The sequence below is a fragment of the Chitinophaga sp. G7 BAM 1005 genome, assembly GCF_057126945.1.
On sequence record NZ_CP181478.1, the window covers coordinates 576,715 to 634,385 of the forward strand.

Consider the following 57,671-nt stretch of genomic DNA (forward strand, 5'->3'; position numbering starts at 1 on the left):
ATATTGTCCATAGTCGCATTTTTGAATCCATCAAAGAAGCCGGGAGGCGTGCCATCGCGCCTGTAAAGCGTAGAGGCCAGTACCAGTTTATTTACCAGCTCCGGATGCCGTATGGCGATTTGCAGAGCAGTAGTGCCTCCATTGCTGAAGCCCATAAAGTTGGCTTTGGCAATATGCAGCTGCCCGAGAAGCGCAGCCACATCATCCGCATCCTGCTCAAAGCTCAATGGGCGGTCGATATCAGGAGTATGACCATGCGCCTGCAGTTCTACAGCAATCACCTGCTGTGTTTTCGCCAGCTCCGGAAGGATAGCGCCATAGTTGGACTTAATAGTGGAACCTCCGCCGTGGAGCAGTACCAGCGGGGCGCCGCTGCCGTGGATCTCATAATACATCTTTAAGCCATTCACTATTGCATAATGGCCTGTTTGTTTTTGTTGTGCATTCATCTGCAAATGTGTTACAAATAATAAAAGTATAATAATGGAGGCGCGTTGCATACGATGTTTATATTTTGATATTGTAAACCTACATCAAAACGGGGGATACGGATGGGTGCAAAAACGCCAATTTGCAGGGCAATTCCGACAATAAAACCAGCATGTCCGGAGGTTCCCTGGTTGAGTAGCCTGCTTTGCCGCACATGCGCCTGGTGATGGATATGGCTTTTTTCACAACTTGGCTTATATTAGGGTCGTTTATTTTTATTAACCTACTATTCTTATGACACCAGAAGAGTATAAACAAAGATTCCGGGAAGATGATGCCGTTGGATGGCTTTCAATAGATAGCGCCCTGGAAACGGTTTATGGTAAAACTGAACCACGCCATTATGGCCCGCTCTGCGGCATCCATTTTATGGCCGGAGGTACTGATCCGATAGACGGCGCCAGCATTTATGATTCCAGCAAACATGAGTACCACAGGCATATTATCAGTTATGGCATGTCGGAGCTTTACTACGATCAGGAAAAGGCCGGTGGAGAGTTCAGCAAATGGGGTTTTGAATTTACCTTCAGATTGAAACCATTTGCGGAAGATAAAGATGATCCGCTGTGGACAGTTCATGTAATGAACAATCTTGCACGATATGTATTTAACAGCGGGAAATGGTTTGAGGAAAATCATTTTATACCTGCCAAAGGTCCCATACGGCTCGATACCCAGACGGAAATAACCGCTTTTGTACTGGCGCTTGACCCCGAACTGGGCAGAATAGAAACACCACATGGCGAAGTGTCTTTCCTGCAATTGGTAGGAATAACAAATGCTGAACTGGAAAGGTTAATGCGGAATCCTACTACTACTGAAGTGGCTACACTGATTAATGAATTACGAAAAGATAATCCCCTGTTGATAACAGATCTGAACAGGAAATCTTGATAAGATGTGGGAGTTATTGTCTCATCAAAAACAAAAATACAATGCTGAAAAATTTCAATAATGGTCGATAATGAGACAACGCGACTTTCGCGACTGGCTGCAATTTTAATCCAACTGCAAACGAAACGGCTGTTGACAGCACCGGAAATGGCAGGCAGATTTTCGGTCAGCATCAGAACTATTTACCGGGATATTAAAGCACTGGAACAGGCAGGCGTTCCAATTCTGACGGAAGAAGGAAGAGGTTATACCTTAATGGAAGGGTATAGAATTCCACCTGTAATGTTTACGGAGAACCAGGCCAACGCCTTAATTCTTGCAGAACAATTGGTGCTGAAAAACAAAGACGCTTCTTTTATTAAAGATTATTCGGAAGCTATCGAGAAAATTAAAGCTGTATTAAGGCATAATGTAAAAGATAAAGCCAACCTCCTGACCGAACGAACACAATTTGACCAGAATATTAACAGGGAAAGAAGCAGCAACAATTTATCTGATTTACAGTTTGCCCTTACCAATTTTCATGTGACAAAAATTGAATATGCCAATGAAGCAAACAAAGTTACAAGCAGATTGGTTGAACCTTTTGCCTTACTAAGCACACAGGAAAATTGGCTATTAGTGGCATGGTGTCGCTTACGCAGTGAATTCCGGTATTTCCGGCTGGACAGGATTAAAAGGCTGGAAACCCTTGCCGAAAAGTTTGCTCCTCATAAAATGACCTTGCAGGAATACTTCGACAAATATTATTAACTCCTTCCTACCCTTGACATAGGGCTGTCATTACCCCCCTATAATTTTGCTGAAACATTAAATTAGTAATAATGAATCTGCAAAATTTAGTTACAAATTATGCCGGCTATAATTTGTCGGTAAACCAACAATTCGTGAATTGGCTGTCCCAAAAATCAGATAAACAATTACATCAGGAGACGCCGTCCAGTTTTTCCAGCATTCTCAAAACCTTAAATCACATTTGGGGAATGGAGGAATACTGGTATAGTATTATCTGCCGGAAACCAGATTTTATAAATCGTTATGGTGTAGAGGATCTCAAAAAGGAGGAAGTTTTTCAGGGGCTGATGAACAGGTCGCAAATACTGGCAGATGAGATAAAATCATTTTCAGAGCGTGATTTAGTAGAAAAAATAAAAGTGGTAAGTCCGTGGTTTGAAGCCAATCAATCCCGCTATGAATACATACAACATTTTGTGAATCATGGCACTTATCATAGGGGGCAAATAGTAACTATCGGTAGAAATATCGGAATAACTGATGCTCCCGGAACAGATTATCTCTTTTTTAATTTAATGAAAGAGCAAAAGTAAAATAGCCCTGCATTTTGCTGAATGGCCCTGCTTCCAAAGAAACGGATACCTTTTTTCTGAGTAAAACTTTTCTTAATAAGTTGCGGCGCTGGTTTATTGATAACCAGCGTAACCAACTGATTTTGGAGAAAATGATTTTCCTGTGTTAAAGCAAATAATTGATTTAATGGTTAAATTACAGGATAACCAATAAAACAGATTATGACGGTAGATGAAATTTATGCAAACATAGGACGAGGCATTTCTGGCGCCATCGAAGAAAGTAACTGGACAAATGCCAAACTGGATATAGAAGTTGTTGGAAATGGCGTTGTTGGCTACACCGGTGATTACCAGGTTGATAGTACAACCTTTAATCTGTCGGTTAAAAAAATCCCCAGGGATATTAGAAATTGGTTGAAGGAATTACACAGTATTACTACTGAGGGCGGAAAGAATAAATGGAACAGGGCCATTTTCAGATGTGAGCCCAATGGTAAATTCAGTATGGAATTTATCTGGGATCAGCAGTTACATGACCAGATCGAAGAATTAAACTAATAATAGAGCCAATATTTAAAAGCCAATCATATCCATTTGTTTTTTGTAATTCCCCGGAGACATCCCGGTGATTTTTTTAAAAATTTTAGAGAAGTAAAACACATTTTCAAAACCCGTTTGTGTGGCAATTTCGGAAAAGGTCATCTGTGTTGTTACAATCAGGTATTGGGCCCTTTCAATTTTTTTTTCGTGTATGTACTTTACCGGCCTTTCCCCGGTGTGCTGGTGAAAAAGACGCGAAAAATAATCTGTATGCAGGTTTGCTCTTTTCGCCAGGGAGGTTACTGATAAATCGCGGCTCAGGTTTAATTGAATATAGCTAATCGCATTTAGAATTTTCACCGGCACATGACCTCCGTCTTTATATTTAAATATCTCCTGTGTCAAAAAGCGGGAAACCAATTGTAAGAGAATGCCATGTGTTTCCGTAAATGTTGACATGCTTTGCAGGTTATTAAGGTCCTGATACTCTTTATAGAAGACGTTTTTCTCATATATTCTCGGATTGTCGGAACGATTGATGCCCCTGCCTGGGTTTATTTCCAGCAAACGTGCAAAATTCAATATATCAATATCAGTCGCTTTTACCTTAAGAATGGACCTGTTATTTTCGAACAGGGAAATACCATCCGATGATTCCTCAAAAAACTGGACGAAATACTGACTAAGATGGCTGGGGCATACCAGGTTACACAATGTAAAGCTTGGTATGATGTACAGAAAACCCGGCTCAAGTTTGATTTTAGCTGAAACGTCCCATATTTCTCCTTCTCCGCCGTCAATATAATATAGCCTGAAGTATGGGCTGATTACGTTTTTGTAATTCCACCGGGCGTCCAGCTTCACATGATCAACGTTCAATAACGTGAATGTATGTTTTAGCGCTCTTTTAATCATGCTGTATAATTAATTAACAATATCAGTTGAAACGTCCCGTTTGGAGGGCTGCTTCCACTTTTCAGATATTACTTTTTTTTAAGCATTACAATTTCGATACAGCAATAATACACAAATAGTCGGTTTTGTATAAAGAAAAGTCCTATTACGCCAAATGTTTGATGAGTATTTCGGAGTAAGTTTGATTTATCAATTATAAGCTGCAGATTATTCATCAAACAGCAGGTAATCCGGAGCTTATATTAGAGCTAATAAAATAAATTCCATGAAAAGAAGAACGCTGATAAAAGGCATCGCCACAGGCTTGTCATCTCTATATCTCTCCGATCTTTACGCACATAATTTGCTGGCATCTCAGCCAATTCCACGCATGGCACCAGGTCCATTTCAACCTACCTGGGATTCACTCAGGCAATACCAGGTACCAGACTGGTTTCGTGATGCAAAGTTTGGGATCTGGGCCCATTGGGGACCGCAGTGCCAGCCGGAACGCGGCGACTGGTACGCCCGCGGCATGTACCAGGAAGGCAGCGACCAGTATAAATATCACCTGGAAAAATATGGGCACCCTTCAAAATTTGGTTTTAAGGACGTAATAAACGAATGGAAGGCAGAGAACTGGAATCCGGAAGAACTGGTTGCTTTATACAAAAAAGCCGGCGCTAAATATTTTATGGCAATGGCGAATCACCACGATAATTTTGACTTGTACGACAGTAAATACCAACGCTGGAATGCTACTAAACTGGGACCCAGGAAAGATCTCATTGGTGGCTGGGCAAAAGCAGCCAAAGAACAAAACCTGCCCTTTGGTGTTTCCGTCCACGCCTCCCACGCATGGAGCTGGTATGAGGTTGCCCAGCGTTCAGATAAGAGCGGCCCCTATGCAGGGGTCCCTTATGATGGCAAACTGACTAAAGCCGATGGCAGCAATAAATGGTGGAATGGTTATGATCCGCAGCAGTTATATGCTCAAAATCATGCTTTGAGTAAGGACAGTCTTAATGATGGTAGTATGGGTGAACATTGGGACTGGGGCAACGGTGCAAGCGTACCTGACAAGGCCTATTGTGACAAATTTTTAAACCGGACCATTGAACTCATCGATAAATACGGCCCTGAACTCATTTATTTTGATGACAGTGCGCTGCCGCTTTGGCCGATAAGCGATGCAGGGTTAAAAATAGCTGCTCATTTCTATAATACCAGTATCAAAAAACACGGAAAATTGCAGGCAGCGCTGTTTGGTAAAGTATTGAATGAGCAGCAACGTAAATGCATGATCTGGGATATTGAGCGTGGACAAAGTAACCAGATAGAACCCCTGCCCTGGCAAACTGATACCTGTATCGGTGGCTGGCATTACGACCGCCGCCTGTTTGATAACAAAGGCTATAAGAGTGCCAAAACAGTGGTACATACCCTGGCCGATGTGGTAAGTAAAAATGGTAATCTCTTACTTAACGTTCCCGTTCGTGGTGATGGCACCATCGACAGTGAAGAACGTGCGGTAGTAGAACAGGTGGCGGATTGGATGAAGATCAACAGCGAAGCAATTTACAGTACACGTCCCTGGAAAACATTTGGAGAGGGGCCAGCTATACAGTCTGTAGTGGCTTTGAGCGCACAGGGTTTTAATGAGGGGAAAGGCAAACCATTTGAAGCAGGAGATATTCGTTTTACTACAAAAGGCAAAACACTTTACGCAATAGTGCTCGGATGGCCGTCAGATAAAGTTACTTTAATTAAGACGTTGGCCGCAAATAATCAGGCGGGAAACATAAGCCATGTAAGCATGCTGGGAAATGACCGGTTGAACTTTGAGCAAACATCCGAAGGGTTGAAGGTGCAGTTACCTGAACAACCACCACGGAAAGAAGCATTTGTGTTAAAAATTGAAGGAGCGATCGTATAAATGTTTTTTCGTTTGATCAGTCACCGCAAATTTTAGATTTTAATATGGCAAAGGCCCGTACACTTTTCCCGTTTATATTGATTACAAGCCTGTTCTTTTTGTGGGGTTTTGCACATAATCTTGATCCTATACTTATACCGCACTTACAGAAATCATTTACACTTACCACCGTGCAGGCTACGCTGGTTGATTCTGCAGTGTTTATCGCGTATTTTCTCATGGCTTTGCCCGCTGGGTTTATTATGAAAAAATACGGTTATAAAGCAGGGATTATAACGGGTTTGCTGGTTTTTGCGTTGGGCTCGTATTTATTTATCCCGGCTGCCAATACGCAGCAGTATGTATTTTTTCTGATAGCTTTGTTTATTATTGCCTGCGGACTCACGATCCTGGAAACAGCAGCTAATCCTTATGCCTCCTCACTTGGCGATCCTGAATCCTCTACCCAGCGGCTTAACCTTGCGCAATCATTTAATGGCCTGGCTGCCACACTTGCACCCGTGATCGGCGCACGTGTCATACTCACAAAAGGCTATACTGTAGCGCAGTTAAGTACAATGACGGAAGAAGGCCGGAAGCTGGCCCTTGCTGCTGAAGCTGCCACCGTGAAGCTGCCTTATTTTATTCTCGGAAGCGTGCTGGTATTAATAGCCATCGTTTTTGCGTTTACCCGTTTGCCGGCCATTCAAACAAATGAAGATCATGTAGCCAGTAAAAATATTTTTCACGCTTTTAAACATCGTCATTTAACCTGGAGTGTTATTGCACAATTCTTTTATGTAGGCGCCCAGGTGTGCGTGTTTAGTTTGTTTATCCTATACGCACCAAAAGCTGCGGGTATATCGGAGGTAAAGGCCGCTGATTATTTAGGGTTATGCGGACTGGCATTTTTAATTGGAAGATTTATTGGCACCTATCTGATGCAATACTACAGTTCGGCCAGGTTGCTGGCTGTATATGCAGTCATCAGCATTTTGCTTTGTGTCATCGCAATCTGGGGATATGGTATGATCACTATCTATACGGTCATCGGCATTTGCTTTTTTATGTCCATTATGTTTCCCACTATTTTTGCGCTAGGCATAAAAGATTTACGTGGCGATACCGAATTTGGAAGTAGCTTAATCATTATGTCCATTGTTGGGGGCGCCGTTTTGCCAAGAGTATTCGGTTACATAAGTGATGTAACAGGTAATATTCAATATGGTTACGCAGTACCATTGATCTGTTTTGCAGTAGTGGCCTTTTTTGGAATAAAAGGTCACCGTGTAATAGTGAAGCCTGAAAATTTACCTGTTTCAGCTATTCTTTGAAAATAAGAGACTTTTATATGGAGGAACTCACATTGCCCAAAGTAATTTTTGGCACCAGCGGGTTGGGAAATTTATATGTTGCGCAGCCGGATGAAGTGAAGAGATCTATCGTTAATGAAAGCATGAAATATTCCCCCAGGCCAGCTGTATTTGATTCCGCCGGTAAATATGGTGCCGGGCTGGCGCTGGAGTCCCTGGGGCGTTCCCTGAAGGAATTGGATATCAATCCCAGGGATGTACTGATTAGCAATAAGCTGGGTTGGTTGCGTACCGAATTAAAAACAGCCGAACCCACTTTTGAACCCGGGATATGGAAAAACCTGGAATATGATGCCATTCAAAAAATAAGCTATGATGGTATCCTGGAATGCTACGAACAGGGGAATAAACTGCTCGGTAACTATCATGCGCAGTTGGTATCTGTACATGATCCCGACGAATACCTCGCAGGATCAGATGATGAGGAGGAGAAAAAAAGGCGCTACCAGGATATCCTGGATGCTTACCGGGCATTAAATGAATTAAAACAGGCAGGCAAAGTTAAAGCTATCGGCGTTGGCGCAAAGGATTGGCGCATCATAAGGAAAATAACAGGAGACGTAAAGCTGGATTGGGTAATGATTGCCAATAGCATGACTATTCACAGCCATCCCGCGCCGTTGGTGGATTTTATGCAACAACTTTCGCATCAGGGTGTTGCAATTATAAATTCTTCCGTTTTTAATGGAGGCTTTTTAACAGGATCGGCTTATTATAATTATCAATTGACCGATCCGGAAAAGCACAAAAATTTATATCACTGGCGGCAACAGTTTTACCAGTTGTGCGAGGATTATAAAATAAGACCGGTAGAGGCATGCGTAATTTTTGGCCTGAATGCACCCGGAGTCAGCAGCATCGCTTTGAATACCACCCAGGCAGAAAGGGTTGTTCAAAATGTTGCATTGCCCAACTCAATAATCCCCGAAGGATTTTGGAAGAAAATGAAGGAACGTGGACTGATTGACCAGTTCTATGCTTCCAGCTATTTGTAAAAGTTAATTGAATCTATGAAAAGATACTGTTTAGCCCTCGATTTAAAGGATAATCCGGAGCTGATAGCAGAATATGAGTATTGGCACAAAGCAGAAAATGGTTGGCCGGAAGTACGAAAAAGCATTCTTGATGCTGGGATTGTGGAAATGCAGATCTATAGAACAGGCAATCGCTTAATGATGATCATGGAAACCAATGACCAGTATGATGAGACAGCAAAAAACGCTTCGGATGCAGCCAATCCCAAAGTACAGGAATGGGAACAGCTAATGTGGAAGTTTCAGCAACCTTTGCCCTGGGCAAAAGAGGGCGAGAAATGGCTGTTGATGGAACAGATATTTCAACTTTAAAAAATAATATATAAAGCACCTGGCGTATTAATGCTTCAACAAAAGAAAAATCGTTACAGCACATTTGTCATTTGATTGGACACGTTATCCCAATCATTTTATTATCTTAGTTCCTGATTTTACGGGATTGTAGACCGGACAACGCAAATTTTTATATGTCAAATCTGATGCAATGCGTTACCTTTTTTGGATTATTTTGTTGATACAATCTCTTTCTGTTTTAGCACAAAGCGAACATTACAATTTTTCCAAGCTCAATACGTATACCGGTTTGTCACATAACCAGGTAAATACTGTGCTAAAGGACCCTGATGGTTTTTTATGGTTTGGTACTACATATGGACTTAATCGTTATGATGGATATTCCTGTAAAGTATTCCGTAAAGATCACAATGACAGCACTTCAGTAAAGGACAACAATATCTTGTCGCTTTATGAACTTCCTGATAGAAAAATGTGGGTGTCGACAATGGGCGGTCCCTGTATTTATAATCCGGATACGGAGAAATTCAATGGCAACGCTGATGACTATTTACATGCTATTGGTTTGCCGCCCGGTGCTATTGCCAATATAGTAAAAGGAAATAATAGCAGGTACTGGTTTCTGTATGAGGATAAGGGTTTGTTCCTGTATTCCGCCGCCGACAAAATAGTAAAGCCATTCAAGCCGAAAGCAACACAGACCGCTGAAAAAATTACTTCCATAAATGAAACAACCGATGGAAAGTTATGGCTGGTATATCAATCCGGTTTTTTGCAGGAGTATGATATAAAACTGGACAAAATCATTTCTTCCACCACTGCTTTACAGAAACGTAATAAAGGTGATAATCCGTATAAGTTCTTTATAGATAACGATAATGATCTCTGGCTTTGGAGTTACAACTTCGGAGTTTTTCTTTTTCACCCGGAAGATAATACAATCACACAGTTTGATAAGAATTCATATCCGGCGAGATTGAGTTCAGAACTGGTAAGCCAGGTTGTTCAGGATAGCAATGGTTTGATCTGGATAGGAACCGATCATGGAGGAGTAACCTTGATCGATAAAAAGAACCGGCTCAATACCAGTTATCTGCTGAACAACCCCAATGATCCCAAGAGTATCAGCCAGAATACCATTACCACGATGTACAGAGATGATCAGGGGATTATATGGCTGGGAACCTACAAGCAGGGCGTGAATTATTACAATGGCAACATCGTTCAGTTTTCGTATTACCATCACCAGGAATTAAATGCAAAAAGCCTGCAGTTCGACGATGTAAACCGTTTTGTTGAAGATAAGATGGGTAATATCTGGATTGGTACCAATGGTGGGGGATTGATCTATTTTGACAGGAAAAATAATACTTTCAAACAATACCTGTACGATCCCAAAAATGAAAACAGCCTGAGCAACAACGTAATTGTGAGCTTGTGCGTGGATCATGAAGATATTCTCTGGATTGGAACTTATCTTGGTGGCCTCAATCGTTTTGATGGTAAGAAGTTTACCCGGTACAGGCATAATGATAACGATTCCTCCAGTTTGACAGACGACAAAGTCTGGGAAATTTTTGAGGACAAGGATCGGAATTTATGGATCGGCACTTTAGGTGGTGGTTTGGATCGCTTCGACAGAAAGACCAACCAGTTTAACCATTATAAAACCACGCAGGGAGTGTTACTTTCCAATTATGTTTCTGCTATTACGGAGAACAGAAATGGAGATTTATGGGTCGGTACAGGTTACGGCATTGCTGTTATTGAAAAGAATAAAACCGCTGCTGTTTTCTATCTGGATACAAATAAAGCAAATAGTTTAAGCGATAATGGTGTTATCTGTCTTTTGGAAGACAGCAAGGGACGGATTTGGGTAGGAACCAGGGAGGGTTTGAATTTGTTTGATGAACAGAAAAAGGAGTTTCAGACATTCACCACATCAAACGGCCTTCCCGATAATATGATCCTGAATATTCTTGAAGATGATCATCAGACACTGTGGATTTCCACGCCCAGTGGGTTATGTAACGTTATTCCCCGGCAGGAAAATAAGCATCTTGATTTTTCTGTTATCAGTTATGATGCAACAAACAACCTGCAGAACCGCGAGTTCAATGATAACGCGGCACTAAAGCTGAGGAGCGGTGAATTAATTTTTGGCGGACCATCGGGTTTTAATATTATCAATCCGGCTGCTATCGGTAAACCTGTTTATCATCCTAAGATTGTTTTCACTGGTTTCCAGATATTAAATAAAAATGTTGAACCCGGCGAACTGGTCAATAACCGGGTGCTGCTCAAACGTTCGTTATCTCAGCTGCAAAGTATTGACCTGAAGTACAAAGAAAATGTTTTTTCCATTGACTTTGCAGCGCTCGATTTTTCTCATAACGCATATGATAAGTATGCATATATGCTGGAAGGGTTTAATGAAGATTGGTTATATGCAGATGGCCACCAGCGGAGAGCCACTTATACAAATCTTAATCCCGGCCACTATGTTTTCAAGGTAAAAGTTTTGAACAGGACCGGTTTGTGGAGTGACCTAAAAACGCTGCAGATCAATATTGAACCCCCATTCTGGAGAACGCCTGTTGCATATATGATATACCTGTTGATCGCTACAGGATTGTTCCTGCTTATCCGGCGCATTACATTAGACAGGATACATATGCGTTTTGAAGTTCGCCAACAGCGCAGGGAAGCAGAAAGGGCGCATGCGCTGGAGCAGTTGAAAACAAAATTCTTTACCAATGTAAGCCACGAATTCCGGACGCCGCTGAGTCTTATCATTGCGCCATTGGATAAGATCATAAAAAATACCGTAGATGAAGAGCAGGTAAAACAATTGAACCTGGTACAGCGTAACGCAAAACGCCTGTTAAACCTCGTCAACCAGCTGCTCGATTTCAGGAAGATGGAGGTACAGGAAGTAAAATTGCATCCTTCCATAGGCGATATTGTCCGATTTTGCAGAGAAACCAGTTACTCTTTTACTGATATTGCAGAAAAAAAGAAGATAGGATTTTCATTCTCATCTGATATTGATAGCCTGGAAATTTATTTTGACAAGGACAAAATTGAGAAGATTTTATTCAACCTGTTGTCCAACGCTTTTAAATATACGCATGATGGTGGAATGGTGAGCGTTGGCTTAGTGTATAAGCAGCCGGCAGACAATGATTCTGATGGCACGCTTGCCATCGAAGTAAAAGATTCAGGTATTGGCATCCCGGCCGATCAGCATGAAAAGATATTTGAACGGTTTTTTCAGACAGATGTTCCGGAGAGCATGGTAAACCAGGGAACCGGTATAGGGTTGGCCATCACAAAAGAGTTTGTAAGATTACACAACGGGATCATCACCGTAAAAAGTGAACCGGATCAGGGCGCCTGTTTTACAGTATTGCTTCCTGCAAAAAAAGTGTATATTTCTTCAGGCCGTACCTCAACTATTCCCACATTCCCGGAGGAAACGGAGCAAATAATAGTTGAAGAAAGAAAGAAGGGAGATAAGAAGAAGACAATAATCGTAGTGGAAGACAATGAAGACCTGCGCTTTTATTTAAAAGATAACCTGAAAGGGCAATACCATGTTGAAGAAGCCGCAAACGGGAAGGAAGGCTGGGAGAAAATAAAGCTGTTAAACCCTGATCTTGTGGTAAGCGACATCATGATGCCTTTAATGGACGGCGTTGAACTTGCCAGGAAAATTAAAACCGAAACACTCACCGCTCATATTCCCGTCATTTTGCTTACCGCTATGGGAAGTGAAGAAAAACAACTGGAGGGACTGAAAGCAGGCGTGAACGATTACATTACCAAACCCTTCACCTTTGAGATCCTGGCTTCGCGTATCAATAATTTGCTGGCACAGCAGAAGTTATTGCAAAAGAGGTTCCAAAAGCAGATTGAAGTTAATCCCGGGGAGGTGACCATAACTCCCGTAGACGAAAAATTCCTGAAACAGGCATTGGATATTATCGAAAGAAAGATAGATAATCCGGAATTTTCCGTGGATGAGTTCAGTAAAGAGATGTACATGAGCAGGGTTACCCTGTACAGAAAAATACAATCACTAACCGGTAAATCGCCGTTAGATTTTATCCGTTCAATCCGTTTGAAAAGGGCTATCCAGTTATTAGACAGAAGCGGGATGTCTATTTCAGAAGTTGCATACCAGGTGGGATTCAATGACCCCAAAATATTCCGTAAACTTTTCAAGGAAGAATTCAAAACCACGCCTTCAGAGTACCTGGCAAATCTTAAAAATAAAAGCCTTTAATAACCTGCCTCTGGAAATTCTACCAGTGATATTCAGGCATTTGTAACATTTGAACCCCCTGGTTGAATCATTTGACGCCCCGGTTTCTGGCGCTATAGCAATAGTTTTACGGCATCTAATCCACGTATATGAAATTACGATTGCTGCTGCTTAGCCTGCTGACTTTTACATTATTTGATAACTTATTGGCGGCGCCGCCTGCTTACATTAAACTTCCGGATGGGGTTATAGTTTTTACGGATTCCCTGCTTACAGGCTCAACAAATGCTGTTAAACTTGAAGTGGTGTCGGATGATATTATAAGAGTGATCGCTGCTCCCGGAAAGGAGATAGTAGCCGGTAACAGCCTGGTAACCATTTATCGTAAACAACCAGGGCTTACCTGGGATATCAGTACTTCTAAAGGAACACTGACGCTCAAAACAAAAAAGCTGATTGTCACCGTCGATCGTGGCACAGGCGCCGTTACTTTCACGGATCTGGCAGGCAAAAAGATTCTGGCTGAGAAACAACCGTTTGGGCGGGATTTTCAATCCGCTATATTCGACGGCAAACGATATTACACGATTACGCAAACATTTCAGACGGCCGCCGGAGACGCATGGTATGGACTCGGACAACACCAGGACGGGATTATGAACTACCGTGGCCAGCAGGTTACCTTCTTCCAGAACAATACTGAAGTGGCCATTCCCTTTATGATCTCCAATAAAAACTATGGCATTCTGTGGGACAACTATTCCCTCACCAGGGCCGGCGATATCAGGCCGCTTCACCCGCTTTCTTCCATGCAGCTTTTTTCAAAGAAAGGCGAAGCCGGTTGGCTTACAGCTTCCTATTCCAATGATACACATAAACCGCAGGAAATAAGTACCAAAAGAGCTGAGACAAACATTAATATGGAGTTCCTGGGAGATTCAAAGATCCTGCTGCCCCGGGAATTTACGCCTGCCTCCGGCATGGTGACCTGGGAAGGAAGTCTTTCCAGCTACCTCTCCGGTCTTCATCAGTTCCGTTTCACTTATGGCGGCTCGGTGAAAGTATGGCTGGATGGAAAACTTGTTTTAGATCGTTGGAGAAAAGCATGGAACCCCGCGTCTGCATTGGTTTCCTGGAACTTCAAAAAAGCGGAGAAAGTACCAGTCAGAATTGAATGGATACCAGAAGGAGGCGAATCCTATCTTTCTTTGAAATGGCAGGAACCATTGAGCGAGGAGCAGCAAAACAGTTTTGGTTTCTGCTCCGAAGCCGGCAAACAGGTTGACTACTATTTCGTATATGGCAATAATATGGATGAAGTGATTTCGGGCTACCGGGCACTTACAGGTAAGGCGCCTATTGTTCCAAAATGGGCATTAGGCTTCTGGCAAAGCAGGGAGAGATACAAAACACAGGAGGAATTACTTAATGCTGTTGCTGAATTCCGCAAGAGAAAAATTCCTATTGACAATATTGTGCTGGACTGGAATTATTGGAGGGAAGCTGAATGGGGCAGTCAGGAATTTGACGAAAAACGCTTTCCTTCTCCCGATAGCATGATTGATTTGCTGCATAAAAAGTACAACACTCAAATCATGATATCAGTGTGGCCGAAATTTTATGATGGCATATCGGCTTACAATGAGTTTGATAAAAAGGGATGGCTTTATAAAAGAAACATAGCTGACCAGCAAAAGGATTGGATAGGTAAAGGATATGTTTCTACTTTTTATGACGCTTTCAACAATGCAGCCCGGAAAGGCTTCTGGCAGCTGATCAACGAAAAAATATATAGTAAAGGAATTGACGCATGGTGGATGGATGCCAGTGAACCCGATATTGTTTCCAATGTAAATCCGGAAAAAAGAAAGCTGCAAATGACACCTACTGCTTTGGGTAGTGCGGCAGAATTTCTGAATGCTTATCCCCTGCAAAATGCAAAAGGGATTTATGAAGGACAACGTTCAACGGATCCTGATAAAAGGGTTTTTTTGCTGACACGTTCCGGCTTTGCTGGTTCGCAGCGTTATGCTGCCGCGATATGGAGCGGTGATATTGGTTCTACATGGAATGATATGAAAGCACAAATAGCTGCAGGCGCTAATTTTTCTATGTCCGGGCTTCCTTACTGGACGATGGATATAGGCGGTTTTGTAGTGCCCCGGAAATTTGAAAATCCCGACGCGGCGGGCCTGGAGGAGTGGAGGGAACTGATGACCCGGTGGTCGCAGTTTGGGGCTTTTGTTCCTTTGTTCAGGTCTCACGGGCAATTCCCTTACCGGGAAGTATTCAATACTGCTCCTGAAGGCCATCCTGCTTATGAAAGTTTTCTTTATTACGATAAGCTGCGTTACCGTTTACTTCCATACATCTATTCGCTGGCCGGGTGGACTTACCACGATGACTATACCATTATGCGGGGGCTTGCGATGGACTTTGCAGCGGATCCTGCAGTAGTGAATATTACGGATCAGTATATGTTTGGTCCTTCATTGCTGGTAAATCCTGTATATGAATACCGGCAAACGAAACGTAACCTGTATTTGCCCAAAAGTGCAGGATGGTATGATCTCTATTCCGGGAAGTGGTATGCGGGCGGTCAGAAAATTACTGCCGAAGCGCCTTACGAGCGGATGCCTTTATTTGTAAAAGCCGGATCCATCCTTCCTTTCGGACCCGGTTTACAATACACAACAGAAAAACAGGCAGACACCCTGACATTGAACATCTACACCGGTGCAGACGCATCTTTCAACCTGTACGAAGATGAGGGGGCCAATTACAATTATGAAAAAGGCGCCTTTTCCATTATCCCGGTAAAATATACCCAGGCAACCGGAACTGTTACCGTCGGAGACCGGAAAGGATCATTCAATGGCATGTTGCAGAAAAGAATCATCCGTATCAATATTATTGCGCCCAATGAACCCAGGCGCCTGGATCTTGATGCAACATGTGATAAGGAAGTAGTTTATGATGGAAGAAAAATAGATATAAAAAAGTAGTCAGTTAAATCCACAATTATGAAATCAGCCAAACTTTTTTACTTGCGAATATTGCTGCTGTGGGGCGTGCTTTGGGCCTTTGCCCCGGGCAAAAGTGCCTGTGCCCAAACTTCAAAGGTAAGTGGAACGATCACCAGTCAAAGTACCTCCGTTCCGGTTCCTGCGGCATCGGTGACCGTAAAGAGCACTCGTGTCTCCACCATTGCGGATGATGCCGGAAAATTTACTATTGAGGCATCAACTGGTGATGTGATAGTAATTACATCCGTTGGTTTTGTTGAAAAAGAGGTGAAAGTTACTTCGCGCGAATTGAAAATTCAGTTGCAGGATGCCGAAAGCCAGTTGGAAAACGTAGTGGTAATTGGTTATGGCGTACAGAAGAAAAAACTGGTTACAGGGGCTAACATACAGGTAAAAGGCGCCGACATCCAGAAACAGAATACTACCAATGCAATGCAGGCTTTGCAGGGCCAGGCGCCCGGTGTGCAAATCACTTCCTATTCAGGGCAGCCAGGTTCAGGAATGAATGTTATTATTCGGGGTAAGGGTACTGTTGGTAACTTTGCCCCTTTATATATTGTGGATGGTGTTCAGACAAGTGACATCGCCTACCTGAATCCGGCAGATATAGAATCTATCGACATCCTGAAAGATGCTGCCTCTGCTGCTATTTATGGCTCCCAGGCGGCCAACGGTGTTATCCTGGTTACCACAAGAACAGGAAAAGCCAACCAAAAACCACAGGTTACCCTGGATGTTTTTTATGGCGCCCAGCAGCTTGCCCGCAAAGCAAAACTATTGAATGCAAAAGATTATGCTACCATTATAAATGAAGCCGCTGTCAACTCCGGTAAGGCGCCTTATTTCAGCAACGAGGTAGTAAACAATCTGCCGGTAAGCACAGACTGGCTTGACCAGATGTTTAAAAAGAATGTGCCGACTCAAAACTATGTATTGGGCGTACAGGGTGGCGGACCAGCTTCCACCTATTCCTTATCCCTGGGATATACCAGCCAGGGCGGCATAGTGGGCGGATCTGACATTTCTTACCTTGACCGCTACACGTTCAGAATAAACTCCGAACATAACTTATACCAGAATATCGTTAAGCTGGGAGAGCATCTTACGTTTAACTATCAAAACAGCCACGGAATTGCTGTAGACGGCCAGTATAATAATACATTGCGTTCTGCTTTTACTACCAGCCCGTTTCTGCCGATGTATGATACAGACGGCAGTTATTTCAGCAGTGACAAAAAAGGTTGGTATCCGGGAAAACCCAACCAGGCATGGAACAATACGGAGGCCAATCCGTATGCAGCGATGGACTATAACACGCGCAACCGGAACAGCAGCCAGGGTTTATTTGGCGATGTGTATTTACAGGTTGAACCTGTTAAAGGTTTAAAATTCCGTTCCAGCCTCGGTTTAAATTATTACGCTAACCAAAGTCATGGTTATACGCCGGTTTATCATCTTTCTATTTATTCCTTTAATGATACCGCTAAGGTGAGTCAATCAATGGGTAATGGACGGACTATCCAGTTCGACAATTTAATCAGCTATGATTTTGATGTTGCCGCTGATCACCATTTCGGCGTAATGGCAGGTAGCTCTTCGCTGAAAACACAAACTGTTGGTATGAATGGTTCCAATTGGGATCTGCGTGTTGCCGACCTGCAACATGCCTACCTTTCTGTTGCTCAAAATGTGACCAGGGGCGCTCCTTATATGAGTCTTGGCGGAGGCCCGTCCGAAAATGCTTTGATGTCTTACTTCGGACGGCTGCAATACAATTTCCGGGAAAAATATCTGGTCAATGTAACATTCAGGGGTGATGGATCTTCCAAATTCGCGCCGGATCATCGTTGGGGATATTTTCCGTCCGTGTCTGCAGGATGGGTAACTTCTATGGAAAACTTTATGCAGGGTGTGCAATGGCTGAATTTCCTTAAACTTCGCGGCAGCTGGGGCCAGGTTGGTAATCAGAACGTAGCGGCGTACCAGTTTGTATCTCCCATCAGCTTCAGTAATGCGGGTTATATATTCGGACCGGTAGAAGGAGCCAATACACAGGGCGCTTATCCGAGCCGTATTGCCAATCCAAATGTAAAATGGGAAACATCCGAGCAAACCAATATCGGATTTGATGCCACGGTGCTGCAACGGTTGAATGTGACATTTGACTATTATGTCAAAAAAACAAAGGATTGGTTAATTACAGTGCCTATTCTGGCTACTGCCGGAGCAGATGCACCGCTGATCAATGGTGGTGATGTGAAAAACACCGGCGTTGAACTGGCGCTTAATTATCGCAACAGCATCGGCAAAAACTTCCATTATTCAGTTGGTGTAAACGGCGCCTATAATAAAAACAGGATAGGAAATATTCCTACAAACGATCATGTGCTTCACGGTAATACCAATGTGCTGTATGCCAATGCGGGTGAGTTTTACCGGGCAGCAAACGGTGAACCGGTAGGTTATTTCTGGGGACTTAAAACTGCGGGCGTTTTCCAATCGGATGACGAGGTAGCGGCTTATAAGGGTAAAACAGGGAATCCGATTCAGCCCACCGCTAAGCCCGGAGATGTTCGTTATATTGATTTGAACAACGATGGTGTTATTGATGCCAACGATAAAACAAATATCGGTGATCCCAATCCTGATTTTACCTATGGGTTCAATATATCGCTTGATTACAAAGGGTTTGATCTCTTAGTTCAGGCCTCCGGTGTAACAGGTAATCAGATTGTTCAGTCATACAGAGGACCGGGCGGCTTTGGTAACTATACCTCAGAAATACTGGACCGCTGGCATGGTCCGGGAACTTCCAACAAAATCCCCAGGGTAACAGAAGATGGTGCCAACTGGGCGCAGTTCTCTGATCTGTACGTTCATAAAGGAAATTATCTGCGTATCAACACTATTACCCTCGGTTATGATTTTTCAAACCTGATCAGGAAAAATTACCTGGGCAAAGTAAGATTATATGCTTCCGTGCTAAATGCCTTCCTGTTTACCAAATACAATGGTATGGATCCTGAAGTTGGATATAACGAGGGCTTTTCATCGGGCGTGGACTTAGGATATTATCCCAGGCCCAGAACATTTATGGTTGGAGCAAACATCCGGTTTTAAATTAAAAACGAATTGGCGATGAAAAACTTGAAATTTTATATACTGGCTTCTGCACTGTTGACATTGATTGCCTGTAACAAGGACTTTCTGGACTCAGAAGATGTAACGGCTGCCACAGAGCAGAATTTTTACAAAACACCGAATGATGCCTGGAAGGCATTGGTAGGCGTATATGATGGATTACAGCGTGTTTGGTCAAGTGGCGTTGCTTTTCCTGTTGCGTCAGAAATTATGTCTGACGAAGCATTTGGAGGCACCGGTAATGCTGACGGCTTCGGCTATCAGATGATGGACGAGTTTGACAAACTCCGTTCACCTTCAGATCAAAATATGTTTGGAGACACCTGGAGCTTGTACTACAAGGCTATCTATCGCGCCAACATGCTTTTATCGCACCTCGACGGAGTGGATTGGAAAGGAGATAACAATTTGCGTAAGACATATGAAGCGGAAGCAAGGTTTATACGCGCCTATTGTTATTTTGATATGGTCCGGTTATGGGGCAATATCCCACTGATCACCGTACCTACTACCGATAATGTGCCTCAGGCCAGCGCAGACAGCGTTTATAAACTCATTACCGACGACCTGGTATTTGCAGCTTCCAATCTTCCTGCTACCGGTTATGGTGCCCAGGATCCCTCTACCCGGGGACGGATAACCAAATGGGCCGCTGAGTCACTGATCGGCCGTGTGTTCCTTTGTTATACCGGCTATTACAATAAGGCCGACCTGGTAGGGACTGTTTCAAAAGCCCAGGCGCTTGCTTACCTGGAAGACGTTATTAGTAATGGAGGATTTGGGCTGGTTGACAAATTTGCTAATTTATGGCCTGCTGCCTCTCTCAATAATTATATAGGAGAAGATAATAAGGAAACGGTGTTTGCCATCAAGTACACTTATACCAGCGATTGGAATGGAAATGTGGATGGTAACCAGTGGATGGTGCTGTACGGCATTCGTGTTCAAAGTATTTATCCGTATGGAATGGGCTGGGGAGGCGCCACCGTGAATCCAAAGCTTTGGAATGCTTACCCTGCCGGCGACAGCCGGAGAAATGCCTCTATTATTTCAATAGTGGACGAGGGACTCGATTTTCAGAACATAAAGGATCAACGGGAGTATACAGGCTACTGTATAAAAAAATATACTCCGATGGCTGATGAGGCAGGAAGAAGTCTTGCAGAAAAAATGGGAGGCGCGAGCTTCATGATCAGTCAGTACCAGGATTATGTGTCTATCCGCTACGCTGATGTTTTGTTAATGGCTGCTGAATTAGGCGCCGGCGGCGCGCAGAGTTACTTTGATGATGTGCGCAGAAGGGCACTTGGAACCAGCTTTGTCCAGGTTCCGGTGAGCCAGGCAAATATTATAAATGAAAGAAGGCTGGAATTTGCGGGAGAAGGGATCCGTTACTGGGATCTCCTTCGCCAGGGGCTGCATGTTGCGGCAGCAGCTATTGCCGAATCGGTGACACTTCAAAATGGTGGTGTGAATACAACCAAAACCATTTTGGCATCGAAGGTAATAGAAACAAAGGGCTTTGTACAGATACCTTATACACAAATCACTTTATCGAATAACGTATTAAAGCAAAATGCAGGATGGTAATAAGCTAAGCCATTCCATAATATTATCAGGAAGACCGGGTAGGGAGAAAAAGTGGTTGTTGGATGAATGCAAGATGGTGGACCGGTTTTCCTGGTTTTAAACTAACGCGCTGTCAAATCATTGGCAGTGATATTCAGCGAATTGTAACATTTGGGCCTCATGGTTGAATCAAATGGCCCCCTTGATTCAGACAACATAACAATAGCTTTACAATATTCAATCCACGTATATGAAACTACAATTGCTGCTACCTTGCTTGCCGGCCTATGTCTCGTTTGGTGACTTATTGGCAAGTCCTTCTGCTCATATTGCAGATCCTGACCACCTGTTTACTTTTTCAATCCCTCTACTTAGTCGTTCGCCTCAGGCAGTTAAACCTGAGGTCATCGCCAATTACATTAAAAAAGTGACTAATAGGAACTATGGAAGCTGCTGAAAAAGAATTGGCGCTTAACGATTGCCTGGTTCCTGTTACGAGTATTCTGGCCTTATGAAATATCATCCTCGCTGAAAAATGCCGCTGAGGATCATCATCCGCACACGTTAAAATGAAAAAAATGAAGTCAACCAAAATGATTCGCTTGCGAATACTACCGCTATTGGGTATCCTTTTGGGATTCCTTTCCAGCCCAAACCTCTCCGCACAAACAACCAAAATAAGTGGTAGAATCATCAATAAAAGTAATTCCTCCCCGGTTCCGGGCGCAACTGTTACCTTAAAAAATACCAGCCGCTTCACTATTACCAATGGAGAAGGAAGGTTTACGATCGACGCTCCCACCGGAAGCGTATTGGTAATTACAATGATAGGCTTCCAGAAAAAAGAAGTGGTTGCCAAAACTTCCTCCCTTGAAGTAGAAATGAGTGAGAATATTTCACAATTGGAAGATGTGGTGGTGATTGGTTACGGCAAAGCAAAACGGCGGGACGTTACCGGTGCAATATCTTCCGTTTCCGGTGATGAGATCCGTAAAACACAGCCCGTAACCTTTGACCAGGCATTGCAGGGAAGGGTTCCCGGGTTAGTGGTTCAACAAATATCAGGTCAACCAGGTGGAGCAGTATCGATACAGATCCGTGGCTTGTCTTCTTTTGGAGGAGGCTCGCCTATGTATGTAATAGATGGAATCATTATTGGTGGCACCGCCACATTGGGCTCAGGCGTGAATCCATTGGCAGGTATCAATCCTTCTGAAATTGAGACTATTGATGTATTGAAAGACGCATCAGCTACGGCAATTTATGGTTCACAGGCAACAAATGGCGTAATAGTAATCACCACCAAGAGGGGACAGATCGCTCCGCCAAGCATTTCCTATGATATGTATACCGGCTATCAGCAAATACCTAAAAGGTTGCCTGTGATGAATTTAAGGGAATATGCCACTTTTATAAATGAAAGAAATACAGGATTAGGATGGGGATTTGATACCCGCCCGGAATTTGTAAACCCAAAGTACCTGGGCGAGGGTACCAACTGGCAGAGGGAACTTTTTAGAAATGCCCCGATGTCCAACCATACATTATCCATTAATGGAGGGGATACAAGAACTCAATACCTCCTGTCCGGCTCCTATTTCAACCAGGAAGGTATTGCGCTCGGATCCAATTTCCGCAGGATTTCATTAAGACTCAATCTCGATAATAAAACAACCAACTGGTTAAAGATCGGTACCAGCCTGCAATTGGTTAATATCAAAGAGAATGTGAATTCGACAAGCTCGAATGTAATTAATACAGCTTTAAGTCAAACGCCGGATATAGCCGTGAAAAATGAGGATGGCAGCTGGGGAGGAGCCTATAATCCCAATGGATGGGTTAACAGCACCGTGAACCCATATGCGATAGCCCTTATTAATAAAGATGAGGCAAAAAGAAACCAGCTTTATGGTAATTTATATGCAGAAATTGCTTTTACCAAAGACCTGACCCTCCGGAATGAAGCAACAGGAAGTTTTTCAATGGCAACGGAAGACCGGTTTAATCCTTCCTATACATTTGGTCTTGTAAAAAACAATACGAACAGCGCCTCCTATAATTTTTCGCAAAGTGTATTTACAACTTTAAGAAACTTCCTTACCTATTCACATCTGTTTAAAAATAAATACAATGTAAATGTGTTACTGGGGCATGAAGCACAACTAAGCACCAATGAAAATTCCTCTGCCGGCAGAACAAATTTCCCTTCAAATAGCGTGCAGGTAATCAGCAGTGGCGATCCTACTACCGCCACTAACAGCGGTTCTAAAGGGCAAAGCGCCCAGGAATCGTACTTTGGCCGTATAAATCTGGGTATCAACGACAAGTACCTGTTTACTGCCAATCTCCGGGCAGACGGCTCTTCAAAGTTTGCCCCTGAAAACCGCTGGGTGAATACCTATTCAGGCGCATTTGCCTGGAAATTGAATAACGAAGAATTTCTGAAAACGGTAAAGGATGTTAATGAGTTAAAGCTGCGCCTGGGTTATGGATTAACAAATAACCAGAATATACGGGATTATGCCTATACCTCCACACTGGCTACTGTGGCTACCGGGCTAACAGGCATCGCACAGCTTACCCAAAATGTGGGAAACCCTTATGTACAATGGGAAAAAACAAAATACGCCAACATTGGACTGGAAGGAACGCTTTTTAACTGGAGATTGAATTTCTCCGTTGATTTTTATAATCGCAAAACCGATGGTCTTGTTTTGCAGATCCCTTTGCCGATGTATTCCGGAACGGCGATTGGTTATTCGCCAGGCGCAATGGAAGCCCCATACGTTAACGTGGGTACTGTTAATAATAAGGGCTTTGATTTTAGAATCAGCTCCACCAGTGTTAAAACCAAAAATTTCACCTGGAAAACTGATGTGACAGTTTCCCGTAATATTAATGAAGTGCTAAAGCTCAATACAGATGGCGCTTCACTGGACAGGCAGTATAGTAAAACTGTTGTAGGCAGGTCTATCGGCGAGTTTTACGGATATGTTATTGACGGAGGCGTGTTTGCAACGAAAAAGGATTTTGAAACCCACGCATTACCTACTAAAAACGGTGTGCCGTTACCGGTAGGAGCTGCCGGTGGAAGCATCTGGTATGGTGATCTGAAGTTCAAAGATTTTAATGGTGACGGCGTTATTAATGAGCACGATCAAACGTTTCTTGGTTCTCCCATACCTAAATACCAGATTGGTTTCAACAATACCTTCTCCTATAAGAATTTTGATTTGAATATATTTTTTGCCGCGAACGTCGGCAATAAAGTATTTAACCAGCTTCGTGTAAATGGAGAATATCCGGGTACCAGTTTTGGTTATTTCAAGTCGTTAAAAGACTATGCGAAACTAACCCTGATTGACCCTAAAGGCGATGCTACTGATATTAACAATATACAGGTAACTAACCCGGAAACAAGGATAGTCGGGATCAGAAATGATAATACCAATGATAATAACAGGAATTCTGACAAGTTCGTAGAAGATGGAAGTTTTGTGAGATGTAAGAATATTTCTTTGGGATATACCCTCCCCGAAAAGCTGATTGCTAAAGCCAGCATTAAATATCTGAGAGTTTATTTCAATGTTTCAAATGCATTCATCATTACAAACTATAAGGGAATGGACCCGGAGATTGGATCATGGGATCCGCTGAGCGCCGGTGTTGACGGCGGTTTTTATCCGCAGCCCCGGGTATTTACCATTGGTGCGAACATTAAACTGACTAAATAAAATATTCATCTGTTAATATAAATAGTTATGAGATCAATATTGGATAAAATAATTGTCTTCCTGCTAGTTACGATAGCTATAACAGGATGCTCCAAAAGCTTTTTGGATCGTCCGCCCCTGTCGCAGATAAGTGCGGATAATTTTTATCAAACTACGGGTGATCTCAGGTTGGCAACAGCTGCATTATATGCTGGTACACCCTGGGGCGACTGGAACTATAATTGTTATTTACCTGTTGGAGAAGTGCTGAGCGGAAACATGGCGGTTGGTTACTGGGGAGATGCTGTGCAGCTGAATACTTTTACTGTTACCGGTTTAAATGGCATCATGATTTCCAACTGGAAGGGGATGTATAATATCATAGCACACTGTAATGTTACCATCAATGCCATCACACAAAAGGCGCCGGCTTCCATTACCGATAAGGACAAAAATGCTGCTATCGCTGAAGCCCGCTTCATACGCGGATTTGCCTATTATAACCTGGCGGTGTTATGGGGGGCTGTACCCGTTATTGAAGATAACAGTCAACTGATTATATCTCCATTGATTAACCGTGTAAAAACGGAAGACGTTTATAAATTCGCGATTAACGATTTAACTTTTGCAGCCGGGAATCTCCCGCCTGCTGATGCTGCCGGAAGGGTAACCACCTGGTCGGCACAAGGTATGTTAAGTAAGGTTTATTTGACAGTAGCCGGATTAAATCAGCAGGGAGGCACCAGGAATCAGGCTTACCTGGATAGTGCACGAAAATACGCCGGGAATGTATGTAAGAACAGTGGCCTGGCGCTGGTAAATAATTATGCCGATATTTTTAAAACCCAGTTTAACGACAATCCGGAGTCATTGTTTGCATTGCAGTGGGCGCCTGGTGCAGGTTGGTTAGAAGGGAATATGCTGCAGATCTATTCTCCGGGAGGTGTCGAAATATCTGCCAATGGCTCGGCCGGTTGGTTTGCTATCAGCCCAACCATAGATATGTACCAACTTTACGCAGCAAGGGATTCCATAAGGCGTAAGGCTACTTTTATGATTAACGGGGATTATTACCCGGAGCTGAACGCAGCAGGCGGAGGATTTAAATATACAGGCAGTTCCGGATTGAAAAAGCATATTATCGGTACGAACAAGGATAATAGTGCGCCAACTATGACCCTGACGTCCTCTACAGAGCATAATGCATTATTAAGACTGGCGGATGTTTACCTCATTTACGCGGAATCCATACTAGGTAATAGTGGTTCAACTGCCGACGGCGAGGCGCTTCTCTACTTTAACCAGGTTCGTATAAGGGCCGGGATGGCTCCTGCTCCCAGAATAGATATTGATTCCGTAATTAATGAGAGAAGAATTGAACTGGCGGGAGAAGGACAATATTGGATAGACCTGGTTAGGCTATCTTATTATAATCCAGCGAAGGCAATCAGCAAATTAAATGGAGAAAGGCGTGCAACATTTACCATTTCAAATGGTGTTGTAACACCCGGTGATCCATATGGCATTGTTACGCCTGCAACCATTCAAAGTTTCACTTTCCCAATACCTTCTTCTGAGGTTACGGCCAATCCAAAATTGTTGGAACCTCCGGTGTCATATTATTAAGAACTACTAAAAACATTATACCGTGAATAAAGTACTATTCAACCAGCGCTATTGGAGGTTACCGTTTTGGGCTTTTACTGCTGTCTTTGCCCTGGTGCAATCTGCCTGTAAGAAAGATGTAACTGATGCAGCTCCTGTTATAACAAGCGTTAGAAATTATGCCGCCTCACCTGCAGATACGCTTGTTAATTCCATCACTACCGGTCAATGGGTGGTGCTTATCGGACATAACTTAAAGGATGCCGTACAGATCTCTTTCAACGGCGTACCCGCTACTATCAACAGCATCATGTTTTCAGATACCAGTGCTACCGTACTGGTGCCCGCTGTGATACCATTTCCATCGGTGCCGGCAGAAAGCCTGAATACCATCCGCTATGTTACCCGGCACGGAACTACCACATTTACATTTGGTATCGTGGCGCCACCGCCTACTATTACCAGCATCTCTAACGAAAATGCCAACGCAGGTGATTCCGTTTATATCTATGGGTTAAATTTATTTTTTATAAGCGAAATGACTTTCGCCGGCACGCCAATAACCGATTATGCTACTGCCGGCGATGGTACGGCCATCGGATTCATACTGCCGGCGCTTTCGCAAAGCGGCCCTGTAGTGATCAAAACAAAATCCGGTACAGTTTCCACCGCCTTTAATGTGAACGATGCCACGACTGGTGTTCTCTGTAATTTTGATAATATAAATACTTTCAGCTGGGGTACCGGCACCGATAACAGCAGCGTCAATTTTCCCGGTAACAGGGGTACTTATGCCGTGTTAAATAATGACATTCTGCCTGCCGGTGATGGCAACTGGTGGAATTGGCAACGGAGTATAAATACCAACGACGTACAGTGGATCCCTGTCGACAGTTTAAGTGTTCCTGTTGATCAATATGCCATTAAGTTTGAGATCAGTGTTCCCGCCGCATGGACCGGCACCTCTATTTATGTACTAAAAGGTAACTCATTTGATTATATGGCCCGCTATGAGCCGTGGGAAGGCGCTGCAGGTGTCGTTTCCCCATTTGTTACAAAGGGATGGCATACAGTAACCCTTCCGTTATCAACGTTCAGGACCAGTGATGGCAAAGGTGCAGCAGCTGCAAGCCTGACCACTTTGCTGGGCAGCTCCGCCAATGGATCTGTAAATATCCATACCAAAAACTTTTCTGCTTCCCCTTCGGCTTCCGGTTTAAAAGCCGCTGTAGATAATATCAGGGTGGTGAAGATTAAATAACAGGAAAAATTTTTAACCAAATATCACGATTATGAAAACCAGAAATTTGTGTGGACTTATCGGACTTATGGTTTCCGCTGTAATGTTTACACACTGTAGTAAAAAGAGCGTCGTTACGCCTGAATTGTCGGTTTCTTTATCTGAAATTGCTTTTCAGGCAGATGGCGGCGCTTCCGATGTAACCATCGCCAGTAATGTGGAATGGAATATTAATAACCCGGCTTCTTCCTGGTTGCAGGTAAGCCAGTCGACCGGTAGTAGCAGCACGGCTTCTATCCGGTTGACGACTGTCCCCAATACCACAGGCGCCGCCCGGTCCGTGGTGCTGGAGGTGAATGCCGGAAGTAGCCAGATGCGCAGGGTTAAAGTAACGCAAGCCAGCAGCATATACCCGGGCTATAATACATCGCCGGCCCCGGCCAATTCAACCGGTATGGGAAGTAATGCTGTGCAGTTGGCCGCTAAATTTAAACTGGGTTGGAACATTGGCAACACCCTGGAAGCAATTGGCGGAGAAACCGCCTGGGGAAATCCTTTGATCAGTGAAAGTTATATCCAGTTTGTAAAACAACAGGGATTTAATGCCATCCGCCTGCCGTGTTCATGGAACCAGTATTCAGATAAAACTACCGCTAAGATCCAGGATACCTGGCTCAACAGGGTAAAACAAGTGGTTCAGTATTGTGTCAATAACGATATGTATGTTTTACTCAATATCCACTGGGATGGTGGCTGGCTGGATGCCAATATCAACAGTGCAAAGAAGGATTCAGTTAATGCCAGACAAAAAGCATTCTGGGAACAAATTGCTACCACCATGCGTGATTTTGATGAGCACGTGATGTTCGCAAGTGCCAATGAACCTCCCGCCGAAAATGCTGAGCAGATGGACATCCTCAACAGCTATCATCAAACCTTTATCAATGCCGTCAGATCCACCGGTGGACGTAACAGCTACCGGGTACTGGTAGTGCAGGGGCCATCAACCGATATTGACAAAACCAATAACCTGATGAATACGCTCCCCACAGATGCGGTGAACAATCGCATGATGGTGGAAGTACACTATTACACGCCATTCCAGTTCTGCCTATTGGATGGGGATGCATCCTGGGGCAAAATGTTTTACTACTGGGGTGCAGGACATCATTCTACCATTGAACCTGACCGGAACACCACGTGGGGAGAAGAGGGTGATGTAAACACCGCCTTTGGCAAAATGAAAACCAAATTCACTGACAAACAAATCCCCGTTGTAATGGGTGAATACGGCGCCTACAGACGTGGCGGCAGCAATAATGTGCCTAAAGATCTGGCCACCCATAATGATGCAGTGGATTATTGGTTGACTTATGTAACCAAACAGGCAATTGCCAGTGGCATTAAACCCTTTTTCTGGGATACGGGTGGTGCTTTGGACAGACGAAATAATACCGTGCTTGATAAGCGCACCATTGATGCCATTGTTGCTGGTGGCAGATAAATTTACAGGAAGATAAATTGTTTTTGAAATGTATAAGGGATGAGGTTTTAACGAATCCCTTATACATTTCTTTCGTAAAAACAGGCAGAGTTGCTATTGAACGTATTGAAACAGGAAATTAACGTAAATGAAAAAAATAGTAAGGCAATTAGCACTCGGTTTCACCGGCATCATGATGGCAGGTATTGCCAATGCACAGCTTGCGGCAAACGATAAAACACAGGAGGAGAAGATCCACTCATTAAACATTATCCGTTCACCGTTTTGCGGAACAAATTTCGAGCACAGGGATTCTATCGATGTGTACATGAGCGAAAGAGCATTGCGTGAAATTTATTTACCAGGATTTAAGGCATCCGTAAGGGAAGGTGGCGCCTACACAGTAATGGCAGCATGCAATAAATTCAGAGGCGGCTGGTGTTCTGAAAATAAATACCTGGACAGGGAAATCCTTCGTAAAGAGTTTGATTTTAAAGGAGTGTTAATGACGGATTGGGCGGCTGCGCATTCCACCATAAAGGCTGCTTTAGCCGGGCTTGACCTGGAAAAGGGTACGGATAAAAAAGATTACAACGAATGGTATTTTGCCAATTCACTGATCAGGGCAGTAGAAGAGGGGAAAATTCCTGTTGCTGTTGTGGATGAAAAGGTTGCTAATGTGTTGCGGTTATTGGCGATAACGCTACGCGCAGACATTGTGATGGAGGACTCAGTTCTGAAATAAAATCATTATACGAAATTAAAAACGGTGGAGCTGATACTGAAAATTGCCGACCTGGCATTTTATGACGAAACAAAAAAAGCCTGGAATGTAGAAGCGGGTGATTTTGTATTGCACATCGGGAATTCATCACGTGATATTTCAAAATCGGTGAAAATTTCAGTTAAGTAGTTAAATATAATGGCCTTAAACCTTTTTTCCGGGATATCGCCAGTGCTAAATAAAAAACAATGAATCTTCAGATGAATAAACGTTCAATACTTGTTATTATAACCATTTTGATCTCAGAATTAAATGCAACCTCGCAGGTAGCCAATCGCTTTTTTCCTGAGAAGGAGCTCACTATAACCGGCATCTATTATTATCCTGAGCATTGGAGCGAAAACCAGTGGGAACGGGATATAAAAAGAATTGCAGATATGGGCTATGAGTTTGTACACCTGGCCGAATTTGCCTGGTTTAAAATGGAACCCGAAGAAGGGAAATTTGAGTTTTCCTGGCTAGACAAGGTGATAGACCTCTGCACTAAATACAATCTGAAAGTGCTGATGTGTACTCCGTCCGCAACTACGCCGGCCTGGATGAGGGCGAAGTATCCTGAAACTTTTGTGATGGATGGCCATTACATCCGTGGTGAGCACGGTACACGCGGATTAGGATCTATCGTTAATCCGGCCTATCGCAAATTTGTGGAAATAGTGGTGCCTGAAATGGCCCGGCGTTATGGTCAGAACAAAAATGTAATTGGCTGGCAACTCGATAATGAGCCTGATGCGAAACCCGATTACAGTCTGTCTTCGCAGGAGGCATTCAGGCAGTGGCTACAAAGCAAATATAAAACGGTAGATGCGTTAAATGCTGCCTGGGGAGCCGCTTTCTGGAGCCAGTGGTATAATAATTTTAGTGAGGTTATTATCCCCAATACCAACCTGGTAGGCTGGTGGGGCAATAACCCGCATGCCTTGCTTGATTTTAAAAGATACTCGGCGGATGCACAGGCGGAATTCCTCGATTTTCAGGCGGCAATATTACGACGCCAGATTTCGAAGGACCAGTTTGTAACGACCAATTATACAGCCGTTTCCACAGGTGCTGATCCGCGGCGGACAAAACAGCTTGACTTTGCAACTTATACAGCCTATCCCAATGGAGGTACCAACAATATTGGTGACCTCGGATTCAGGTTGGGAAACAGCAGGGTTATCCTGTTTGCTGCGGAATATTATAAAGCAGTTGGCGGGGTATCCGGCGTCATGGAAATTCAGCCGGGCCCGGTAAACTGGGGTAGTTACAACCCTTTGCTCTTACCTGGTACCGTACGTATGTGGTTGTACCACACTTTTGCAGCAGGCGGAAAGCTTGCCAGTTCCTACCGGTATCGTCAGATCAATTATAGTTCAGAGCAATATCATGCCGGCGTAATGCAAACAGATGGTGTAAGTCCTTCGCAGGGCGGTGTGGAGTATATGCAATACATGAAAGAAATAAAAGAGCTGCGGAAACAATATAAACCCGGCGCTTCAATGCCTGAAAAACTGGCTGCACGGTCAACGGCTATTCTCTGGAACCTGGAAAATTACTGGACCATCGACCGGCAAAAACAGACCTGGCAATGGGATACCTGGAATTACCCGATTAAATTCCTGGAGATAGCAAAATCATTTGGCGCACCCGTTGATCTGGTCGGGGAAACGGCTGATTTGTCGAAATACAAATTTGTGATTATCCCGGCATACGAAATGGTTGATAGTGCTTTGGTGAAGAAGTGGAAGGAATATGCCGCAAACGGAGGACACCTGATTATTACCTGCCGCACAGCCACCAAAAACCGTATGGGGCATTTTTGGGAGGCAGAATGCGCCGCTCCTATATCTGCATTGATAGGGGCGCAGGTGAAAGCAAGCGATATGCTTTCAGGTAGCGCCAGGGGAGATATCCTTATGGGATCTGCCCATTACGGCTGGAACAACTGGGCCGATTTACTGGCGCCGGATAAAAACACGGAAACCCTTGCTGTATTTGATAACCAGTTTTATAAAGGAAAAGCAGCGGTAGTAAAACATCAGGTTGGTAAAGGCGCTGTTACCTATATCGGTGTGGATACAGATGATGCCAAACTGGAAACGGATATACTGAAGCAGATTTATACCGGCGCTGGTATTGCCACTGAAAATTATCCTCCCGGCGTATTTGTTTATTGGCGGGATGGTTTTTATGTGGCCGTAAATTATTCCTCGGATAATTATGAAATGAAAATACCCGCCGGAGCCAAAATATTGATCGGGGGCAAAGTGCTGGAACCAGCAGGCGTATTGGTTTGGAGCGAATAAAAGTAATGTTATAAAACAGGCAGCAGCCAGCCGTTCCGGGAGGGCGGATGGCTATAGGAAACCGGCGAAAAGGCCCATCAATATCTTAACGAAATAGGTGTCACCCACGTTTGGAATGTAGATACTAACGGGCATGACAACACGGAGTGGGATCGTAACCTGTATCTATTTTCTCAGCATATTTTTTAAACGGCTGTAAGAAAGGTAAATATACTTAAAGATGAAAAGAATTTTATTACTATCAATGCCGCTGCTTTTATTCATTTCAGGAATACTGGTGGCTCAAACCACAAAACAAACGAAGCCGGCCACCCAGGAAAGGGTTATCAATATTGACTTCAACAAAACATCTGGAAAGCTGAACAGGATGTTTAATGATTGCGTTGGCGCAGGCCGCGCCAATGAAGGGCTCCGGGCAGATTGGCAACAGCAGCTTGCATATGTAAAGAAAGAATGCGGTTTCAGATACATCCGTATGCATGGTCTTTTAACAGACGATATGGCTGTATATACGGAAGACAGTAAAGGTAACCCGGTGTACAGCTACATGTACATTGATGCTTTATTCGACTATTTACAAAGTATAGGCATGAAACCCTTTGTTGAACTGGGCTTTATGCCCTCCGCACTGGCCAGCGGTTCCAAAACAATCTTCTGGTGGCGCGGCAATGTAACTCCACCAAAGGATTACGAAAAGTGGGCAGCATTGGTGCGGGATCTTACCAGGCATTTTACAGAACGTTACGGCGCAGAGGAAGTGAAAACCTGGTATTTCGAAGTTTGGAATGAGCCAAACCTGGGTGGTTTCTGGGCCGGTACGCAGGAAGACTATTTCAAGTTATACTCCTATAGTGCAAAGGCTATTAAAAGTGTTAACTCATCTTATCGCGTTGGAGGGCCAGGTACAGCCGGGGCCGCCTGGGAACCTGAAATGATTGCCTACTGCAATAAGAATAATGTGCCGATAGATTTTATAAGCACGCATGCCTATGGCGTAAAGCAGGGATATCTCGATGAATTTGGCAACTCGGGCACGGTACTAGATAAAAATCCCATGAGCGTTAGCGGTGATGTCCTTCAATCACGCAAGGAAATTGCCGGTTCTGCTATGCCAAACCTGGAGCTTCACTACACCGAATGGAGTGCCTCTTATACCCCGGCAGATCCTATCCACGACAGCTATCACGAAGCTGCGTATGTTTTGCAGAAATTAAAACAGGTGGGTAAGGCCGCTAACTCAATGTCGTATTGGGTTTTTACCGATATTTTTGAAGAACCCGGACCCCGTTTTACACCGTTTCACGGAGGCTTTGGCATGCTGAATACGCAGGGTATTAACAAGCCGGTATTCTACGCCTACCAGTTTTTGAACAGGTTGGGAAATATTGAATTGGTAAATAGCGATTCCACCTCATGGGTATGCAGGGATGCTACAGGAAATATCCAGGTACTGGCCTGGGATTTTACCCATACTCACCCGGGAGATTCCGTACACAATCAGCAATATTATATCCGTGATCTTCCTTCAAAATCAAAAGGAAAGTTGAAGGTCAATATTGCAGATATACCGGGCGGCGCCTATGCACTGGAAGTATATAAAGTCGGCTACCATAACAACGATGCTTATTCCACTTATCTCTCTATAGGAAAACCGGCACAGCTTAACCGGCAGGAAGTTGAACAAATAAAGAAGCTAAATGATGGTTCGCCCGTTACCAGGGAAGTTATTACTGTAAAAGCCGGGATACCTTTCACAAAGGAGCTGGAGATTCGGGAGAACGATGTTTTCTTCTTGAATATTATCAAACTGTAATGATTGCAAACAATTACTAAAAACAAAACCAATGATCAGGAAAACCCTTTTGTTTTTGTTGTGCCACATCATCCTTTATACAGCCGTTGCACAAAAAGTTATTATTTCAGTTAATCCTACTCAAAACAAACGCCTGATTTCCCCATACATATATGGCCGGAACGAAAGCTTTGACAAGCCCGCACAATTTTATAAGGATGCAGGTTTACGTTTCGCCCGTATGAATGGAGGTAATAATGCAACATGTTATAACTGGCGCAAAAAAATTACGGTCCATCCCGACTGGTACAATAATGTTTATGGTACCGATTGGGATGCGTACGCACAAAACATTGCGGCCAATTATCCTGGTATGCAGGGAATGTTTGCCTTTCAATTACTGGGCAGAGTAGCATCCAATACCAGTAATAACTTCGATGATTGGGCTTTCAACCAGGCCCAGTATTGGGCCGGAGTTGGTCAGAATTTAGCCGGTGGTGGTGTACCCAATACTGAAAACCCTTCCGGTAAGGCGTTGGTGGAGGGTAATATTAATTTGTTTACGCAGACATGGCTTGCCGATTCTGCCGTGGATATTCTTAATCATTGGTTTGGAGCCAATGGTTTGGGACTAAACAAAAATCAATTTTTGTACTGGAATATGGACAATGAAGTGGACATATGGAGTGGCACCCATGACTATGCTATGCCAACTCAAATATCGGCTTCTGTTTTTATGGATCACTACATAGAACTAGCAAAGAAAGCAAAAGCTCTATATCCAGGCATCAAGCTCTGTGGGCCGGTTACAACCTCGGAATGGCAATGGTACAAATGGTCAAATGAAAGTTTATACATAAATGGCAGGTATTATTCCTGGATTGAGTATTTTATAAAACGCCTCGGGGATGAATATAAGGCAACCGGTATCAAGCTGGTAGATGTAGTAGATATTCACAATTACCCCTGGTATAATAATGACGATGCTGCGGCATTACAGGGTCACCGGATTTATTATGATACGACGTATGATTACCCGGGTTCAAACGGTATTAGAACAAGTACCGGCGGATGGGATGTGTCACTTACCAAACAATATATTTTCAAGCGTATCGATGGCTGGTTAACTGAACATTTTGGCGCCAACCACGGCATAACATGTGGGATAAGCGAATGGGGTACCATGTCAGGCAGCAACCCAAGCCTTGAATCTGTTATATATGCTTCGCATCTGGGCACCTTTGCAAACAATAGCGTTGAATTCTTTTCTCCGTGGAACTGGTCTGTTGGCATGTGGGAAACATTGCATCTCTTTAGCAGGAATGCAAAAAAGTATAGTGTATCAAGTACTTCGTCTCTCGAAAACATGGTATCTGCTTACTCCTCAGTAAATGAAAATGCCGACTCCTTAACGGTGATGCTGGTAAGCCGGGATAGGACTGCTTCCCGCACTGTTACCATCAATCTAAGTAACTTCACGGTGGCTGATGGAAATTATCAAACATTGCAGTTGTCGTCTTTACCGGCACAGGAAACTTTTGTGTCGCACACGCAAAATGCGCTGAACCAAAATACAGTAGCGGTAAATTCAAATTCACTTACCATAACAGTACCGGCTCTTTCTACAACGGCAATTCTGCTGGTGAAAGCCGGAGGTGCTGCGACTTACATTACGCTGACCAACCGCGCTACAGGGTTATACCTTGATGGTTTGGGCCATATTACCAACGGTGCTGATGCCGGTCAATGGTCAGAAAGCAGTAGTTATAACCAGCAATGGACTATAGGGTCTATTGCGCTGGCAAGAAGATCGACGGTCATAGATACTTTATCATCATCACTGAAAATGTATGAGCCCACGAGTAACCAGGTATCAGTATATCCCAATCCTTTCTCATCAACATTCAATATAATGATTGATAAACCTGCTGAGGTGGAACGGATTGTTATATTCGACGTCATGGGTAAGCAGGTTGAAATGGCGAAACGTATCTCAGTTTCAAGCTTAATGTCAATGGGAGGAGCGCTGAAAGCCGGTACATATATAGTCCGGGTAGAAGCAGCAACATGGTTAAAGACATTTAAAGTTTTTAAGGTAAATTAGCAACAAATAGTTCTTCATTTTAATGCTGATTGAAGAATCTCTTAGAATATCAAAATAATATTAACAATATGGTTCTTAGTACGATGAGATATTTGCTTTGTGGAATCACTTTTTTCCTGTGTTCAATCAGTATTAACTATGCTCAGGTAAAGGCCCCCGGTCCATTTGGCCCGGTACCAACGGAAAACCAGATGAGATGGCAGGAAATGGAATACTATGCTTTTGTCCATTTTTCTTTAAATACTTATACAGATCAATCGTGGGGATTTGGCAATGAAGATGTCAAACTATTTAACCCGCAAAAGCTGGACTGCCGTCAGTGGGCCCGTATATGCAAAGAAGCGGGCATGAAAGGAATAATACTTACGGTCAAACACCACTGCGGTTTTTGCGTCTGGCCGTCTAAATACACGGAGTATTCTGTAAAAAATGCTCCCTGGAAAAATGGGCATGGAGATGTGGTCCGGGAAATGGCAGATGCCTGTAAAGAATACGGCTTAAAATTGGGGATATATTTGTCGCCCTGGGATAGAAATCACCCGGATTATGGAAAGCCTGAGTATATTACCTACTTCAGGAATCAACTTACAGAACTGCTCACCAACTACGGGCCGATTTTCGAAGTGTGGTTCGATGGGGCTAACGGCGGGTCCGGATATTATGGCGGCGCTAATGAAACCCGCACCATTGACCGTACTACTTACTACGACTGGCAGAATACATATAAGTTGATCCGCAGGCTGCAACCCGACTGCGTGATATGGAACGATGGTGGCGATAGGGCAGACCTGCGCTGGGTGGGTACCGAAGGTGGATTAGTGGGTGAAACGAACTGGAGTTTACTAAATGGCAAAGGCGAGGTGGAATGGAATATGTTGCATCATGGCCTGGAGAGCGGGGATTCCTGGGTGCCAGCCGAAGTAAATACTTCTATCAGACCAGAATGGTTCTATCATCCACATGAAGATAACCACGTAAAAACAGTGCCGCAATTAATGGAAACATACTATAATTCCATAGGTCGCAACGGCACATTACTGCTTAATTTTCCAATTATGCCTAATGGGCTGATTCATCCAAATGATGAAAAAGCTGCGCTTGGATTGGCCAAAGCCGTAAAGGAAGCATTTGCCGTGAATCTTGCTGCAAACATGAAGGCGGAAGCCTCCAATGTCCGGGGGAATGCCAAACAGTTTGGGCCAGGTATGGCCATTGATAATAATAGAGATACCTATTGGACAACTGATGAGGATGTGACTAACGCGTCGCTAACAATAGATTTCGGCAAACCAACTACCTTCAACCGTTTCCTGGTTCAGGAATACATCCGGTTAGGACAACGCGTGAAAACCTTCACGGTGGAGGCGCTTGTTGATGGAAACTGGAAACAGCTGGCAAAAGCAACCACAATCGGATATAAGCGAATTCTCCGTTTCCCGGCTGTAAAGGCAACTCAGGTTCGTCTTAATATTACCGGTTCAAAAAGCTGCCCGGTAATTTCCAATATCGGCATTTATAATGCACCACAGATCCTCGCTGCCCCTTCCATAACCAGGAATCAGTCCGGTGAAATAACCATAACTCCGGCAGATATGGAGTCGGTTGTTTACTACACGTTGGGCAGCGCGCAGCCTACCTCTAAATCAAAAAAGTACACCGGTCCCTTTCAATCAGAAGGGAAGCTCGAAATAAGCGCTATTGCTTACGAACCAGCTACTGGAAAGAGCAGTCCTGTGTCCCGGGAGAAATTTGATATTTCCCGGAAGGACTGGAAAGTTATTGAACCAAACGATGAAAAGGCAAACCTGATCCTGGATGGAAACCCATCTACTGCATGGCATCAAAACAAAGACAAAAAAATGCCTGTTGACTTGTTACTCGATCTGGGAAGGGAGCAAAAGCTATGCGGTTTTAAATATCTGCCGGACCAGGGAAATACCTCCGGTGCAATTGCAAAGTACCAGTTTTTTGTTTCGCAGGACAATCAGGAGTGGAGGCTTGCAGATGAAGGCGAATTTCCCAATATAAAAAACAATCCACTATGGCAAACGAAAAGCTTTACAGCGGTGAAGGCCCGTTATGTAAAATTTCGCGCTGTGCGTGAAGTGAATGGTAACAATGATGCAGGATATGCGGAGGTAGATGTGATCACCCGATAGTTTGTGTGTCTGCCCATATATCTTATATCCCGATTAAATAAAATTTACAAGGATCATAACGAAAGCAAACGATTTCAATGATAAAGATTGGCGAAACCTCGATTTACCACATGATTGGAGCATTGGAGGAACGATAAATTCCAAAAACCCAACCGGCGGTGCAGGTGGATACTTTCCTGCCGGGATAAGGTGGTACCGGAAAATAAGGCAACATTTGGCAAAGCATGGCATGGGCGCACCTCAGTCGTCATCAGAAGTACGCAGCTTACAGTTATTTCAGGCGGGTTATCTGATGGCACTTTAAATATCAAAGCGCGTTAATATTTTTCCTAAGAACCTGTTTATGTAAAGGGGATGTATCAAAAGTAGTTTAACAGGTTTGAAAAACCGGATAAATTACTTTTGATACATCCTTTTTTATGTATTCACTTATTTTACATGGATACTTTTGAAAAACGTATCCACTTCTTTTACCCACAATTCCGGGGCTTCCAATGCTGCAAAGTGACCGCCTTTTTCCATGATAGTAAACCGTTTTACGTTTGCTTTTCTTTCCGCCCATTCCCGTGGAGTTGGGGCATCACCGGGGAATATTGCAACGCCGGTGGGCGTATTAACCTTTTGACCCGAAGCTAGTTGCTGAAAAGAGCCTTCGGCATAAGTGCGCATGGAAGAGTTAATCGTTTGGCTTACCCAATAGATCATGATATTGGTGAGCAGTTCGTCCTTTGTGAAATGATCCTCAATAGCACCACCCGGAGTACGCCAGGTATTGAACTTTTCAATGATCCAGGATGCCAGTCCTGCAGGGGAATCATTCAGGCCATAGGCCTGCGTTTGTGGTTTGGTAGCGTGTAGCATGGCATACGCTCCTTCCCGGTACCACCATTGCTGTATAAACTGTCCGAATTCCTGCTCAGCTTTGGACATGGTACTCCAGTCTTCCGAACCGTTGGGATATCCCACGTCCGACAGGTGGATGGCTGTTACATTTTCAGGATAAAGATTGGCGATTGATTTGGTGATGCCGCTGCCTACATCTCCTCCGGCCACCAGGAAAGTCTGATAGTTAAGTACCTCTTTCATCAGCGTAGCGAAAATTTTTGCAGAACCATCGTCTGTCATGGCTACGTGCCCGGAGAAACCGAAGCCGGGAATGGAAGGCACTATCACGTTGTAGTCGTCTGTTAACAGGGGAATGGCTTTGTAATAGCGATAAAAACAATCAGGCCATCCGTGTAAAAGCAGCAGAGGTCTGGCATTTGGGTTTTTACTTTTGATGTGCAGGAAATGAATGGGGAGGCCATCTATTTCCACTGTGAACTGTGGAAATTGGTTAAGGGCGGCTTCCTGCCTGCGCCAGTCGTATCCGTTTTGCCAGTAGGCAACAAGGCTTTTGAGAAATTCAGGGTCAGTGCCGTATTTCCAGCCAATGTTTTCAGGCGCATCGGGCCAGCGGGTTTGGCGGAGGCGGTTTTGGAGATCGTCCAGTACAGTTTGTTGTACATCGATTTTGAAGGGCTTTACAATGAACATATTGTTGTTTTTTTTGGTTTGCGCGTGGGAGGTTACTGTTATCGTTGCAATGACCAGTAAAATAATGATTTGTTTCATATGTTGCGTGTTTGTTGAAACAAAATTATACACGGGTTGTGACAACAGTATGTCAGTTGCAAACCAGCAGTTTTATTAATATTTTTTGACTGCTTTTTAATGACTTGAAAGCCTTTGACCAGGCTTTCTCCCTTAGCCCTGATCACATTGGCATCGGGCTTAGGGGGCAGTGTTGCCGCATGAAAGTTTGCCACCAGGTTATAGCGGGCCGTATCCTGCAAAACGTTGTGGTAATTGATGATTAACTTTTGTTCATAAAATGCTCCAGCAATTCCCGCTTGTAGGTTTTACCAACCGGCAATATCAAACCCTTTTCCAAATGTACCTGTGTTCCTTCCAACTGTTGTATTCTTGACAGCGCAACTATATACGACCGGTGTATCCGTTTAAAGTACCGCTTGTCTAACTGTTGTTCTATTTCGATAGTAGTTGATGCGCTCAGGTACATTTTTTCATCCGTAAATACCTTGACATAGTTACCATAGCTTTGTATATGTGAAATAGAGCTGGTTATTATTCTGATTATCCCGGTATCAACTTTTAGCATTAAGGAATTGTTTGCAACCTGCTCCACTGTTGAAGCTGTATTGCTGGCAACAGGCGGCCTGTAACGGGTAAACACTTTATTTATTGCTGCCATAAATTTGGCAAATTCAAAAGGTTTAACAAGATAGTCTACCACCTGGTACTTGTACCCTTCCAATGCATACTGGGTGTAAGCTGTGGTTAACACAATTAATGGCGGATTGGACATTGCCTCCAGCATTTCCATCCCTGATAAACCTGGCATGTTTATATCCAGGAAGAGCACGTCGACGGGGTTTTTAAAGATGAAATCCATTGCGTCAACGGCGTTGTAAAAATTCCCTGTTAATACGAGACTGCTTGTTCCTTTTATATAATGACCCAGAACCAGGTGCGCTCCTTCTTCGTCATCGACGATAATACAACGTAATGATTCCATAAGCTACTGGTGATTTAATAGTATTTTTAAAACGACCCTGAATTTGCTTTCATCCTGAAAAATATCGAGTTGATAATCTCCTGCATATAGCAACTCCAATCGCTCGCGGATAGTTGCCAGTCCAATTCCTGTAGAATCTCTTTTGAGTGTTCCATCCCCTAAAGAATTTATAATATCAACGATCAATGTCTGTTGTTCCAGTTGTATGTTAATATGCACATACCATTTCCGGGTAATGGTAATACTATGTTTAAATGCGTTCTCAATTAACGTAATGAGGATCAATGGAGCAATAGAAAGCCTATCCGGTTTCAGATCTCCTTGTTGTACAGCATAAGCAATTTCGCAACGCTTTCCAATCCGTTCCTTTTCTATCGCTATATAATTTTCTATGAAAGCTATTTCTGCCTGCAGCGAAACGAGCGGCTTGCGCCCATCTTCAAGCTGATAACGTATGAGGTTGGATAATTTCAAAATTAAATCCGGCGCCCGCTCAGGTTCAGCTAAACTCACACCATAGAGATTATTGAACATGTTGAAAAGAAAATGCGGGTTCAACTGGGCATGCAGCAGCCTTATATTCATTTCAGCGAGCAGCAGCTTATCTTCGGTTCTCTTTCGGATTTGCGACGCGTGTTGCCTGATTAAGAACAGGAACATGATGGTGCTTATGCTGGCGATACTGATAACAAAATGATAAAGTAAAACAGACATAACACTCTCTTGTTGTAAAATATCCGGTTCAATCCAAAAACAATCTATCGGAAAAAGCACCAGTGTTCCTATGAGTAAAGCGCCGAATGTTACTATAGCATATTTTCCATATTTCCTGCTCCAAAATAATGGCAGAATAAAATGCCAGTGAAACTTTGCCTGTGCATATAGCATTACAAAAAAAACCAGCCCTTTTATAATGGCATTGAATGAATCCAGCTGGAACCACTGATTCACCATAGTCAAAATGAACATGGCTGCAAAAATTCCGATTTCCTGCAGGTAACGCTTGTTAAACCAATTTATCGTATATGCCATCTGCTGTGTTTTATCCGGGATACCCAAAGGTCATTCTTTCACGTAAATAGGAAAAATTCAAATGGCGAACGTCGTTCGTCATTTGAATAGCGGTTTTGCTCATTCTCATTTCCCGCTGAAAAATTAAACTTTTTCCTTTGCCTGCAGTAAGATAAAACTTCATTATTAAAAACTGACAATTCCGATGGCTGCGAAATTTTTTGCTTTATTCTTGCTGACAGTAGCTTCAGTGGCAGTTAAAGCTCAGTATATACTCTCCGGCGAAAAAGCCTCTTTTCAAATCAAAGGTGTTGTGGTGGACACTGCAGATAACAAGCCCCTGGCACTGACCACAATCATCCTGCGATACAAAGACAGCGCCGTTGCTAAAACTGCTGTAACCGGTAATGATGGCAGGTTTATTTTGACGGGGCCTTTAAGTGGAACTTATGTGCTGAGTATTTCACACACCGGTTATGAACCATATTCAAGAGTTATGGAGATAAATGTACCAGACCTTGATATGGGCAAATTTATCCTGGTGAGGCAAAGCAAACAGTTGAATGAGATAGTCATACAAAGCCGTAAAGCCTTGCTTCAGAACAAAGGGGATAAGCTGGTATACAATGCCGCCGCCGATATCGGAAATAAGAGCGGGTCGGCAGCGGATGTTTTGCGGAAGGCGCCGATGGTAACTGTTGGCTCAGATGGCGTTGTAAAGCTCCGGGGAGATGCCAATATTAAAGTTTTGCTCAATGGCATCCCATCGGGAATTCTTGCTAAAAATCTTAAAGAAGCCTTGAAAATAATCCCGGCCAGTTCCATACAATCTATTGAAGTGATCACCGCGCCTTCTGCCAGGTATGAAGCGGAGGGCGCAGCAGGCGTCATTAATATTGTTACGCGGAAAAAAGTACAACATACATCCGGCAACCTTAACCTGAGTGCCGGCAACCTGGAACAGTCTGCGAACCTCGGTTTGAGCATCTCCCGGAATAAATTTGATGTTAATCTCATGGCGGGTGGCAATGTTGAAAAAGAACGGAGGAAAACTGATTTAAGCAGGAGCTTACTATACAACGGACTAAATACCGGCAACCTTGTTCAGCGTTCCGACGTGACACAGAAAACCAAAGGAACAAGTATAGAACTGGGAACTGAGTACCGGCCCGATTCATCACAAAAGATAGGCGCTACACTCTCTTACTGGCATGAACAATGGCCCGTGAAGAGCAGCTTATATAATTATTACAAGGATGCCAAAGGCATTACTGAGTATAATCAAAACGCTGATCAGAATGGAAGTTATCATTACTATGATCTTGCGCTCAAATATCTGAAACGGTTCAAGCGTAAAAAGCAGGAATTGCAGTTATTGGGAAATCATAGCCGTTCCGCAGATCGCTCTGATTACAACACAGACCAGTTCAGTCCTGATGGCAGGCATTTCTTTCGTGAGTTGAGTCCTAACAAAGGACTTAGCAGGGATTATAGCTTCCAGTTAGACTATACCCATCCACTCAGCAAAGACGGACAAAATTTTCTGGAAACCGGTATGCGTTGGAGTAAGAACAATGCTGCCAGTAACTATACCGTGTTCAATAACCGTAGTAGCCCCGGTAGCAGCGATCTGAAACAGGATCCGGAGCGTAGCGACTCGATGACTTATTTCCAGGATATTATGGCGGTTTATTTAAGCACAGAATTTGAAACCAAAAGCAGGTGGCGGTTCCGGCTGGGCGCCCGCTATGAGTATACCCGGCTCGGGGTGCGTTTCAAAGGAGCAACTCCTTCTTTTGAAACTGGTTTTAGTAACCTGGCGCCCAACATCCTGGTTGCAAAGAAAGTAAGTGAGGAACAGGAATTTAAATTTAATTATACAGAACGTATTCGCCGGCCCTTTATCTGGGATCTTAATCCTTATGTGGACGCAAGTGATCCCCGTAATGTCATGCAGGGGAATCCCCGTTTGCGCCCGGAAATTACGCGTATGCTGGAAGTTTCTCACGCTTACAATATGTCGTCCGGTTTTACCCTGATAAGTAGTATCTACTTCAACTTTAACTCAAATTCAATAGAGTCTCTTGCAACAGTTGACAGCAACGGTATATCAAAGACTATTCCCCGGAATATTGCCTCCAACAGACGTTTGGGCGCAAATATCAATGCATACACCGTAGTGAACGACAACTGGACAATCAACGGTGGCCTGGAATTTTACCAGGTATGGTTTAAAAGCCAGGCTTTGCAAGTTGGTAATAACGGCTTCTTTCACTCTTTTAATATCAACACTTCTTATACCGCTCCCGGTGGTTACATATTCGAACTATCCGGTGATTATAGTAACGGTTTTATCACCCTGCAAGGCAAAAACACTGCTGACTATACCTACCGACTGGCCATTCAAAAAGAGATCCTGCAAAAAAAAGGAAGCATTACGCTTTCATTCAACAATCCTTTTCAGAATTATGTAAAACAGCGAAGTGTGGCTACGGCCCCTTCTTTTCAAAACGAGGCCACTATGCGGTACTATAACCGCTCCTTGTCTATAGCCTTTCACTGGCAGTTCGGAAGGGTTCATAAAAGCGATGAAGGGAAAACGCCAATTGAACAGGCGGAGTATCCTGGTCGCCGGAAAAGGAACAGGTAATGGTTAACCAGATACCGGTGTTTATCGATGCAGGAAGGATACCGGTATCTTAGTAAGTGATAGTTAACCTCAATAAGGTATTATAAAGAAACGGGAGAGAATTAACCGGAACTCGACTAAAAAAGAAAAACCCGCGACTAGCGCAGGCTTCGTCGATATTTCGCGGGCTACGAGGGACAAGTTTCGAACCAGTTTACGGAAGATTTTATCTAAAATTCAATCCTTTGGGATACTCCCTCATCCCCCTGTTCGAGAATCTTTATGATCGGACCGGTGCCGGGGTTTACCTCAGTGACGGAAACCGGAGCTTTAATTTTGGGCGAAGGGCTTAATTTTGATTTTGGAGATTGAGCAACAGCCATTAGATTCATGCAAACAAAGGCGGCCAGGCTTAAAGATTTGATCAGGGTACTTGATTTCATAAACAATAGATTTGGTGTCTATTTACAATAATAATTATTCCAGCGTCAAACTATGTAACCGATTAAATGGTTAAATTCGAAATGTATTCAGAACATTTAAAAGAAGTCAATAATTAAAGTGCTTATCATGACAGCAGATGAAATTTATTTAAGAATCGGTCAGGGAATCGTTAATGTTATTGAAAAGCGAGAATTGGCCTAGTGCCAGGCTGGAAATTGAGGTTGTTGGCAAGGGTGTTGTTGGTTATACCGGAGATTACCTTGAAAACAATGAACAAAGGGATATGTCCGTAGAAAACATTGATGATGACATTTCAGAATGGTCAAACGAACTACATGAAATTACTACTGAAGGCAGTATTAACAGGTGGAACAGAGCAATTTTTAAATTAACTCCTGACGGTAAGTTCGATATGGAATTTATTTGGGATCAGGAGCTACATGATCAGATCGAAATGCTAAATTAGTTAATGGATATGCATAGAGAACCACTACGGGATAATGCCTATTGGCAAAAATGGATTGATGATTGTATTGACGCCGTTCGGGAACTGCAGGACAAACTAAAGGTGACACCTTTTCCAGAAAAATGGAAAAAAAACAGCATTACCCAAAATCTTTATTATGACAGTAAGCGGCTGATTACTTTAAAGTACTCCGGTGATAGGCCAATAGAAGAAATCAAAGCGGATTACCCTCAACTTATCGAGGCATGGGAGGCCTACAATCAGCATATCAGTACCGGGGACAATAAAAAACACTTGCTGTTAACACATGATTACTATAGGGTGCTAACCCTTATTAGTTGGGGCATTATCTTCAGCGCAGCTGCTGACCTGTTCGGGAAAATTGCAAATCATATTCATAGCAATGGAGAAGATGCTTTGATCGAAACTTTATTGGCAACGAGGCTGACAGATAGAATTGCGACAGATAAACTTATCTATCCAAAATCTTTTGAACTGCTGTACAAAGCTATACAATCCAAAGGCGAAGAACAGGTGACTTTGGTAAAAGATTATTTGAGTAATTGGTATAAGCATATGAAAGACTTTATTAATTATGATGCGCATAAGGCCAAAGGTGAGGGCGGGTTTGAAGGGTATTGGAGCTTTGAAACGGCTGCTGTAGTTGTACTGTATAATATTGATGACAGCGGTTTCAGGGACATGGATTTCTACCCAAAAGATATGGCCGACTTTGGAAAGGTTAACCGTTAACGTTATTCATAATAGAGCTGAAATTGAACATCATTACTTAAACAAGTAAGCTATGGAAAAGACAAATGAATTAATTAAAGAAATCATTCAAGGTGCCGGAGACAATATCCCCTCAGACCGTTGGGACAATTTCTCTATTACTATACAGGCATTAAATAAAATGATAGCGATAAAGGCTGTTTACGAAGCGGGCGGCAAAGTGCTTTCATTTGATCCTGAAGAAAATGGGAATGATATTACCATGAAGATAAAATCTCTGCGTGAACACATGTACCGTTTCTCTTCTGGTCAAGGGGCTTGGTATTCTGCCTATTTTACAGTGGACCATACCGGGAAATTCCAAACTAATTTTGATTATGATCACAAGCCTGAATTTAAATACACGCCCTCTGATGATAAATTTGTAGACGATCTGAAAACCTTTCCGCGTGATGAAGCTTTAATCCCACAATGGTTGCATGAACTTCTCCGTCCTTAATCCAATTTATATATTCTGTAAGATCGTTGTTATGACAAATGGGAAATACAGTCCATTGTAACCTATGTGATGAAATCGTAAATTTGTAAGCGACTATAAGGCAGACCATAGATGTTAAACGATGTATGAGAATATCCGTAAATGTTGATACCTGTTTAAATTCCATTTTGGGTTTAAGGGACGAGTTGGACCCGGTGTGTGACCGCGTAAACGAAAAGTATGGTACAGTCAGTATGCCGGAAGTGATGGGCATTGCCATCAGGTGTTTGCCAGATAACATCGGGAGAAAGCGCTTTACACGCTACGATAAAAAAGACCGCTACTTAACCATTGATCTCACTATTAGTTACGAAAAGTATAAATTTCCAGACTTAATAGAAAGCGTTTTTTTAAACGACTTTAAAAACTGGTGTAATGAAATCGGCTGGCTAAATTATTTACAATCCCATCCAACACCATCATATTTAGCCACTGTTGGGGTAAGCGCGCCTATCCCTCCTATTCCCGGAGTCAGGGTTGCTTTCCCTCCATACTGTTCAGCATATTTATTTAGCGCCTGGCGGTAAGTGACGTTCATCCCTTCCCAGTCAATGGGTCCGCTACTGTATCTATTCATAACGTCCTGCAAGGCCTTATTATCTATATCGGATAGTAATTGGCATCTTTCCGTCTTTAGATGCCTTTGATTTCTCCAGAATTAATAGAATGGAAAGTTTTTCATTGACCTTCATAACACACATTTTAGGTGATCGAATAAAAATTCGCCCGTTCCTAAACCCTTCTCACAAAAACATTAGGGTTAACCGAGGGTACCAATTTCGGAAATAAAATAGGTACCCTTTTAGGTACCCTTTCTCTTTGGTAATGTTTGTTATTACTTAATATGCTTTTCTTGCTAAAATTAAAGGGAAATCGACTAACTAATCAACTATAAAAGAAAAACCCGCGACTAGCGCGGGTTTCTTCGAGATTTTGCGGACCGGACGGGACTCGAACCCGCGACCTCCGCCGTGACAGGGCGGCATTCTAACCAACTGAACTACCGATCCTTAATACAGACGGGCCTTTCAGCCGATCTATATCCCCCTTTGGGGAGTGCAAATGTAGCAACATTATTTTCAAACAACCAAATTTTTTTGAAGAAAATCAGAAATTTATTAACCTCCGGGCGAAATGTGGATTGCTGTTGACCGCTATTGTAAAACATTTGGGGCGGAAGTGTCTAACGGGAACGGTTATATTACCGGGAAAGAACCATCACCGGGATTTTGATATATTTGAAGTATTTCACATATTGCAGAGGTGTTTGTAAACGACCCGTAAATAAAATGAGTTATACCGGTATCATCACCCTGGCAATTATTCTCACTAATGTGGTTATTTCCTGGAAAGGATTTAAAAGCCGCTCTTTTTTCAATAAATATGAATTTGAAGTGGAAAGGATCCGGCTATACAGGGAATACCGGCGTTTGATCACCTGCGGATTTCTGCACGTCAGCTGGAAACACCTGATCTTTAACATGATCTCCCTCCTGCTTTTCAGCATGATGCTGGAAGCGGATATGGGGCCGGCAGCTTACGTTTGCATTTACCTGGGAAGTCTTATCGGAGGGAACCTGCTTTCCCTGTACATTCATCGCCGCGAAAGCGACTATAGTGCAGTGGGCGCATCCGGGGCGATCTGTGGAATCATTTTCGCTTCCATTGTCCTGTATCCGGGTATGATGGTGAGTTTCTTCGGACTGTTTCCCTTGCCGGGATGGGGGTATGGCATCGTGTATATATTGTATGCTATCTACGGCATTAAGTCACGCCGCGATAATATAGGCCACGACGCCCACCTGGGAGGCGCTATGGCGGGCATGCTCATTGGGCTGATGATAGAACCGGCAGTGATTATGCAGCACATCGCTGTTATCATTGCGCTCACGGTACCCTGCGTATTCTTTATGTATGTAATTATCCATAAGCCTCATATTATCCTGGTTGATAATTACTATTATAATCAACATCATGTGCTGGCGGATATAGATGACTTGTACAATGTGGAAAAAGCCAACCGTCAGAAAGAACTGGATGCTATTCTCGATAAAATTCATCACAAAGGGATCAACAGCTTAACCAAAACAGAAAAGGAGAAGCTGGAACGATACTCCCGCCAGATAAGTTAATAACGGAGCAGTCAATGGCCGGTTTCCTGGATGAAATCTGGTTCATTCAGACCGGCAGGCGGGTGGGGAGCATGTGTATCCGCTCAATTTTCATTACTTTAGTGGCGATACCACCAACCTTATCAACCATCAGCGTATTCTGCAACGATAATGCATGATAATATCTATATTGACAAATCACTGTTTCAACGCATTTCAGAGGGCGATGAAGCGGCGTTTGGTATCCTCTTCAATACTTCCCTGACAACGCTGGAGCCATTTATCCGGAAAATGGTGAAGTCGCCCGAAAACGCCAAAGAAGTGATCCAGGCTACTTTCCTGCGGGTATGGCTCAGCCGCGATAAGCTCGCGGACATCGATCATCCGAAAGCCTGGCTTTATAAAGTAGCCGCCAACGAATGCTACACTTACCTGAAAAAAGAAGCTACTGAATACCGGTTGCGCGGAACGGTAGCGGCAACAGCCGATGAAGCAGATACTGCTACCCTGCGGCTTACCTTAAAAGAATTGCATACTATTATTGAAGAAGCCGTGATGTTATTGTCGCCGCAACGCCGGCGCATTTACCAGATGAGCCGCAACCGGGGCATGAAGATCCCGGAAATAGCCACAGAGCTGGATTTGTCGCCCAGCTCTGTAAAAAATGCATTGGTATTTTCCCTGAAAGCCATAAGGGAACACCTGCGCCGCAACGGGCATACCATCCCGCTTGTTTACCTGATCTTTATCTGTAAGTAAAAAAATATTTTTAAACAGATAGGTCCTTTATGTCGTCAGCCTATTCTTAATACGGGGGAGCCGTTTAAATCCCGGTTTTCTTTTTACGCATGCAGGAGCAAAGGATTATATATTTATTGCAGCAGCGGCTTTCCGGTAATGAAACTGCCGCAGAGCAGGAAGAGTTGTACACATTGCTGGAAGATGACGGCAATATGGAAATACTCATGGCCGCGCTCACGGATCTGATGTGGCGGGCGCCTGCTGATACCGCGCTGCCGGATACCGCCGCCCGCACCGCTTTGCTGCAAAGTATTACCGGCGCCGATCTTACCACTCCTTTTGTGGAAACAGCGCCACCGGTGAAAACGATCCACCGCATCTGGTGGGCCGCCGCCGTTGTGGTAGGCCTGCTGCTCGCCACCGGCTTATATTTCCTGTTCAGGCCATTGACATCCGTAAAACCCACTCCTGCACTCGCACAGCGTTATAAAAACGATATCGCCCCCGGAGGCAATAAAGCCATGCTTACCCTGGCAGATGGCTCCCGCATAGTACTCGACGAAGCCAAAAATGATACGCTCGGCAAACAAGGCAGTACCAGCATCATCAAACTGCAAAACGGACAGTTGCTGTATCATGCCACCGGCGCCACCGCCCCGGTTACTTACAACACCTTAAGCACCCCCCGCGGCGGACAATACCAGCTTACCCTGCCGGATGGCACACGGGTATGGCTCAATGCCGCCAGCTCCCTGCATTTCCCCACGGCCTTTACAGGTAACAACAGAACGGTGGAACTCAACGGCGAAGGATATTTTGAAGTAGCGCCATTATCCGGAAACCCCTTCCTGGTAAAGGCCAGCGGCGCCGACATCACGGTGCTGGGCACCCATTTTAATATCATGGCTTACACCAATGAAAACGCCCTGGCGGTAACCCTGCTGGAAGGCGCCGTGAATGTAGGCCGTAATGGTACCATAAAAAAACTGCTGCCAGGACAACAGGCACACATCAGCAACAATAACAACATCACGGTAACAGGCGCCGATGTACAGGAAGCCGTAGCCTGGAAGAACGGCTTTTTTATCTTCGACCGCGCAGACATTACCACCGTGATGCGGCAGCTGGAACGCTGGTACGACATAGATGTAGTGTATGAGGGCGCACCGCCCCAAATGCGCTTTGGCGGCGGTATGCAGCGTAGCCTGCCGCTGTCGGGTATCCTGAAGATATTAGAAAAGAATGGAGTACTGTTTAAAATAGAAGGAAGAAAAATAACCGTATTACGATCGTAAGCAAGCCATATTTTTTAACACTTAAATCTAACCAGCTATTGTATTAGAAGTAATCAAAATCAACTAAAACCAGCGCCATTAAAAAACCAGTGATGGGCAAACATCACTGGTTACAGGCAATAAATTATTCGTGTAAACTCATTTTTATCACCGAAATCAAATGTATGATTTTAACTGCTTTGTTCCAAAACAGAGAAGGGGGAACGTATTCCCTTGTCCGCAGGCCTGATCATCAGCATATCAACACTTCCGGAAAGCATCACCACCAATGCAGATCTTACATACCGGTATTTGCCGGTACAATGAAAAAAAATAATCTGCCAACCAAAATTTGGAGGATCATGAGGTTATCTGCTTTATTGCTAATGGCAGGCATGCTGCAGGTCAGCGCCAAAAGCACCGCACAACGCGTAACACTGTCTGTCAGAAACACACCGTTATCAACGGTCTTTAACACTATCAACCGGCAAACGGGGTACATCGTTTTTTATAACTACGATGCACTGCAATGCACCCGCCCCGTTACGCTGGATATGAGAAACGCCACTATCCAGGAATTACTGCACGTTTCGCTGATGGGGCAGGACCTGGAGTATGCCATCGAAGACAAAACCATTACCGTTACCCGCATCCTGCCCCGCGTGCCGGCACTTCCCGCTGCGCCGGCACAGATAGTGATCACAGGCCGCATTACCGATGAAAACGGTATTCCGCTGCCCGGTGTTTCCGTAGTGGTGAAAGGCACGGCCAAAGGCACACAAACCAATAACAACGGAGAATATACCGTTGTGGTGAGAGATGAAAATGCCGTGCTGTCGTTCTCTTATGTTGGCTACGAAAAACAGGAACTCGTAGTGGGTAAAAGTGGTGTTATCAGCATACAGCTGAAGCCATCCAATAATAAACTCACCGGCATTGATGTGGTGAACACCGGCTACCAGACCATTTCCCGCGAAAGAGCCACCGGCTCATTTTCCGTGATTGATCCTTATCGCCTCCGTGCTAAACTGAAGCCGGATGTAAAATCAGCCCTGGAAGGACAAGCCACCGGCGTGGTACTCACCAAAGAAGGGAACCTGGAAATCCGTGGCGTGTCTACCTTGCTGGGTACTGCTGCCAGCGCGCCCCTGCTGGTAATTGATGGGTACCCTTCCAGCGCAGGTCTGGAATCTCTCAATATCGATAATATAGAATCGATCACCGTGTTAAAGGATGCGGTAGCCGCTTCTATTTACGGCGCCCGCTCTTCCAATGGCGTGATCGTAATTGCCACCCGCTCCGGCAGAAAAGGCGCATTGCAGGTGGAGTACAAAGGATCTACCGGCATCACGCTGAAGCCGGATCTGTCGAACCTCAACAGGGCCTCGTCTGCCGATTACGTGGATGCGGAAATAGAACTCTATAACCAGGACCCTAACAGCTATCTCACTACCTATAATAACTACGGCAGCACCTCCCGTGTCAACTACCTGGTGATCGCCAAATCACAGGGATGGATGAACGAAAAAGACGTGACCGCAGAGCTGGATGCCCTGAAAAAGAACGACGGACTGGCGCAGATGGAAAAATATTATTTCAGGAACCAGTTCACACAGCAACACAATATTTCCCTATCCGGCGGCAGCGAAAAAAGTATGCTCAACGCCGCAGTAAGATATATATCCAATCAGAACAACACGGTCCGCAATTCAGACAACCGCCTCATCTTTGATGTGAAAAACGACTGGCAGCCGCGCAAAGGTGTGAACATCCGCCTGTTCTCCAATGTGAACTACGCTACCTCCGCTTCGCCGGTACGTGGCTGGCAGGATATGCTGGCGTTCACCAACACTTCACTGATACAGCCTTATAACCTGCTGGTTGACCCAGCCACCGGGGAGCCACAGAACGTACCTTCTAAAAACCAGAAGAAAGAAGACAGGTATGCAGCCTTAACCGGGTTGAAACCACTGTACTATAACCCGCTGGATGACCTGGGGCTGGAAACCTACAATACAAAAGCGTTACAGATCCGGTTGGGCGGCAGCGTGAATGTGAAAATCTTCGACGGATTAAACATAGAAACAGGAGGTACCTGGAGCCGCGGCGATGCACAAACCCGCTCACTGTACGATAAAATGTCTTACCGGGTGCGGCTCTGGTACGATGATAATACCTCCATCTCCAATAGTTCCAAACATTATATCCCCGATGGTGCAGTGGTGAATGAAGCCCGTAACTTCAACCAGAGTTACATGTTCCGCACACAGCTGAACTTTAACCGGGTAATTGCAACCAAGCATCGTGTAAGCGCCATCGCCGGTAATGAAATAAGCCGGAACACGGCGGATAACAATGCCCTGCCAACCCGCTTTGGATATAACGATCAGGCAGGTACGTTTTCTACTTTTAACTATGCCGATTATAATGCCGGTTCCTATAATGCTGATATGCTCGGCACCAGCAGACCTTCTGCCAGCATAGGCAGTTATGCTTACCAGGATAACCGCTTTGTTTCCTGGTATGCTAACGGTTCTTATGAATATAATAACCGCTTTATTCTAAGTGGAAGTATCCGGCTGGATCAAACCAATTTCTTTGGCACCGATCCGCGTTACCGCTACAAACCGTTGTGGTCTGCCGGCGGCACCTATAAACTGGCAGAGGAAAAATTCTTTCACGTACCATTGATCGATCGCCTGGATCTGCGCGCATCTTATGGTATCAACGGAAATATTTCCCTCAACTCAGGACCTTTCCTGATCATTACCCCTGGCAGTTATTCCAATTATACCGGAGATGTATCTTACAGTATCTCTTCTCCGCCAAATAACTCGCTACGGTGGGAAAAAACAAAAAGCACCAACTTTGGTTTTGATATCTCGCTGTTGAACAGACGGATCAATGTAACGGCAGATTATTACCTGCGTAACAGCAGCGACCTGCTGGCGTCCGACGCCATTGATCCTACGCGGGGCTTCAGTTCCCTGGTGAAAAATATCGGTCAGGTAAGAAATAAAGGATATGAAATCTCCCTGAATGCGGATGTATTACGTAAACGTAATTTCGTTTGGAATACCTTCCTCAATTTCAGCTACAACAATAATACGGTAGTTACCTATAATGTTACCTACCAGTATCCTTCTACCATCACCAGCGGCGCTATCAAAAAAGCCGGCGATCCGCTGGATGCCCTGTACAGCTACAAGTATGCCGGCCTGGATAACAACGGGGTGTCGCAGTTTTACACAGCCAAAGGAGAAAAGAGTGGCGGTGGCAATGTGGCTGTGGGCGACCTGATTTACAGCGGTACGCTGCGTCCGAAATATGCGATCAGCTTAACCAACTCCTTCCGCGTACAGCGTTTCGATTTGTCTTTTATGTTTATTGCAAAACTGGGAAATGTATTAAGGAGAGATGCCTTCAGCGGATCTAATATCCTGAATAAACATGTATCGGAAAGATGGAAACAACCGGGAGATGAAGCTAAAACCATTTATCCGAAACTCAGCAGCTGGAATATGGATATGTTCTATTTCCCTTATTCAGATATTTTGATAGAAAGCGCCAGCTACATGAAGCTCCGGGATGTAACATTAACTTACGATATTAATCCGCGCCTGCTGAAACGCATCGGCTTCACCAGTACCCGGATTTATTTCCAGACCAGGAACCTGTTCATGATCACCGCTAACAGCGATCACCGCGATCCTGAAACATCGGAACTGAACCTGTCCGGTGGTACCGGCGCATTTACTGAACAAGGATTTTCTTCCCTGTCGCTACGGCCGGAATTCTATGTAGGGTTATCATTCAGTCTTTAACAATTAATTACGGCGATCATGAAACAGCGTATACTCATACTGGTTATTATCATGGCAGGAAGTATCAGCTCCTGCACAAAATTCCTGGATGTAAAACCAAAAGGAAAACTGATCCCTTCAGAGGTGGCAGACTTTGATCACCTGCTGGATAACAGCAACATTGCCCAGTGGGTGTTTATTGATAACAACATCGGTTGTAACCTCGGTTACTTAACAGATAACCTGTCGCTTTCCGACGGTATCGGTAACATTAATTACAAGGCCAACAACCACCCCAATATCGACCGCTACTGGGCGTATGTTTTCAGGCAGCCTTATAAAAATCCGTCTACGTCGGATTATTTCTGGGACTGGGGTACTTACCGCTCTATGGCTTATTTCAACAACGTGATTGATGGGATACGGGCCATTCCCAATCTCAGCACAGAAAATCAGCAATATGCCAAAACAGTAGTGGCGCAGGCACTGGTAAACAGGGCATGGTCGTATTTTATTACCACCCTGGTATACGGACCCGTGTATAAGCCTGGTTCTCCCAATGATACCAAAACCATTCCTTATGTAATCAGCTCCGATATGGGAGCCCCGTTACCAGATCTGTCCACGCAGGAACAAGCCTTTGCACAGGTGAAAAACGATGTACTCACTGCCTTGCCGGACGTGCCGGAAGTAACCAACTGGCCTTCCCGTCCGAATAAAACGGCGGCGCATGCGTTGCTGGCGTACTATCACCTGTTTACACAGAAATACGACAGCGTGGTGTATTATGCCAATCTCGCGTGGACCGCAGCCAGCAAAGGCGGTACCGATAAACTGATCTATGACTACAACAGCTTTTCGTGGACGGACCCCACCAACCCTATCAACAGCACCATTAAAGGACCGGATAATTTCCTGAATGCCGCCAACAGCCGCGAAAACCTGTTGTATCGCAACCTCGATGCCGGCGCCGGCAGGTCTTCTTCCAGCTATCCTTCCGATGAGGTGATTGCATTGTATGACCAGGCCAATGACCTGCGGTTTAGATATTTCTTTTTAACAGCACCAGGTTATAAAACTACCTACAATAATGTGGTGTATGACGACGGTAACCGTATCCAGTATTATCGCGGTTCCAAAACCAACATGACTGCCGGCTTCTCTTACCCGGAACTGCTGCTGATGCGTGCAGAAGGATATGCCCGTACCAATCAGCTGGCCGCCGCCATCGACGACCTCAATACCCTGCGCCGCTACCGCTACAAAACCGGTACGCCCACGCTTCCCGTAGGGTCCAAAGATGAAGTAATCCAACAGGTGCTGGATGAAAGAAGGAGAGAGCTGCCTTTAGGTTCATTCAAACGCTTCCTGGACCTGAAAAGACTTTGCCTCGAAACCGGCAAGCCCTGGTGCAAAACCCAAATACAACATAAGATAGGCACGGAAACACACGAAGGAACCGTGGATTCGAAAGATTTTATTTTAACCATTTCCAACGTGATATTGAAGTTTAACCCGCAATGGAATATACCGCTGGATGGAAGACCATTTTAAATCATAAAATTAAAAACCAAATGAAACACATCTTAGTATCAATGCTGGCTTTATTCCCTGTGGCACTGCTGGCCCAGGACGGCGCCTACGTGCTGAAAGGGAAAATCGGGACATTGGATGCTCCCGCCAAATTGTTTCTCACCTACCGGGCCAATGGCACTACCGTAAGAGATTCTGCCGCGTTACGGCAGGGCGTATTTGAATTTAAAGGCAAAGTGGGCGACCCGGTGAAAGCTTCGCTGGTATTGCGTCATGGCCCACCTACTAATATCATGTCTTATAAATCAGATTTGTTGCAGGTTTATCTTGAAAAGGGGGCCATTATTGTCAGCGGTAAAGACTCCGTGTACAATGCTACTGTTAAAGGTTCCCGTCTCAACGACGATCAGCAACGCCTGCAGGCAAAGCTGAAAGCAACGGCTGCGCAAAGGGATCAGCTCACGGAAGATTACATTGCCGCTACGGAAGAAGCCCGTAAATCACCGGAGTTCCGGAAAGCTTACGATGGAAAAAGTAAGGCTATCCGTGAAGAAGAAAAAAAGATCTACCAGGCCTTTATAAAAGAAAATCCTGCATCCCTGGTAAGCCTGGATGCCCTGCAAAGCAGCGCCGGTTCCATTCCTGAAAATCCTGCGGAGCTGGAAACAGTTTTCAATACCTTATCTCCTGCGGTAAAGGAAAGCAAAAAAGGAAAAGAAGTGGCTGCACTGATCAATGGCTGGAAGCAAACTGCTGTTGGCGCTACTGCGCCCGTGTTTACACAGAATGATACGCTGGGCAAGCCGGTAAACCTTACCGATTTCCGCGGCAAATATGTGCTGGTGGATTTCTGGGCCAGCTGGTGTGGCCCCTGCCGTGCAGAAAATCCGCACGTGGTGGCAGCCTTTAATAAATATAAAGATCAGTCCTTCACTATCCTGGGCGTATCGCTGGATCAGGCCAACGGGCACGATGCCTGGCTGAAAGCCATTCATACCGATCAACTCACCTGGACGCATGTATCTGATCTGAAGTTCTGGGAAAATGAAGTAGCGAAATTGTACGGCGTTCGTGCGGTACCACAAAATTTCCTGCTGGATCCAACCGGGAAAATAGTGGCCAAAAACCTGCGCGGGGAAGACCTGGATAAAAAACTGGCAGAAATACTGCCGCATTAATAACAGCCGGGTTAATCCCGGCCGAAGCAAGCCGGACCACGACCCTGAAAAAACTCTTTAGGTGATACGGATATATAAGTTTACCTTGTGGTCAAATACAATATAATGCAACAAGGTACAGTTAAATTTTTCAATGAATCCAAAGGATTTGGTTTCATTACCCCATCAAATGGTGGACAGGATATTTTCGTTCATATTTCCGGTACTACTGGCGAACTTCGTGAGAATGACACCGTAACGTATGAAGTTGAAAATGGTAAAAAAGGTCTGAATGCGGTTAACGTAAAAGTTATCTAAGTTTACATATCTTATTTCTGGAGGGCTGATCTGCTGATCAGCCCTTTTTTTATGCTTACAGGTCAGCTCTCGCTTTTCTTGTCCCGGAATGCTTTGGGCGTTTGCTGTGTGCGCGCCTTAAACACCGTGGAAAAGTAAGCCGGAGAGGAAAAGCCGCACTCATAGGCTATTTCCGCTACCGATAGTGTTGAATTAATCAGCAGGTACCTGCCCTTTTTTACCCGCGCATCCAGGATATAGTCGTTTACATTACAGTTCAGCAACTGTTTTACTTTACGGTACAGCTGCATCTTTGAAATAGCCAGCTGCTGGCAGATATCCTCCACCCCAAACTGGTCGTTGCCGAGGTTTGCTTCCACAATGGCGGTAAAGTCATACACAAATTTACGGTCTGGTTTGCTGGATTGAGTGCTGTGTACCCG

General features: G+C 44.2%; 41 protein-coding genes and 1 tRNA gene (2 of these 42 only partly in view). 33 read left to right on the forward strand and 9 right to left on the reverse strand.

Translation table 11 applies throughout. The features are described 5' to 3' along the window. A protein-coding gene (locus tag ACMXI2_RS02350) for an alpha/beta fold hydrolase (protein WP_483780119.1) crosses the window boundary here: on the reverse strand, positions 1-449 show its 5' portion. 337 nt of this gene lie to the left of the window's left edge; 449 of the gene's 786 nt are visible here — the first part of the coding sequence; its start codon is at positions 447-449; the stop codon falls past the left edge of the window. 274 nt (positions 450-723) lie between these two features. Here ACMXI2_RS02350 and ACMXI2_RS02355 point away from each other — a divergent pair, with 274 nt between their 5' ends. The 4 genes from ACMXI2_RS02355 to ACMXI2_RS02370 all read left to right on the forward strand — a co-directional run bounded on the left by ACMXI2_RS02355 (position 724) and on the right by ACMXI2_RS02370 (position 3,251). After that, positions 724-1,383, forward strand: coding sequence for a suppressor of fused domain protein (locus tag ACMXI2_RS02355; RefSeq protein WP_483780120.1), 660 nt, complete (start codon positions 724-726; stop codon positions 1,381-1,383). 60 nt (positions 1,384-1,443) lie between these two features. After that, entirely contained in the window at positions 1,444-2,136 is a 693-nt protein-coding gene (locus ACMXI2_RS02360; RefSeq protein ID WP_483780121.1) for a helix-turn-helix transcriptional regulator, read from the forward strand. Between the two features lie 71 nt (positions 2,137-2,207). Next, on the forward strand, positions 2,208-2,711 hold the full coding sequence (locus ACMXI2_RS02365) for a DinB family protein (protein WP_483780122.1): 504 nt from the start codon (positions 2,208-2,210) through the stop codon (positions 2,709-2,711). 201 nt (positions 2,712-2,912) lie between these two features. Next, positions 2,913-3,251, forward strand: a complete 339-nt coding sequence (locus ACMXI2_RS02370) for a hypothetical protein (protein WP_483780123.1) — start codon at positions 2,913-2,915, stop codon at positions 3,249-3,251. 15 nt (positions 3,252-3,266) lie between these two features. Here ACMXI2_RS02370 and ACMXI2_RS02375 read toward each other — a convergent pair whose 3' ends face one another. Next, the gene (locus ACMXI2_RS02375; protein WP_483780124.1) at positions 3,267-4,148 is read right to left on the reverse strand and encodes a helix-turn-helix domain-containing protein; all 882 of its coding nucleotides are present in this window, start codon (positions 4,146-4,148) and stop codon (positions 3,267-3,269) included. A gap of 265 nt (positions 4,149-4,413) precedes the next feature. Between ACMXI2_RS02375 and ACMXI2_RS02380 the strand changes: the two genes are divergently transcribed. The 18 genes from ACMXI2_RS02380 (at position 4,414) to ACMXI2_RS02465 (ending at position 37,914) form a co-directional block, all read left to right on the forward strand. After that, positions 4,414-6,063: an alpha-L-fucosidase gene (locus ACMXI2_RS02380; RefSeq protein ID WP_483780125.1), complete on the forward strand. Its 1,650-nt coding sequence runs from the start codon at positions 4,414-4,416 to the stop codon at positions 6,061-6,063. A gap of 44 nt (positions 6,064-6,107) precedes the next feature. Continuing rightward, positions 6,108-7,376 (forward strand): L-fucose:H+ symporter permease, encoded by a 1,269-nt coding sequence (fucP, locus tag ACMXI2_RS02385; RefSeq protein ID WP_483780126.1) that lies wholly within the window; start codon positions 6,108-6,110, stop codon positions 7,374-7,376. Positions 7,377-7,393: 17 nt separating this feature from the next. Continuing rightward, on the forward strand, positions 7,394-8,410 hold the full coding sequence (locus ACMXI2_RS02390; protein ID WP_483780127.1) for an aldo/keto reductase: 1,017 nt from the start codon (positions 7,394-7,396) through the stop codon (positions 8,408-8,410). Positions 8,411-8,425: 15 nt separating this feature from the next. Further along, positions 8,426-8,761 (forward strand): L-rhamnose mutarotase, encoded by a 336-nt coding sequence (locus ACMXI2_RS02395; RefSeq protein ID WP_483780128.1) that lies wholly within the window; start codon positions 8,426-8,428, stop codon positions 8,759-8,761. Between the two features lie 172 nt (positions 8,762-8,933). Beyond that, positions 8,934-13,031: a hybrid sensor histidine kinase/response regulator transcription factor gene (locus ACMXI2_RS02400; RefSeq protein ID WP_483780129.1), complete on the forward strand. Its 4,098-nt coding sequence runs from the start codon at positions 8,934-8,936 to the stop codon at positions 13,029-13,031. Positions 13,032-13,159: 128 nt separating this feature from the next. Further along, a complete protein-coding gene (locus ACMXI2_RS02405) occupies positions 13,160-16,015 on the forward strand; it encodes a TIM-barrel domain-containing protein (protein WP_483780130.1) in 2,856 nt (951 codons plus the stop codon). 18 nt (positions 16,016-16,033) lie between these two features. Further along, positions 16,034-19,156: a SusC/RagA family TonB-linked outer membrane protein gene (locus ACMXI2_RS02410; RefSeq protein ID WP_483780131.1), complete on the forward strand. Its 3,123-nt coding sequence runs from the start codon at positions 16,034-16,036 to the stop codon at positions 19,154-19,156. Between the two features lie 18 nt (positions 19,157-19,174). Continuing rightward, positions 19,175-20,767 (forward strand): RagB/SusD family nutrient uptake outer membrane protein, encoded by a 1,593-nt coding sequence (locus tag ACMXI2_RS02415; protein WP_483780132.1) that lies wholly within the window; start codon positions 19,175-19,177, stop codon positions 20,765-20,767. A 557-nt stretch (positions 20,768-21,324) separates the two neighbouring features. Then, complete coding sequence (locus tag ACMXI2_RS02420; protein ID WP_483780133.1) at positions 21,325-24,480, forward strand: SusC/RagA family TonB-linked outer membrane protein; 3,156 nt, start codon at positions 21,325-21,327, stop codon at positions 24,478-24,480. A gap of 27 nt (positions 24,481-24,507) precedes the next feature. After that, positions 24,508-26,085: a RagB/SusD family nutrient uptake outer membrane protein gene (locus ACMXI2_RS02425; protein ID WP_483780134.1), complete on the forward strand. Its 1,578-nt coding sequence runs from the start codon at positions 24,508-24,510 to the stop codon at positions 26,083-26,085. A gap of 22 nt (positions 26,086-26,107) precedes the next feature. Continuing rightward, positions 26,108-27,325 (forward strand): glycan-binding surface protein, encoded by a 1,218-nt coding sequence (locus tag ACMXI2_RS02430; RefSeq protein ID WP_483780135.1) that lies wholly within the window; start codon positions 26,108-26,110, stop codon positions 27,323-27,325. A gap of 31 nt (positions 27,326-27,356) precedes the next feature. Then, entirely contained in the window at positions 27,357-28,808 is a 1,452-nt protein-coding gene (locus ACMXI2_RS02435; protein WP_483780136.1) for a cellulase family glycosylhydrolase, read from the forward strand. A gap of 127 nt (positions 28,809-28,935) precedes the next feature. Next, the gene (locus tag ACMXI2_RS02440) at positions 28,936-29,532 is read left to right on the forward strand and encodes a glycoside hydrolase family 3 N-terminal domain-containing protein (RefSeq protein WP_483780137.1); all 597 of its coding nucleotides are present in this window, start codon (positions 28,936-28,938) and stop codon (positions 29,530-29,532) included. 24 nt (positions 29,533-29,556) lie between these two features. After that, complete coding sequence (locus ACMXI2_RS02445; RefSeq protein ID WP_483780138.1) at positions 29,557-29,700, forward strand: fibronectin type III-like domain-contianing protein; 144 nt, start codon at positions 29,557-29,559, stop codon at positions 29,698-29,700. Between the two features lie 71 nt (positions 29,701-29,771). Then, on the forward strand, positions 29,772-31,859 hold the full coding sequence (locus tag ACMXI2_RS02450; protein ID WP_483780139.1) for a beta-galactosidase: 2,088 nt from the start codon (positions 29,772-29,774) through the stop codon (positions 31,857-31,859). A gap of 220 nt (positions 31,860-32,079) precedes the next feature. Beyond that, positions 32,080-33,672, forward strand: a complete 1,593-nt coding sequence (locus ACMXI2_RS02455) for a GH39 family glycosyl hydrolase (RefSeq protein WP_483780140.1) — start codon at positions 32,080-32,082, stop codon at positions 33,670-33,672. A 31-nt stretch (positions 33,673-33,703) separates the two neighbouring features. After that, the gene (locus ACMXI2_RS02460; RefSeq protein WP_483780141.1) at positions 33,704-35,755 is read left to right on the forward strand and encodes a glycoside hydrolase family 44 protein; all 2,052 of its coding nucleotides are present in this window, start codon (positions 33,704-33,706) and stop codon (positions 35,753-35,755) included. An 83-nt stretch (positions 35,756-35,838) separates the two neighbouring features. After that, on the forward strand, positions 35,839-37,914 hold the full coding sequence (locus ACMXI2_RS02465; protein ID WP_483780142.1) for an alpha-L-fucosidase: 2,076 nt from the start codon (positions 35,839-35,841) through the stop codon (positions 37,912-37,914). 429 nt (positions 37,915-38,343) lie between these two features. Here the strand turns inward: ACMXI2_RS02465 and ACMXI2_RS02470 are convergent, their stop codons facing one another. From ACMXI2_RS02470 to ACMXI2_RS02480, 3 genes are all read right to left on the reverse strand, one after another. Further along, positions 38,344-39,528: an epoxide hydrolase family protein gene (locus tag ACMXI2_RS02470; protein ID WP_483780143.1), complete on the reverse strand. Its 1,185-nt coding sequence runs from the start codon at positions 39,526-39,528 to the stop codon at positions 38,344-38,346. A 241-nt stretch (positions 39,529-39,769) separates the two neighbouring features. After that, positions 39,770-40,492, reverse strand: coding sequence for a LytR/AlgR family response regulator transcription factor (locus ACMXI2_RS02475; RefSeq protein ID WP_483780144.1), 723 nt, complete (start codon positions 40,490-40,492; stop codon positions 39,770-39,772). Between the two features lie 3 nt (positions 40,493-40,495). Beyond that, positions 40,496-41,524, reverse strand: a complete 1,029-nt coding sequence (locus tag ACMXI2_RS02480; RefSeq protein WP_483780145.1) for a sensor histidine kinase — start codon at positions 41,522-41,524, stop codon at positions 40,496-40,498. A 184-nt stretch (positions 41,525-41,708) separates the two neighbouring features. Between ACMXI2_RS02480 and ACMXI2_RS02485 the strand changes: the two genes are divergently transcribed. Further along, complete coding sequence (locus ACMXI2_RS02485) at positions 41,709-44,153, forward strand: outer membrane beta-barrel protein (RefSeq protein WP_483780146.1); 2,445 nt, start codon at positions 41,709-41,711, stop codon at positions 44,151-44,153. A gap of 209 nt (positions 44,154-44,362) precedes the next feature. On the opposite strand, the gene ACMXI2_RS02490 is transcribed toward ACMXI2_RS02485, so the two are convergent. Next, a complete protein-coding gene (locus ACMXI2_RS02490) occupies positions 44,363-44,575 on the reverse strand; it encodes a hypothetical protein (RefSeq protein ID WP_483780147.1) in 213 nt (70 codons plus the stop codon). Positions 44,576-44,754: 179 nt separating this feature from the next. Between ACMXI2_RS02490 and ACMXI2_RS02495 the strand changes: the two genes are divergently transcribed. From ACMXI2_RS02495 to ACMXI2_RS02505, 3 genes are read left to right on the forward strand one after another with little or no spacing between them, the layout of a single operon-like run. After that, complete coding sequence (locus ACMXI2_RS02495) at positions 44,755-45,042, forward strand: hypothetical protein (RefSeq protein ID WP_483780148.1); 288 nt, start codon at positions 44,755-44,757, stop codon at positions 45,040-45,042. A gap of 9 nt (positions 45,043-45,051) precedes the next feature. Next, complete coding sequence (locus tag ACMXI2_RS02500) at positions 45,052-45,795, forward strand: PoNe immunity protein domain-containing protein (RefSeq protein WP_483780149.1); 744 nt, start codon at positions 45,052-45,054, stop codon at positions 45,793-45,795. Positions 45,796-45,847: 52 nt separating this feature from the next. Beyond that, complete coding sequence (locus tag ACMXI2_RS02505; protein WP_483780150.1) at positions 45,848-46,273, forward strand: immunity protein YezG family protein; 426 nt, start codon at positions 45,848-45,850, stop codon at positions 46,271-46,273. 433 nt (positions 46,274-46,706) lie between these two features. On the opposite strand, the gene ACMXI2_RS02510 is transcribed toward ACMXI2_RS02505, so the two are convergent. Both ACMXI2_RS02510 and ACMXI2_RS02515 read right to left on the reverse strand, forming a co-directional pair. Further along, complete coding sequence (locus ACMXI2_RS02510; RefSeq protein ID WP_483780151.1) at positions 46,707-46,889, reverse strand: hypothetical protein; 183 nt, start codon at positions 46,887-46,889, stop codon at positions 46,707-46,709. A gap of 359 nt (positions 46,890-47,248) precedes the next feature. Further along, a tRNA-Asp gene (locus ACMXI2_RS02515) sits at positions 47,249-47,322 on the reverse strand. 279 nt (positions 47,323-47,601) lie between these two features. On the opposite strand from ACMXI2_RS02515, the gene ACMXI2_RS02520 reads away from it, so the two are divergent. The 7 genes from ACMXI2_RS02520 (at position 47,602) to ACMXI2_RS02550 (ending at position 57,249) form a co-directional block, all read left to right on the forward strand. Then, entirely contained in the window at positions 47,602-48,444 is an 843-nt protein-coding gene (locus ACMXI2_RS02520; RefSeq protein WP_483780152.1) for a rhomboid family intramembrane serine protease, read from the forward strand. Between the two features lie 150 nt (positions 48,445-48,594). Continuing rightward, the gene (locus tag ACMXI2_RS02525) at positions 48,595-49,182 is read left to right on the forward strand and encodes an RNA polymerase sigma factor (RefSeq protein ID WP_483780153.1); all 588 of its coding nucleotides are present in this window, start codon (positions 48,595-48,597) and stop codon (positions 49,180-49,182) included. An 89-nt stretch (positions 49,183-49,271) separates the two neighbouring features. After that, positions 49,272-50,459 carry a FecR family protein gene (locus ACMXI2_RS02530; protein WP_483780154.1) on the forward strand — a complete coding sequence of 396 codons (1,188 nt, stop codon included), beginning with the start codon at positions 49,272-49,274 and terminating at the stop codon, positions 50,457-50,459. 341 nt (positions 50,460-50,800) lie between these two features. Next, entirely contained in the window at positions 50,801-54,262 is a 3,462-nt protein-coding gene (locus ACMXI2_RS02535; protein ID WP_483780155.1) for a SusC/RagA family TonB-linked outer membrane protein, read from the forward strand. 18 nt (positions 54,263-54,280) lie between these two features. Next, positions 54,281-55,795 carry a RagB/SusD family nutrient uptake outer membrane protein gene (locus tag ACMXI2_RS02540; protein ID WP_483780156.1) on the forward strand — a complete coding sequence of 505 codons (1,515 nt, stop codon included), beginning with the start codon at positions 54,281-54,283 and terminating at the stop codon, positions 55,793-55,795. A gap of 20 nt (positions 55,796-55,815) precedes the next feature. Beyond that, on the forward strand, positions 55,816-56,952 hold the full coding sequence (locus ACMXI2_RS02545) for a redoxin domain-containing protein (RefSeq protein WP_483780157.1): 1,137 nt from the start codon (positions 55,816-55,818) through the stop codon (positions 56,950-56,952). Positions 56,953-57,057: 105 nt separating this feature from the next. Further along, complete coding sequence (locus ACMXI2_RS02550) at positions 57,058-57,249, forward strand: cold-shock protein (protein ID WP_079469125.1); 192 nt, start codon at positions 57,058-57,060, stop codon at positions 57,247-57,249. Positions 57,250-57,311: 62 nt separating this feature from the next. On the opposite strand, the gene ACMXI2_RS02555 is transcribed toward ACMXI2_RS02550, so the two are convergent. Continuing rightward, positions 57,312-57,671, reverse strand: partial view of a hybrid sensor histidine kinase/response regulator transcription factor gene (locus ACMXI2_RS02555; protein WP_483780158.1) — the final stretch only. 2,406 nt of this gene lie beyond the right edge of the window; the window shows 360 of its 2,766 coding nt (coding positions 2,407-2,766); the start codon falls outside the window, past its right edge — the gene reads right to left on this strand; the stop codon is at positions 57,312-57,314.

Coding starts and splice junctions, on each gene's coding strand:
- ACMXI2_RS02355 (WP_483780120.1), top strand. CDS start 724: ATGACACCAGAAGAGTATAAACAAAGATTCCGGGAAGATGATGCCGTT.
- ACMXI2_RS02360 (WP_483780121.1), top strand. CDS start 1,444: ATGGTCGATAATGAGACAACGCGACTTTCGCGACTGGCTGCAATTTTA.
- ACMXI2_RS02365 (WP_483780122.1), top strand. CDS start 2,208: ATGAATCTGCAAAATTTAGTTACAAATTATGCCGGCTATAATTTGTCG.
- ACMXI2_RS02370 (WP_483780123.1), top strand. CDS start 2,913: ATGACGGTAGATGAAATTTATGCAAACATAGGACGAGGCATTTCTGGC.
- ACMXI2_RS02375 (WP_483780124.1), bottom strand. CDS start 4,148: ATGATTAAAAGAGCGCTAAAACATACATTCACGTTATTGAACGTTGAT.
- ACMXI2_RS02380 (WP_483780125.1), top strand. CDS start 4,414: ATGAAAAGAAGAACGCTGATAAAAGGCATCGCCACAGGCTTGTCATCT.
- fucP (WP_483780126.1), top strand. CDS start 6,108: ATGGCAAAGGCCCGTACACTTTTCCCGTTTATATTGATTACAAGCCTG.
- ACMXI2_RS02390 (WP_483780127.1), top strand. CDS start 7,394: ATGGAGGAACTCACATTGCCCAAAGTAATTTTTGGCACCAGCGGGTTG.
- ACMXI2_RS02395 (WP_483780128.1), top strand. CDS start 8,426: ATGAAAAGATACTGTTTAGCCCTCGATTTAAAGGATAATCCGGAGCTG.
- ACMXI2_RS02400 (WP_483780129.1), top strand. CDS start 8,934: ATGCGTTACCTTTTTTGGATTATTTTGTTGATACAATCTCTTTCTGTT.
- ACMXI2_RS02405 (WP_483780130.1), top strand. CDS start 13,160: ATGAAATTACGATTGCTGCTGCTTAGCCTGCTGACTTTTACATTATTT.
- ACMXI2_RS02410 (WP_483780131.1), top strand. CDS start 16,034: ATGAAATCAGCCAAACTTTTTTACTTGCGAATATTGCTGCTGTGGGGC.
- ACMXI2_RS02415 (WP_483780132.1), top strand. CDS start 19,175: ATGAAAAACTTGAAATTTTATATACTGGCTTCTGCACTGTTGACATTG.
- ACMXI2_RS02420 (WP_483780133.1), top strand. CDS start 21,325: ATGAAGTCAACCAAAATGATTCGCTTGCGAATACTACCGCTATTGGGT.
- ACMXI2_RS02425 (WP_483780134.1), top strand. CDS start 24,508: ATGAGATCAATATTGGATAAAATAATTGTCTTCCTGCTAGTTACGATA.
- ACMXI2_RS02435 (WP_483780136.1), top strand. CDS start 27,357: ATGAAAACCAGAAATTTGTGTGGACTTATCGGACTTATGGTTTCCGCT.
- ACMXI2_RS02440 (WP_483780137.1), top strand. CDS start 28,936: ATGAAAAAAATAGTAAGGCAATTAGCACTCGGTTTCACCGGCATCATG.
- ACMXI2_RS02450 (WP_483780139.1), top strand. CDS start 29,772: ATGAATAAACGTTCAATACTTGTTATTATAACCATTTTGATCTCAGAA.
- ACMXI2_RS02455 (WP_483780140.1), top strand. CDS start 32,080: ATGAAAAGAATTTTATTACTATCAATGCCGCTGCTTTTATTCATTTCA.
- ACMXI2_RS02460 (WP_483780141.1), top strand. CDS start 33,704: ATGATCAGGAAAACCCTTTTGTTTTTGTTGTGCCACATCATCCTTTAT.
- ACMXI2_RS02465 (WP_483780142.1), top strand. CDS start 35,839: ATGAGATATTTGCTTTGTGGAATCACTTTTTTCCTGTGTTCAATCAGT.
- ACMXI2_RS02470 (WP_483780143.1), bottom strand. CDS start 39,528: ATGAAACAAATCATTATTTTACTGGTCATTGCAACGATAACAGTAACC.
- ACMXI2_RS02475 (WP_483780144.1), bottom strand. CDS start 40,492: ATGGAATCATTACGTTGTATTATCGTCGATGACGAAGAAGGAGCGCAC.
- ACMXI2_RS02480 (WP_483780145.1), bottom strand. CDS start 41,524: ATGGCATATACGATAAATTGGTTTAACAAGCGTTACCTGCAGGAAATC.
- ACMXI2_RS02485 (WP_483780146.1), top strand. CDS start 41,709: ATGGCTGCGAAATTTTTTGCTTTATTCTTGCTGACAGTAGCTTCAGTG.
- ACMXI2_RS02490 (WP_483780147.1), bottom strand. CDS start 44,575: ATGAAATCAAGTACCCTGATCAAATCTTTAAGCCTGGCCGCCTTTGTT.
- ACMXI2_RS02500 (WP_483780149.1), top strand. CDS start 45,052: ATGCATAGAGAACCACTACGGGATAATGCCTATTGGCAAAAATGGATT.
- ACMXI2_RS02505 (WP_483780150.1), top strand. CDS start 45,848: ATGGAAAAGACAAATGAATTAATTAAAGAAATCATTCAAGGTGCCGGA.
- ACMXI2_RS02510 (WP_483780151.1), bottom strand. CDS start 46,889: ATGAATAGATACAGTAGCGGACCCATTGACTGGGAAGGGATGAACGTC.
- ACMXI2_RS02520 (WP_483780152.1), top strand. CDS start 47,602: ATGAGTTATACCGGTATCATCACCCTGGCAATTATTCTCACTAATGTG.
- ACMXI2_RS02525 (WP_483780153.1), top strand. CDS start 48,595: ATGCATGATAATATCTATATTGACAAATCACTGTTTCAACGCATTTCA.
- ACMXI2_RS02530 (WP_483780154.1), top strand. CDS start 49,272: ATGCAGGAGCAAAGGATTATATATTTATTGCAGCAGCGGCTTTCCGGT.
- ACMXI2_RS02535 (WP_483780155.1), top strand. CDS start 50,801: ATGAGGTTATCTGCTTTATTGCTAATGGCAGGCATGCTGCAGGTCAGC.
- ACMXI2_RS02540 (WP_483780156.1), top strand. CDS start 54,281: ATGAAACAGCGTATACTCATACTGGTTATTATCATGGCAGGAAGTATC.
- ACMXI2_RS02545 (WP_483780157.1), top strand. CDS start 55,816: ATGAAACACATCTTAGTATCAATGCTGGCTTTATTCCCTGTGGCACTG.
- ACMXI2_RS02550 (WP_079469125.1), top strand. CDS start 57,058: ATGCAACAAGGTACAGTTAAATTTTTCAATGAATCCAAAGGATTTGGT.